The sequence below is a fragment of the Synergistaceae bacterium genome (genome assembly GCA_017443945.1).
GTDB lineage: Bacteria > Synergistota > Synergistia > Synergistales > Aminobacteriaceae > JAFUXM01.
The window spans coordinates 1-45,359 of sequence record JAFSXS010000070.1 but is presented as its reverse complement, the minus strand read 5'-3'; the positions used below and the strand labels follow the sequence as shown (position 1 = coordinate 45,359).

The 45,359-nt window shown below is 41.3% G+C and carries 33 protein-coding genes and 1 tRNA gene; 5 read left to right on the top strand and 29 right to left on the bottom strand.

What is annotated here, in order from left to right:
- From IJT21_07940 to IJT21_07930, 3 genes are all read left to right on the top strand, one after another.
- Positions 1-549, top strand: a 549-nt coding sequence (locus tag IJT21_07940; GenBank protein MBQ7578178.1) for a type III restriction endonuclease subunit M, incomplete at its 5' end; no start/stop codon positions are given.
- Positions 550-3,456 (top strand): DEAD/DEAH box helicase family protein, encoded by a 2,907-nt coding sequence (locus tag IJT21_07935; GenBank protein MBQ7578177.1) that lies wholly within the window; start codon positions 550-552, stop codon positions 3,454-3,456.
- Positions 3,457-3,624: 168 nt separating this feature from the next.
- Positions 3,625-4,653: a galactose mutarotase gene (locus tag IJT21_07930; GenBank protein MBQ7578176.1), complete on the top strand. Its 1,029-nt coding sequence runs from the start codon at positions 3,625-3,627 to the stop codon at positions 4,651-4,653.
- Here IJT21_07930 and tal read toward each other — a convergent pair.
- The 23 genes from tal to IJT21_07815 form a co-directional block, all read right to left on the bottom strand.
- Positions 4,650-5,690: a transaldolase gene (gene tal, locus IJT21_07925; GenBank protein ID MBQ7578175.1), complete on the bottom strand. Its 1,041-nt coding sequence runs from the start codon at positions 5,688-5,690 to the stop codon at positions 4,650-4,652. The two genes, IJT21_07930 and tal, sit on opposite strands and share 4 nt — an antisense overlap.
- Positions 5,691-5,702: 12 nt before the next feature.
- Positions 5,703-7,298, bottom strand: a complete 1,596-nt coding sequence (locus tag IJT21_07920; GenBank protein ID MBQ7578174.1) for an FGGY-family carbohydrate kinase — start codon at positions 7,296-7,298, stop codon at positions 5,703-5,705.
- Positions 7,299-9,212: a transketolase gene (locus IJT21_07915; protein ID MBQ7578173.1), complete on the bottom strand. Its 1,914-nt coding sequence runs from the start codon at positions 9,210-9,212 to the stop codon at positions 7,299-7,301. It lies immediately after the preceding gene.
- Between the two features lie 29 nt (positions 9,213-9,241).
- Positions 9,242-10,702, bottom strand: a complete 1,461-nt coding sequence (glpK, locus tag IJT21_07910; protein MBQ7578172.1) for a glycerol kinase GlpK — start codon at positions 10,700-10,702, stop codon at positions 9,242-9,244.
- 59 nt (positions 10,703-10,761) lie between these two features.
- Positions 10,762-11,697, bottom strand: coding sequence for a hypothetical protein (locus IJT21_07905; protein MBQ7578171.1), 936 nt, complete (start codon positions 11,695-11,697; stop codon positions 10,762-10,764).
- Positions 11,690-12,538 (bottom strand): transketolase, encoded by an 849-nt coding sequence (locus IJT21_07900; GenBank protein MBQ7578170.1) that lies wholly within the window; start codon positions 12,536-12,538, stop codon positions 11,690-11,692. Before IJT21_07900 ends, IJT21_07905 begins: the two co-directional genes overlap by 8 nt.
- 3 nt (positions 12,539-12,541) lie before the next feature.
- On the bottom strand, positions 12,542-14,038 hold the full coding sequence (locus tag IJT21_07895; protein MBQ7578169.1) for an L-fucose/L-arabinose isomerase family protein: 1,497 nt from the start codon (positions 14,036-14,038) through the stop codon (positions 12,542-12,544).
- 24 nt (positions 14,039-14,062) lie between these two features.
- A complete protein-coding gene (locus IJT21_07890) occupies positions 14,063-15,091 on the bottom strand; it encodes an ABC transporter permease (protein MBQ7578168.1) in 1,029 nt (342 codons plus the stop codon).
- Positions 15,092-15,116: 25 nt separating this feature from the next.
- Positions 15,117-16,658 (bottom strand): sugar ABC transporter ATP-binding protein, encoded by a 1,542-nt coding sequence (locus IJT21_07885; protein MBQ7578167.1) that lies wholly within the window; start codon positions 16,656-16,658, stop codon positions 15,117-15,119.
- 15 nt (positions 16,659-16,673) lie between these two features.
- Positions 16,674-17,258 (bottom strand): DUF2291 family protein, encoded by a 585-nt coding sequence (locus tag IJT21_07880; protein ID MBQ7578166.1) that lies wholly within the window; start codon positions 17,256-17,258, stop codon positions 16,674-16,676.
- A 74-nt stretch (positions 17,259-17,332) separates the two neighbouring features.
- Positions 17,333-18,271, bottom strand: coding sequence for a D-ribose ABC transporter substrate-binding protein (locus IJT21_07875; protein ID MBQ7578165.1), 939 nt, complete (start codon positions 18,269-18,271; stop codon positions 17,333-17,335).
- Between the two features lie 198 nt (positions 18,272-18,469).
- Positions 18,470-18,841 carry a VOC family protein gene (locus IJT21_07870; protein MBQ7578164.1) on the bottom strand — a complete coding sequence of 124 codons (372 nt, stop codon included), beginning with the start codon at positions 18,839-18,841 and terminating at the stop codon, positions 18,470-18,472.
- 106 nt (positions 18,842-18,947) lie between these two features.
- Entirely contained in the window at positions 18,948-19,853 is a 906-nt protein-coding gene (locus IJT21_07865; GenBank protein ID MBQ7578163.1) for a hypothetical protein, read from the bottom strand.
- A gap of 237 nt (positions 19,854-20,090) precedes the next feature.
- Positions 20,091-23,282, bottom strand: a complete 3,192-nt coding sequence (gene carB / locus IJT21_07860; GenBank protein MBQ7578162.1) for a carbamoyl-phosphate synthase large subunit — start codon at positions 23,280-23,282, stop codon at positions 20,091-20,093.
- Positions 23,283-23,306: 24 nt separating this feature from the next.
- On the bottom strand, positions 23,307-24,929 hold the full coding sequence (locus tag IJT21_07855) for a SurA N-terminal domain-containing protein (protein MBQ7578161.1): 1,623 nt from the start codon (positions 24,927-24,929) through the stop codon (positions 23,307-23,309).
- Positions 24,930-25,191: 262 nt separating this feature from the next.
- Complete coding sequence (locus IJT21_07850; protein ID MBQ7578160.1) at positions 25,192-29,487, bottom strand: UvrD-helicase domain-containing protein; 4,296 nt, start codon at positions 29,485-29,487, stop codon at positions 25,192-25,194.
- 182 nt (positions 29,488-29,669) lie between these two features.
- The gene (gene rfbB, locus IJT21_07845; GenBank protein ID MBQ7578159.1) at positions 29,670-30,656 is read right to left on the bottom strand and encodes a dTDP-glucose 4,6-dehydratase; all 987 of its coding nucleotides are present in this window, start codon (positions 30,654-30,656) and stop codon (positions 29,670-29,672) included.
- Entirely contained in the window at positions 30,653-31,207 is a 555-nt protein-coding gene (gene rfbC / locus IJT21_07840) for a dTDP-4-dehydrorhamnose 3,5-epimerase (protein MBQ7578158.1), read from the bottom strand. Before rfbC ends, rfbB begins: the two co-directional genes overlap by 4 nt.
- Entirely contained in the window at positions 31,197-32,102 is a 906-nt protein-coding gene (gene rfbD / locus IJT21_07835) for a dTDP-4-dehydrorhamnose reductase (GenBank protein ID MBQ7578157.1), read from the bottom strand. Before rfbD ends, rfbC begins: the two co-directional genes overlap by 11 nt.
- The gene (rfbA, locus tag IJT21_07830; GenBank protein ID MBQ7578156.1) at positions 32,095-32,985 is read right to left on the bottom strand and encodes a glucose-1-phosphate thymidylyltransferase RfbA; all 891 of its coding nucleotides are present in this window, start codon (positions 32,983-32,985) and stop codon (positions 32,095-32,097) included. The genes rfbD and rfbA overlap by 8 nt, the downstream gene beginning before the upstream one ends.
- A gap of 31 nt (positions 32,986-33,016) precedes the next feature.
- Positions 33,017-33,096 (bottom strand) — tRNA-Leu (locus IJT21_07825).
- A gap of 36 nt (positions 33,097-33,132) precedes the next feature.
- Positions 33,133-34,479: an amidophosphoribosyltransferase gene (locus tag IJT21_07820; protein ID MBQ7578155.1), complete on the bottom strand. Its 1,347-nt coding sequence runs from the start codon at positions 34,477-34,479 to the stop codon at positions 33,133-33,135.
- A 36-nt stretch (positions 34,480-34,515) separates the two neighbouring features.
- The gene (locus tag IJT21_07815) at positions 34,516-35,223 is read right to left on the bottom strand and encodes a phosphoribosylaminoimidazolesuccinocarboxamide synthase (protein ID MBQ7578154.1); all 708 of its coding nucleotides are present in this window, start codon (positions 35,221-35,223) and stop codon (positions 34,516-34,518) included.
- Between the two features lie 194 nt (positions 35,224-35,417).
- On the opposite strand from IJT21_07815, the gene IJT21_07810 reads away from it, so the two are divergent.
- Positions 35,418-36,089: a metal-dependent transcriptional regulator gene (locus IJT21_07810; GenBank protein ID MBQ7578153.1), complete on the top strand. Its 672-nt coding sequence runs from the start codon at positions 35,418-35,420 to the stop codon at positions 36,087-36,089.
- Between the two features lie 21 nt (positions 36,090-36,110).
- Here IJT21_07810 and IJT21_07805 read toward each other — a convergent pair whose 3' ends face one another.
- Together IJT21_07805 and IJT21_07800 are read right to left on the bottom strand one after the other, a co-directional pair.
- Positions 36,111-37,190: a glycosyltransferase gene (locus tag IJT21_07805; protein ID MBQ7578152.1), complete on the bottom strand. Its 1,080-nt coding sequence runs from the start codon at positions 37,188-37,190 to the stop codon at positions 36,111-36,113.
- Between the two features lie 85 nt (positions 37,191-37,275).
- Positions 37,276-38,466 carry a hypothetical protein gene (locus IJT21_07800; GenBank protein MBQ7578151.1) on the bottom strand — a complete coding sequence of 397 codons (1,191 nt, stop codon included), beginning with the start codon at positions 38,464-38,466 and terminating at the stop codon, positions 37,276-37,278.
- Positions 38,467-39,019: 553 nt separating this feature from the next.
- Between IJT21_07800 and IJT21_07795 the strand changes: the two genes are divergently transcribed.
- Positions 39,020-41,353: a DNA polymerase I gene (locus IJT21_07795; protein MBQ7578150.1), complete on the top strand. Its 2,334-nt coding sequence runs from the start codon at positions 39,020-39,022 to the stop codon at positions 41,351-41,353.
- Positions 41,354-41,357: 4 nt separating this feature from the next.
- Here the strand turns inward: IJT21_07795 and IJT21_07790 are convergent, their stop codons facing one another.
- From IJT21_07790 to IJT21_07775, 4 genes are all read right to left on the bottom strand, one after another.
- The gene (locus IJT21_07790; protein MBQ7578149.1) at positions 41,358-42,269 is read right to left on the bottom strand and encodes an AEC family transporter; all 912 of its coding nucleotides are present in this window, start codon (positions 42,267-42,269) and stop codon (positions 41,358-41,360) included.
- 12 nt (positions 42,270-42,281) lie between these two features.
- Positions 42,282-43,328 carry an adenosine deaminase gene (gene add, locus IJT21_07785; protein MBQ7578148.1) on the bottom strand — a complete coding sequence of 349 codons (1,047 nt, stop codon included), beginning with the start codon at positions 43,326-43,328 and terminating at the stop codon, positions 42,282-42,284.
- Positions 43,329-43,422: 94 nt separating this feature from the next.
- Complete coding sequence (locus tag IJT21_07780; GenBank protein ID MBQ7578147.1) at positions 43,423-44,337, bottom strand: hypothetical protein; 915 nt, start codon at positions 44,335-44,337, stop codon at positions 43,423-43,425.
- A gap of 32 nt (positions 44,338-44,369) precedes the next feature.
- Positions 44,370-45,287, bottom strand: a complete 918-nt coding sequence (locus tag IJT21_07775) for a hypothetical protein (GenBank protein MBQ7578146.1) — start codon at positions 45,285-45,287, stop codon at positions 44,370-44,372.
- Between the last annotated feature and the right edge of the window lie 72 nt (positions 45,288-45,359).

Genomic DNA, 45,359 nt, shown 5'->3' with positions numbered 1-45,359 from the left:
GAATCAACTCCGGAAAATTCCGAAGCATTCAAAGCCGGTTACAAAACTATATGCGACATCGGCCAAGAACGAATCAAACGTGCAGCCCGCAAAATTCGTGATGATTTCCCGCTGACAACTTCAGAACTTGATACAGGCTTCCGAGCTTTCAAAGTCGACTCAAGCAACATTAAAGACGTTTATTTATACCCCGATCAATTCAAGCAGGAGACTCTAGAACTCTTAGCAGACAATATAAAGCCCGACCGAACGCCCGATGATTTGTTAATTAATTCAATGCTGCGATTAGGTGTGCCTCTTTCAGCAGCTATCACGAAAAAATTTGTGTTCGGGAAAAAAATTTATCTCGTTGAACATGATGACTCGCCCGTTTACATAACCGCCTGCTTTGATGAAAATCTCAATGAAGACGTTATAACCGAGATAGCCAAGCTCAAGCCCATTTACGCAATTTTTCGCGATAATGGAATAATCAGCGACTCACTCATGACAAATTTCGATCAGATATTTAACACGTACAGCCATGATACTATAAGGAGGGTGATTTAATTGCGTCTGAAATTTGCGCTTCAAGATTTCCAAACGAGGGCAGTAGAGAGCGTAACAGAAATTTTTGCCGGCCAGGGCTATAACGCTGCTAATATAACTGGTCAGGCAGTAGGAGACATTTTTTACACCGGTTATGCGAACGGGAAAATTTTTTTGTCAGACAGTCAATTACTGCACAACATAAGGCGCATTCAGACTCAGAATAATATAAAGCTCTCTGACTCGCTAAATAAGGATTTCGGCGCGTGCGTGCTTGATATAGAAATGGAGACAGGGACGGGCAAGACTTATACGTACATCAAGACAATTTTTGAGCTGAATAAAATTTACGGCTGGAGCAAATTTATCGTGATAGTTCCCAGCATTGCAATACGTGAAGGAGTGCGCAAAAGTTTTGAGATAACGGAGTCTCACTTCATGGAAATTTACGGGAAAAAGGCGCGGACGTTCGTATATGATTCTGATAATTTGCACGAGATAGACGAGTTCAGCAGCGACTCAAGAATCAACGTGATGATAATAAATATTCAGGCATTCAACGCCAGCGAGGCCGGAAAAAATACTAAATCAGCGCGTATAATAAATTCAGAACGGGACGACTTCGGGAGCCGCAGACCAATTGACGTAATCGCCGAAAACAGGCCGGTAATAATTCTTGATGAACCTCAAAAAATGGGAGGAGCTAAGACTCTTGCCGGCATAAAAAAATTTAATCCGTTATTCTGCCTGAACTATTCAGCGACTCACAAGCAGCACCATAATTTAATTTACGTGTTGGACGCTTACGAGGCATATAAGCAAAAATTAGTCAAGAAAATAGAAGTTACATGCTTTGACGTGAAGAATCTGCCCGGAAGTTATAATTATATGTACCTGAGCGATATAATAATTTCTCCGAGCAGTGCACCTAAGGCGAGACTTGAATTTGAGAAGAACGGCAAAAGAATCACGCGCATAATTTCAGCTGGAGATGATTTATTTGCGTTGTCGGGAGAAATGAATCAGTACAGCGGCTTTCGAGTCAGCGATATTGACCCGACTCAAAATATTATGACATTCACGAACGGGAAAATAATTCATGTCGGTGAGGCGATTGGGGATATTTCAGAAAGTTATTTGCGAAGACTTCAAATCCGCGAGACAATAAGGGCGCATTTAGAGAAGGAAAAAATTTTATTTGAGCGCGGTATTAAATGCCTGTCGTTATTCTTTATTGATGAAGTAGCTAAATATCGCGGAGAAAACGCGGAGTACGCCGAAATTTTTGAATCAGAATATAATTTGCTCGTGAAAGAATACATAAATGACGGCACACTTTACAGCAAATATTTGCAGGGCATTGACGCAAAGAGGACTCACGCGGGATATTTTGCAATTGACAAGAAGGGCCGAAAGATTCAGGACGAGAGCAGCAATGTATCAGACTATGATTTAATTTTGCGCGATAAGGAGCGTTTATTGAGTCTAACTGAGCCGGTGAGGTTTATATTTTCACATTCTGCATTGCGTGAGGGCTGGGACAATCCGAATATATTTCAGATATGCACGTTAAAGCACGGTGGAGAGTCATACATTGCAAAGCGTCAGGAAGTAGGGCGTGGCTTGCGTTTGTGTGTTAATCAGGACGGTTCGCGCGAGTCAGATTATGACCTGAACAAATTAACTGTTATAGCTTCAGAAGGTTATAAAGATTTTGTGTCAGGACTTCAGAAGGGCATAATAGAAGATTTGTATAACAGGCCAGTGAAAGCGGACATAGAATATTTCAAGGGTAAAAAATTTATTTATGACGGCCAAGAATTTATTATAAGCGAACATCAAGCAAGAAAGATTCATAATTATTTGCTCAAGAATGATTATATAGATTTGGACGACAATATCACGCAAAAATATCATGATGACCGCGAGAAAAATAATTTTGCGCCCTTACCTGATGGAATAAATGACGGCGTTCATACAGTGATTCAGGCGATATTTGACGTAAATTCAATGATTCAGGACGGCAGAGCAGCAAAAGTTGAAGGCAACCCGTTAAATAAAAATTTTTACCGTGAAGAATTTCAGCGCCTATGGAGTCTCATAAATCACAAATACGTTTATCGGGCAGAATTTGACAGCGAAGAATTAATCACGAAATCTATAGCTTCAATCAATAAAAATTTATCAGTGAGTCAAGTAACTATCACGATAACGACAGGAACGCAGGGAGATTTAACGGAATTTGACACGGCCAAGACTCACACGGAACAAATGAATATTTCAAGACATAGCAGCGTAAAATATGATTTTCTCGGCGATATAGCAAGAGGCACGAATTTAACTCGCAGGACAGCAGCAAAGATTTTATCAGGCATTGAACGTGAAAAATTTTCTATGTTCACGCAAAATCCTGAAGAGTTCATCAAGAAAATTATAACTCTCATCAACGAACAGAGGGCAGCAATAATTATCGAGCAGGTAACTTACAGCAGGACAGATAATATTCATGACATTGCGATTTTCACGGAGCAGAAATTTTCTGAATCACCGCGCGCATGTAGAACGCGTAAAAATGTTCAGACGTTTATTTTTCCTGACAGCAAAGTTGAACAGGACATGACGAAAGATTTAGACGTGTCAGAAGAAGTCAGCGTTTATGCGAAGTTACCGAGAGGATTTAAGATTCCGACTCCTATGGGAAATTATTCACCAGATTGGGCGATAGTCTTTAATGAAGGAGAGAAGCGGGAAATTTATTTTATTGCCGAGACAAAGGGGGATTTATCGAGCCTGCAGTTAAAGCCGATAGAGTCTGCAAAAATAGAGTGCGCGAAGAAATTATTTGATAGTTTGTCAAGTCAGGGCGTTATTTATCATGAAGTAACACAATACAGCGATTTATTGAGGCTCATTCATGAAGATAAATAATTATGTTTCTGTGCCATTGACTTTATTTGTGTAGATATTCAAGAGTTAAGATATTCCACGCACGGGCCGAGTAGTTCCCACCCACCCACCCGTTTAACGTGTATTCCGCGCGATGAATGGGGCTTTATCGTGCAAATATGATAATATTTACATAGGAGGCGAAAATTTATGATAAATAAATCACTATTCGGCACAATGCCCGACGGACAAAAAGTTTATAATTACACATTTATAGACTCTCACGGCCAAAGCGTAACTATATCTGAGTATGCCTGCGCAATAATCGAGACAAAAATTTTAGCTCAGGACGGGAAATTTTACGATGTAACACTCGGCTATGACACGCTAAATGAATACTTGCACGACACAAGAAATTTCGGCGCAACAATCGGACGCTATGCAAATCGAATCGAGGGCGCAAAATTCACACTCAACGGCGTAACTTACCATTTACCGCAAAATAACGGCCGAAACACTTTGCACGGAGGCTTTGAGGGCTTCGGGAAAAAATTATTTTCCGGCAAAATCTGCGATGACTGCGTAGAATTTAAGCTAGAGTCCCCCGACCTTGATAACGGTTTTCCTGGAAATTTCGTATTGACTGCAAAAATTTCATTCGTTGACGGAGCTTTGACCATGCAATATGAATACTCCTGCGACAAAGACACTCCTGCAAGCATTACGAATCACAATTATTTCAACCTCAACGGACACGGACAAGGCAGCATATTAAATCATTCGCTTTTCATCAATGCTGATAAATACTGCAGGGCCAACAATGAATTAATCGCACTTGCTCCGCCTGTAAGTGTTGCAAATACAGCGTTTGACTTCACTCACCCGCGCAAAATTATTGATGGGATATTCACTTATTCGCCCGAATTAATATACGCTAAGGGAGGTTATGATCACTGCTTTGAAATCTTGAATCAGGATAAACCCGCCGCAATTATTACAGGCGATAAAACGGGGATAACTCTTGAAGTTTGTTCAGACATGCCGGCATTGCAATTTTATTCGGGAAACTCAATCGGACACACTTTCGGCAAAAATGGAGCTTATTACAACGATCATGACGGTTTTGCGCTAGAGTGCCAGCAGTTCCCTAATGCAGTAAATGAGCCGTCCTTCCCTGATGTAATAATCAAAGCAGGACAGCTCGTGAAATATTTTATTGCGTATAAATTTGCGTGTTAAATTTTTGCTTTAGCCTCGATAGCTGCCATTAATGACTCAAAAGCTGCGTTAAAAGATTTAAGGCCGTCTTCGAGTAATTTTGCGCAGACAGATTTAATATCAATGCCGAGGGACGCTAATTTTTTCATGTCTGACTCGGCTTCATCTAATTTGCTTTCGAGTGTGAGTGCTGCTTTGCCATGATCAACAAATGCGTCAAGAGTCGCGGGCGGTACGGTATTAACAGTGTCAGGGCCGATTAAGTCTTCAACATATTTCACGTCAGAATATGATTTATTCTTTGTGCCTGTGCTTGCCCATAATGGACGCTGTATAAATTCTTCGCCGTTAAAAAGTGTCTTGAATGCCTGATACATGAGTCTAATTCCGTCGACGGCGATTTTTCCCGTTAAAGAAGTCTCGTTTTTCTCTGCTAATAATTTATCGACTGCTGTATCAACGCGCGACACGAACACAGAAGCGACTGACGCAATATATTTATCGATGTCCTTTGCGCCTGCGATATATGCTTTTGCGACGTTAATATATTGTTCCTGCGAGAAAATAAGCGTTGAATTTACGTTTACGCCGCTTGCAATGCATTCTTTAAGTGCTTCTATGCCTTCAGGAGTTGCCGGAATCTTTATCATCACATTAGGACGATTCAACAAAGCAAATAATCTCTTGGCCTCGCTGACTGTTGTATCTTTGTCTGACGCGATTAACGGGTTGACTTCGAGACTCACATAACCGTCTTTGCCTTGTGTAGCGTCATAGACCGGACGTAAAATATCTGCAGCTGCTCCGACTTCTTGAAGGGTTAAAATCTCGTAAATTTCCGCGCTTGTTTTGCCTGATTTCGCGAGAGTCTTAATTTCTTCGTCATAGTCTTGAGTCTTTGCGATTGCGTTCTCAAAGATTGACGGATTTGTAGTAACGCCGACAACGCCTTTATCGATCCAGCTTTTAAGACCGCCCGACGCAATTAAATCACGGCTTATGTAATCAAGCCAAATGCTTTGCCCTAAATCAAATGCTTCATGAATACTAGTTTTCATGTAAATAATCTCCTACCATTTCATAGAATTTATTGCGGCCTTCTCGATTTCAAGACCTGCTAAATAATGCCTTGTGAACTCCTCAAAGCCTGCTGCTTCTTCAGGAGTCGGACTCACAGCTTCACCCGTCAAGCCTTTAAATATGCGCGAGTCAAGATAATTTTCGAGTTTGCCGCTATTTTTGCCGTCGACCATGTAAGCAGCTAATAAAGCAATGCCCCAAGCTCCTCCCTCACTTGCAGTTGATAAAACACTTACGGGAGAATTTACGGCAGCAGCTAAAATTTTCTGCATTACCAAAGGGGTCTTAAAGAGTCCGCCATGTCCCATAATTTTATCAAGTTTAACGCCTTCATCTTTCAGTAAAATGTCCATTCCTAATTTTACAGCACCGAGAGACGTATATAAATTTACGAGCATGAAATTAGCAAGATTAAATTTACTTCCGGGCATTCTTGCAAATAATGGTCTGCCTTCATTGATGAACGTAATATTTTCGCCTGAATAATAACCGTAAGCAAGCAGGCCCCCGCAGTCTTTATCGCCTTTAAGCGCGTGAGTATATAATTTGTTGAATAATTCACCGGTATCAGCTTTTATGCCCATGAGACCGCAAAACTCGCTGAAAATTTCAATCCAAGCATTTAAATCACTTGTTCCGTTATTAGCGTGAGACATTGCGCAGGGAAATCCGGACGGAGTTGTTACCATGTCAATTTCTCTGTGTAATTTCGAGAGTTTATGTTCAAGGACTATCATTGCGAATGTGCTTGTGCCTGCTGATAAATTGCCGGTTCGAGGAGCTACAGAATTTGTTGCGGTCATTCCTGTTCCTGCGTCGCCTTCAGGAGGACACAAAGGAATCCCTGGCTCTAAATTTCCGGTTTCATCGAGTAACTTTGCGCCTTCAGGAGTCAAATTTCCTGCCTCATCACCAGCAACTAGAACTCGCGGGAAAATCTCACGTAACTTGAAATCATGACCAGATTTATTTAATAACGCGTCAAATTTTGTAATCATTGACTCGTCGTAATCTAATTTTTCAGAATCGATCGGGAACATTCCGGCAGCGTCGCCAATGCCTATAACTTTTTGACCGGTTAATTTATAGTGCATGTAGGCAGCAAGAGTAAAGACTCCAGCAATATTTTTAACGTGGGACTCACCGTCTAATATGCGTTGATACAAATGCGCTACTGACCATCTTAACGGGATATTGAAATCAAATAATTCTGTGAGAATATCGGCTGCTTCAGTCGTGTTAGTGTTTCGCCAAGTCTGAAATGGTGCAAGCTGCTTATCTTGAGAATCTAACGCGATATAACCGTGCATCATTGCGCTAATTCCTATAGCACCAAATTTTTTGGGGGTAATGCCATATTTTGACTCTATGTCTTTGCGTAATGACGAGTAACAGGACTTTAATCCCGCGTCAACGTCTGCAAGATCATACGTCCAAATATTATTGATTAATTTATTTTCCCACTCGTGAGAACCCGACGCTAACACATGGCCGTCATAGTCGATTAAGATAGCTTTTATACGCGTTGAACCAAATTCGATTCCTAATGCAGTTTTCGCGGATAAAATTAATTCTTTAGCGTCCATTTATTTCACCTGCAAAAATTCATTTGCGATTGACTCTGCGTTAATGCCCATTTCGACTCGTACTTGGTCAGAAGTTCCCGACGCTCCATAATGATTTACGCCGAGAGTTTTAATTTTCGGGAGTGTGATTCCTGCGCGTGCTGCCTCAAGAATCATAATTGCGCCCATTCCTGTATTAACGTGATGATCTTCAACGGTGATAATAGGCCCGTTATTAGCTGCTTCCTTAATTGCGTTCATATCAGGATCTAACGGACAAGACACAGCATAGACAGAAACGTTTAAATTTTTCTCACTTGCAAGAATATCAGCGGCCTTCAATGCGATTTGCGCCATATAACCGAGTGCGAAAATAGAGCCGTCTTTGCCATCACGTAATTTAACAGCTTTGCCGTACTCAAATTTATAATCGCCGGAAAATTCTTTAAGACCGTCAATTTTGCTGCGTCCAACTGCAAGACAAATATCACCGGAAGTAGCTAACATCCAGCGGGTCGCCCTGTCAGTCTGATTCGGGTCAGCGGGTACAACTAATTTCCAGCCGAAAGTATTATTAAGCAAGCCTACATAATCAATGCATTGATGAGTCTTCCCGTCCTCGCCGACATCAAGTCCGACGTGAGTCAAAACTGTTTTATTTCCTGCATGGTTAATATCATTGAGTCTCTGCTGATTAAATACTTCGTCGATTCCAAAGACTCCAAAGTCAGCCCATAACGAGACAACACCGGCAATACTCGCAGTTCCTGACATAGTAGCGACGCAATGTTCTTGTATACCGCACTGAATGAAATTATCGGGAGCTTCATTCATAAAGCCGCCGGTCATTACTGAAGGTTTCAAATCGCAGTCAAACACTAAAATTGGAGTCTTGCCCGGTTTCTTATAATTTAACTTGCCTACATCAGCTAATGCCTTACCGAATGCGCCTCGATTGTCCATAACTTTTGCGCCCTCATAATTAAACGGTGTGCCGGTGTCGATAACGGGTGCTGCAGGATAATCAATTTTGCGTCCTTTATAGCTTGGCCCTTGCTTGCGTCGTTCGATTGCTTTTGCGAGAGTCGCGGGGTCTTCTCCTAAGTGCTTCATAATTTCATCATACATTTCGGGCGTTACTGGTTTTCCGTGATAATCGGGTATACCTTCCATTTTTAAGCCGTCTTTGCCGATTACAGTATGACATAACAAAACGCTGGGTTTTCCGTGTGAACCTGCATTCTTGAGAGCGTCATAAATTGCTGCAAATGAATGGCCGTCAACCTCTACAACTTCCCAGCCGTCAGCAGCCCATAACGCTTTTAAATCGCACGGCATTACTTTATTTCTATCACCTGAAATTTGTATATTATTCCAGTCAACGAGAGCAACAAGTCCCGTTAAATTTTCTTTCACTGCTATACGTCTTGCTTCTGCTAACTGTCCTTTTGTCTGGCCTCCATCGCCCATGAGAACATAAACATGACCATTATAATTATTTGCTCGTTGTGCAATTGCGAAACCTGCACCGGCTGAGAGTCCCTGTCCTAAATTACCTGTGCCCCAGTCGATTCCGGGAACTTCGCGCGTTACGTGGCCTTGAAAAGCTGAACCGCAATTTCTGAAATGTGCCATAGCTTCGTCGCGCTCGATAAAGCCCCATTCAGACAAAGCAGCATAAACGCCCGCACTTGTATGACCGTGAGAAATTACGACATAATCACGATTTAAATCGCTGCAATTTTCGGGAGTTAAATTCGCGATTCCATAGACAGATAAAAACATTTCCATACTTGAGAAAGCTCCGCCGGGGTGTCCTGATTTGGCTGCACTTACCATTGTGAGGGCTGCTGCTCTTGCGCGTTTGGCGGCGGCATTGAGTGCGTTGATTTGTTCATTTGAGAGGTGTTCGCCGGTTAATTTCTGTAATGACATGAAAATTTTTACTTCCTTTCGTGTAAAGTTTATAGCGATTTCTTAACGGCATTTTTCCAGCCGTCATATAAATTTATTCTATCAGAGTCAGACATTGAAGGGGAATAACTAACGCGCTTTAGATTCGCAAAAATTTTATCATCATAGAGTCCGCAAGAGAGTCCAGCACAATAAGCCGCACCTATGCCGGATAATTCTTCTGAGTCAGGGATTCGCACGGGAAGATTTAATATATCGCTCTGAAATTGCATTAAATAACTGTTTCTTGTAGGGCCTCCATCGACTCGTAATTCATTAACGGGAACTCCTGAATCTGTACGCATTGACTCTATTATGTCAGTGATCTGATAAGCTATGCAGTCAAGTGCAGCACGAACGATTTCATTTTTTCCGGTTGCTCGTGTCATTCCGACTATACATGCGCTCGCGTGACTCTCCCAGTAAGGCGCACCCAGTCCGGAAAATGCCGGGACTAAATATGTTTTGTCGCCTTTATTTGCATTGCGGGCAAGTGACTCAGTCTCGCCGGGGTTATCAATCAGCTTTAAATCATCTTTGAGCCACGTTATAACAGCACCGGTATAATTTATATTGCCTTCGAGGACGTAATTAATTTTGCCGTTAATTTTCCATGCAAGACTCGTTACGATTTTGCTGCTCATTGCAATTTTTTCACCGATATTCATCATGACAGATGAGCCAGTGCCATAAGTAGCTTTTATCATTCCTGGAGTTAGACAACCCTGACCAAATAAAGCACCATGAGAGTCACCTAATACGCCGCAAATAGGAATTTTTTTATCAAGCCAGCCGTCAAAATCTGTCTCGCCGTAATCGCCGTCAGAGTCCGTAATTTCTGCCATACAATTTTTATCAAGCCCGAAAATATTTAATAATTCATCGTCCCACTTGAGAGTCTTAATATTAAATAATTGAGTCCTCGACGCGTTAGAGTAATCTGTCTTATGACATTTACCGCCGGTTAATTTATAAACGAGCCATGAGTCAATCGTTCCGACAGCAACATTTTTATTTTCCCGTGCGCCTTCTACATTTTGAAATATCCAAGCTAATTTTGCAGCAGGAAAATACGGCGATAATTGAATCCCGGTTTTATCATGAATAATTTGCGAATGTCCCTGCTTTGCGATTTCCTCACAGATTGCAGCACCCCTCGAACACTGCCAGACAATAGCGTTATAAAGAGGCTCACCCGTCGTCTTGTCCCAACATGCTGAAGTCTCGCGCTGATTGCTGATTCCGAGTGCGTAAATTTCTGATTTATCAATGCCGGATTTAGCGACTAAATTTTTTACGACCTCAAGTGTATTAGCGTAAATTTCCCGTAAATCATGTTCGACCCAGCCGAAATTATTTATTATCTGCTTATGAGCTTTATCAGTACGGCAGAGCAAGACCCCTTTGTCATCAAATAATAATGCTTTAGTACCCTGTGTGCTTTGATCTATTGCAAGAATATATTTACTCATTTAATGCCCTCTTTGTAAAGAAATAAACAGCCCCCGATTTGATACGGAGGCCATAAATTTTATTTAAGCAGTTCGCTGACTTTCTTTGCGATTCCTTCTGCATTCATTCCATAGTACGCAAAAACTTCCTGCGATTTACCGGTTATTACTGGCTCATCAGGCAATGAAAGATTTATTACGCGTTTAGGATCGTTCGCGCTGATAACTTGTGCGACCATACTCCCAAGTCCACCAAACGGCGAATGCTCTTCAACAGTGAGAATTAATTTTTTACCCTTAGCAGCGTTTAAAAGTGTCTCGCAGTCAAGAGGCTTTATACAGTACATGTCAAGAACTCCCGCCGAAATTCCCTGCGCCTTCAATAATTCCGCTGAATCTTTCGCAGCCTTCACAAGTTCACCGCAAGCAACTATTAACACGTCCGAACCTTCAGCTAAAGTTACAGCCTTGTCCATCACAAACGGTACATTATTTTCGCTGTAAACGTCTTCAACAGGATTACGGCCGATTCTCACATAAGCGGTCTTGTTGTCCGTTAATAACGCCTCAAATAAGCACCGAGTCTGAAATCTATCACTCGGCAAATAAACGCGCATATTAGGAATTGCACTCATAGCAGCTATATCTTGGCAGGAATGGTGAGTCATCCCTAACGCGCCATAACTGACTCCGCCGGAAATCCCGATTAATTTAACGTTCGTATCAGAATAAGCGCAATCAACTTTACACTGTTCATAACTACGAGTCGAAATAAATGATGCAGGAGAAACCGCAAATGATTTCTTACCGCACGAGGCAAGACCGGCAGCAATGCTCACTAAATTTTGTTCAGCTATACCCACTTCAACAAACTGGGCGGGGAACTCATCAGCAAACGACGACAAAGAAGCAGACCCGCGCGAGTCACTGCAAAGGACAACTACATTTTTATCACGGGCGGCGGCCTCTTTCAAGACTTCACACATTACAGCACGATTCGCAATTTTATTAGCCATTGATTAAAGCCTCCTTATATGCTGCTATATCTGCGGCAATTTGATTATATTCTTCCTGAGTGGGTAATTTGTGATGCCAATTCGCTTTATTCTCGATTAAGGGCGATGCTTTACCCTTCAGAGTCTCGGCAATTATTACTGTCGGACAACCTTTTGTGCGTTCTGCTACATCAAGAGCGTCGCTAATTTGCTGAATATCATTGCCATTCATGATGGTTATAACATTCCAGCCGGAAGCCTCGAATCTTAACGCAATATTACCCGGCGATAAAACGTCGTCAACATTCCCGGAAATCTGCAAATGATTATGATCAACGAACGCGCATAAATTATCGAGTCTGTAATGCCCGGCAGCTGCTGCACCTTCCCAGACAGAACCCTCTGCAAGCTCACCATCACCCATTAACGTATAAACGCGATAATTTTTCTTGTCCATTTTTCCCGCTAGAGCCATTCCGACACTTACTGATAAGCCATGACCAAGCGAACCGGAATTCATTTCTATGCCCGGCAAAGTGTTATGAGGGTGGCCGATATATTCAGATCCGAACTTAGAAAATTTTGCTTTCACTTCATCAAGATTCATAAAACCTTCGTAACTTAGCACAGCATAAAGAGTCTCTACGCAATGGCCTTTACTTAGCACGAATCTATCACGGTCGGGGCTGTCTTGAGTCTCCGGTGTTACGTTCATGCGTTCATAGAGAGTCAATAAAATTTCGGGTTCGCTCATGTCTCCGCCGATATGACCTCCTCCGCCGGCCATAATAATATCAAGTGCATCGCGCCTGATGTCGAATGCTTTAATGCTTAATTCTTTAACGTTCTTAATTTTGCGCATAATTTACACCTCGTCAAATTTTACGTCTTCGCCGTGAAGATACGCTTTTACTTTGTCCTCGATAGGATCATATAAATCTGGCTTGACTCCTATGTACTTGCAGGCTTCATAAACAATCGGCACAATATCGCCGTGAATTGCTGCAACATGATGAATATAAGGCCCCTCGACAACTTTTGCTTCGAGACGCTTTAAATTATTTACCTCAATCCATACATAAGTCCCGCGAGTATAAGGCCCGTCGATTCCCCGTGCATGACCTAACAAAATAGAATATTCTCCGCCGTCGCCATCGAATCTAACAAGACTCATTAATCCGTGTTTAGCTTCTGCACTAACTGCGCCGTTTTCAGGGAATGCAACAGGTACACAAATACTCGGCTTTTCTTTCGCTACAGAAATCGGCCATGGCCCGCAATGTTGTAATAATTCGCCATTATCGTTATCGGGGTGTCTAACTGTCCAGTCAGAGAACATGACTCGGCGTTCATTCATTGAGGCTGCTTCAGCGATTAACTGCGAAATTGTACCGTGAATATCTGTCTCACAAACTACGGGGATTCCTTCTTCATTCAACAAACTATTTGCAGCACACGGCATAATATTAATTTCGTCCTGCAGGGCGTTCCAGCATTGAATCGCTATTGCATTACAGCCGTATTTTTCCGCTAAACTCTTCATTGCTGCTTTGAGTTCGGCAACGTGAGCGAGCGAGTCATCTTCTATCTTGCAAATCATGTTATCTTTGCAGTACTTGACGATTTTAGCAACTTCTTTCTTCTCAGCGCGCCATTTTTTCATTTCTGCGTACAATTCAGGAAGGGGAATCGGCGATAATTGAATATTAAATTTTTCGAGTAATTCGCCCTCGTTGCACATTGTTGACCAGAAATCGAACGGACGCGGGCCAATCTGCAAAATTCTTGTGTGCCTGAAAACTTTTACGACGTTGCAGACCGCAATAAAATCACGTAAACCGCGCTCAAATTCTGGATCCGTTAAATTGCAGTTGTTCATATATGTAAATGGGACTCTGAAGCGCCTTAAAACTTTTCCCGTAGCAAATAAACCGCACTGGCTGTCTCTTAATCGCATTCCTTCTTTGTCAGGTCTCTCATCACGGGGCCCCCATAATAAAACAGGCACGTTTAACTCTTTTGCAAGTCTCGCGCACTCGTACTCGGTCCCGAAATTAGCATGTGGAATAAATAAACCTGCAACATTTTCAGCTTTGAATTTCGCGCAAATTTTTTCGAGTCCGGCATCATCATATAATAAGCCTTCTTCGTTAACGTCGTCGATGTCAACGAAATCAATATTTAATTCCTTGAGTCTTGCGGCCGTGAGCTTCCTATATTCGACAGCAGCAGGAGCAGAGAAAATCGCTCGTCTTGTAGGAGCAAAACCGATTTTTATTTTTGCCGGCGTGTGAGTAATTTCTTTCTCCGCTGATTTCTTGTCAACTTTTGCCGGAGCCTTTGCAGCTTTCTTTACTGCCATTATTAAATCCCCCCTGTAAAAATTTTACTTTGACTCGTTGCGTGCCTGAAGAGCCATTTTCGCTTGTAAATTTCTCTGAGTCTGGTCGATTATGACTGCAAGAATTATTACAGCACCTCTAATTATCTTCTGCCAAAATTCAGAGACACCGCACATTGTCATGCCGTCATTGATTACTCCGATAACAAATGCGCCTACGATTGTCCCGATAATAGTTCCTGAACCGCCCGACATTGAAGTCCCGCCTAAAACTGTAGCTGCGATTGCGTTCATTTCCCAGCCGTCGCCCGATGCAGGATGTGCCGCCGATAATTGAGCAGTGTTAATTAATCCGATCCAAGCCGCACAGAATCCCGAAATAACATAAGCTAAAATTTTGACTCTGTCTGCTTTGATTCCGGAAAGTTTTGCGCTCTTCTCGTTGCCTCCTACTGCTAATAAGTGCCAGCCCGTTGGAGTGCGATTCAATAATAATGCAGCAATTATTGAAAGTATTGCAAAAACGTAAACGCCCGCAGGAATCCCGAACCAGTTTGCGCCAAGAGCCTTTAATCCGACATTGCCGAGTCCTTCAAAGCCGCCGATATTCGGGAAAGTCGCACCACCTGAACGCAAATTCGCGAGTCCCCTGCAAATATACATTGTGCCGAGTGTCGTAATAAAGGCTGCTACGTTTAATTTCGTGATTATGAGTCCATTAACGAGTCCGATTAAGCACCCGATACAAAGCATTAACACAATTATTGCAGGAACAGTAAAATAAATTGTCTTGCCTCCAATTGTGAGTCCTTCTTGAATCAATCCGCCCGCTAACATTCCAACGAGACCGACGACAGATCCGACTGATAAATCAATTCCGCCCGTTATAATAACAAACGTCATTCCAAGCGCGAGAATACCATATAAAGCGACGTGCTTTGCTACCATCGTTAAAGTATTCAGCGATAAGAAAGATTTTGACGCAAAACTGAAGAATATTACAAGCAATATCAACACTATAAATGTACGACCCTTCAAGAGAGTCATAATTAGCTGGCTGTTGTCCTTTTTCATGATAAATTATTTCACCCCGTTTAAATTATGCCGCGCTTTTACCTGTTCCGAGTCCTGCATATGAAGCGCGTACAAGATTATCTTCTGTTATGTCCTGGCCGGTTAATTCAGCTGTGCACTTCCCGTTTGACAATACATAAATTCTGTCTGCAATCGCCATAATTTCTTTAAGCTCGGAGGATATTACGATAATTGAGAGTCCGCGCTCTGAAAACTCGTGAATAATCTCGAAAACTTCAGTTTTTGCGCCGATGTCTATTCCCCGTGAAGGTTCGTCCATTAACAAAATTTCAGGTTTAGTCATGAGACCTTTTGCGATTACAACTTTTTGCTGATTGCCCCCTGAAAGCGAGAGAATCGGCAGTGTTTTATCAGCAACTTTTATGTGAAGTTCTTTAATTTCGTCGTCGACTGCTTTTCCTTCTGCGTTATAGTCCATTAACCATAAATGCGCAAAATTTTCAAGTGATGCAAGAGAAGCGTTTTTGCAGATGTCTAAACTTTGCACGAGTCCTTGTCTTTGTCTGTCTTCAGGAACGATAGCAAATCCCGCGTTTAACTGATCTGCGATTGTGCCGACTCTCATTTTTTGACCCTTATAAAAAATTTCGCCGCTGTGTTCAGGACGCATACCCATCAAGCACTCAAATAATTCACTACGCCCGGCACCTAAGAGTCCATAAATGCCGAGTACTTCGCCTTTCTTGAGATACATATTTACGTCATCAAGCAGCCAGCCTCCGCCGGTTTTGGGAAGATATAAATTTTTGACCTCTAAAATTTTCTCGGCCTTGTCGAGATCTATAGAACGCGTGAATCTGTGATACTGGGTATTTTTTCCGACCATATTCTCGACTATCCACTCAAGTTTTATATCCTTAATATCTGCGTCGGCTACATATTTCCCATCGCGCAAAATTGTAACGTGGTCGCCGATTTCCATAATTTCCTCGAGTCTGTGAGAGATATAAACAATTGATATTCCCTGTTCGAGAAGTTCACGCATAATCTTGAACAAAACTTTTACTTCTGCGGCAGATAATGAGCTTGTCGGCTCGTCCATGATTAAGACCCGTAAATCACTGCTTACGAGATTTCTTGCGATTTCAACCATTTGCTGCTGTCCGACTCTTAGATCGCCAACTAAAGTATTAGGGTCAATTTCGTGTTCAAGACGCTTTAAAACTTTTTTTGCGCCCTCGATGTGTGCAGAGTCATTTAACAGGCCGAAATTAGTCTGCTCGTGATTCATGAAAATATTTTGATAAACTGTGAGATTTGGAAACAGGCTTAACTCCTGATGAATGATTCCGATTCCTTTTGCTTTAGCGTCGTTAATGTCCCGGAAATAAACTTCTTGTCCGTCCATGTACATTTTACCGGCTGAGGGCTGCTCGATTCCTGCGATCATTTTCATGAGGGTAGATTTTCCTGCACCGTTTTCGCCGATTAAGACATTAACTTTTGCTTTGAGTAAATCAAATGAGACACCGTCAAGAGCTTTTGTGCCGGGATAAATTTTGTCTATTTTCTCGCAATGTAAAACAACATTGGGATCATCGAACATTATTCAATCCCTCCGTTACTCGATAACTATAGAGACAGGCGTAATATTTACCTGATTCCCTGATGAAGTTGCTGCACCGATTAGAGTTATTTTTTTGCCCTTCACGGAGTCATTTATTGCAAGGGGCTTGACTACTTCATTATCAAGCTGGGTGTTAAGGGCTTTTGCGTACTGGCTCCACTCGGTTTGATTCGTGAAATCGCCGAATTTCTTTATTGTCTGAGCGTCCCTTACTGATGTGCCTGTATAAACGCTGCCTAACTGAACTGTAAATATCATGTTGCCGGAATAATTTTCAGGAGTGATAGTTATAGAATTTCGCTTGCCTCCCGCCTTTGATGTAAAATCGCTGACAGTGCCGTTAATCTTGATTGCTTTTCCTGCTCCGAGCGCGTTTAGATCGATTGCGTTAATTTCTGCGGCGTTTGCTGTGATTTCCTGTGAAATTTTTGCCCAGTCGCTTCCGGAACTTGCAGCAGCGTCAAATGCAACGACTCCCGTATATTGTCCTTCTGTGCCCTTGTCGATAACTTTTGCGGAATTTGCCACGAATGCAGCTAAGGCGATAATAATTATTAGTGCGAAGATTTTAGCTTTCAATTATGAGTCTCTCCCTTCATTGCGTAAATAAAAACGGGGGAAAATTTTGCTCTCCCCCGCAATAACTTCAAATTTTATTTCTCTGTGTAGACGAACTGTGAAAGATTTGCGACATTATCCTTTGTGATCGCGATGCAGGGGACTAATTGTTTTTCCTGCGCAGGTTTCTTGCCTGTTCTGATAAATTCGTCAGCCTGCTCAATTGCCATTTCTGTAATTCTTGCGATCTGCTGTAACGCTGTGCCGACCATCTGACCTTTTGCGACGTATGCTGCTGCGTCATCTGAACCATCAAGGCCGATAATTTTTATGTCAGGGCGTTTTGCGTCTAAACATGCCTGAGTCGCTCCGCAAGCCATTGTGTCATTTCCGCAGATAATGCCTTTAATTTCGGGATGAGCCTGCAAAATTGCTTCAGTCTTTGAATATGCTTCTGTCTGATCCCAGTTAGCTGTCTGTTGAGCTACCATTTTGAGATCGGGATATTCATTAATTACAGAGTGATAATTTTGCGAACGTACCCAGCAGTTAGTATCTGACTCGCGTCCGAGTAATTCTGCATAAGGGCCGGCGTAGTCCATTGCTTCAACCCATTTTTCTGCGATTGCTGCTGCTCCCTGTGCGTTGTCTGCTACGATTTGAGCGAGGGCGAGTCCTGACTCGTTAATCTCACGGTCAATCAAGAAAACGGGAATATTTGCGGCGTTGGCTTTGCGAATGGCCTCGATTGAAGCGTCTGCTCCGGCGTTGTCGCAAATAATAGCGATTGCCTTATCAGCGATTGCAGCCTCGAATAATTCAAGTTGTTTTGCTGCGTCGTCGTCGTGTGAGAAACATTTTGGAGTATAACCTAATGCGGCGGCCTTTGCTGCTCCGACTCTCTGTTCAGTGCCGAAAAACGGATTTGATGTCGAAGGCGTAATAATGTACATGATTCCTCCGGCAGCGAATGCACTTACTGCAAAGCACACAACAAGAACTGCTGATAACGCAATAACGAGTAACTTTTTCATTACGAAATTACCTCCTGCTAATATTTAATTGTGTAAAATTTTTGGTGAATATAATATATAGAATGAATTAAAAAATTTCAATGCGTGAATTAATGATTATTAGCGAAAAATAATATAATTTTGCTCGTATGTAATTATAAACTTTCTGATAATTCACTATATCATTCAGTTATATCAATACAGTACGAGCTGAAATTATTATCTCTTTGCCGGTATGACTTCAAGCCAATAACCGTCGGGATCCTGAATAAAATATATTCCCATTGAGTGATTCTCAAAGCAGATACAGCCCATTTCTGAGTGAAGCTCATGAGCCGCGTTAAAATCATCAACGTGAAAAGCTAAATGAAATTCTTCTTCGCCGATGTCATATTTTTGCGGGTGATCTCTAAGCCACGTTAATTCAAGCTCAAATTCTGACTCTTCGTTGCCAATGTAGACAATTACAAATGAGCCGTCGTCAGCTGTCTTGCGCCTTTTTTCGTGAAGTCCTAACGCCTGCGAATAAAATTCAAGCGACTTGCTTAAATCCTGTACGTTATAATTCTCGTGTACCATTTTGAATTTCATGATAAATTACCCCCTTCATGAATTTACGAAAATTTTATCACATAAAAAACGAGCCTCACGACAAACGCGAGACCCGCAAAATTTTTAAGTGTATGCTGCCTGACGATTAATTTATTTTTTCGCAGCCTTCGTTGCTTCCTGTGCCTATGCCGTAATATTGTCCGGTTGAACTTGAGAATTTATTTCCGCTTATTATGCTGCTTGAATATATTTTCCCGGCGACTCCTCCTGCAGGACTTCCTCCGCTGACTTGTCCGTATGCCTCGCAATTTGTGAGGACTCCTCCTGCTGTCCAACTCTCTCCGACAATACCGCCGACTTCATAATCTCCATTTACATAAGCATAAGACGTGCAGTCTGAAACCGTACTATATGATGAACCTGCGATACCTCCTGCGAGTCTATAATGAGAATTTACAGTGCCTCCGTTTGCGATACAATTCGTAATATATCCATAATTACCGCCGACAATAAGACCTACGCCCATATAGCCTGTAACATCGCCGTTGACAGAACAATTATAAATAGTTCCGTGATCATTTGCTCCGGAAATACCGCCGACGTTTTGTGCTTCAGGTGCGTAAACATATAAATCCGTAAATTTTACGTCTGAGATTAAAGCGTTCTCTTGAAGATTCTTAATGAAACCGTAAAGATTTTCGCCTGACATTGACTCACTGACTGTAACGCCGGAAATAGTATAACCCTGCCCGTATAAAGTCCCTGCAAAATTTTTTATGGGCGTCCATTCTCTGCCGGCCAGCGAAATATTTGACGCTAAATATATTATTTGTCCTGCAAAATTTTCGCCATCATATGCAAGTCTTGTGATCCCGGCAAGTTCATAGGGTGTAGTGATTGTAAAACTTTCTAATTCTGCCCTGTACCATGAAGTATCTGCTACATCAATCCAATATGAGCTGTTATTATAGTCTTCAGGCGGGTAATAATCATCATAATATGGATCTCCTCCGCCGCCGCCCCCACCGCCGCAGCCTCCTGAAATAATCACAGCAATAACACAGCCAATACGAGCAAAACGCTAAAAAATTTTCGATCCCGCAGCATTAAATTCTACCTCCATTGAAATATTAAAAATTTTATTTGCACGACCATATTATAAATCGATAACAGCAAAGTCAAAGACAAAACTTTTTTGCAACCGGGGGTCAAAATATTAATTGCCCGTATTCCCATAAAAAACGAGTCCCGCGAATTAACGCAAGACCCGCAAAAATTTTCTTATAGTCTAATGAATCATCTTGTGCCACTCTTTAATTGACAATAACGAGTCTGATTTACCGTCTTGAGCTTTTACCGTGATAATTCCTTCAATAGCTGCATTAGCTCCGGCCAAAGTCGTTATATATGGGACTCTAGCTTTTATTGCACTGCGCCTCAATGCACTTCCCGTGTGAGTAAATGCCTTCTCGCGAGGAGTATTGATAACGAGACTGATTTTACCGTTTATTATGTAGTCAATTGCGTCTGGCCGGCCGGAAATTTTTTCGCAGTTAATTCCGGAATTTCTTAGAGAGTCGCAAGTTCCTTCTGTCGCAAAAATATTAAATCCTGCGTCAATATACTTTTTCGCAATGGGAGCAATATTTTTCTTGTCCGAATCACTCACAGCAATTAAAACATTTCCAGATAACGGCAATTTTGAATTTGCTGCCTCTTCCGCCTTGTAAAACGCTTCGCCGGCCTCTTTCGCGATCCCAAGCACTTCACCGGTTGAACGCATTTCAGGCCCTAACAACGGGTCTACTTCTTGGAACATGTTAAACGGGAAGACTGACTCTTTTACGCCCCAATAAGGGATGACTCGTTCAGTTAAATTTTTCAGAGGCGACTCGAGTCCTGTTAAATCGTGAGTCATTGCTTCAACAGCTAAAGGCACCATTTGAATCCCGCAGACTTTCGACACTAACGGGACTGTGCGCGAGGCTCTGGGATTCGCTTCGAGTACAAAAACTTTGTCATTCTCGATCGCATATTGAATATTCATGAGTCCTACAACGTGCATAGCTTCGGCAATTTTCCGCGTGTAATCTTTTATCGTTGCAAGTGCTTCCGGCGTTATGTGTCGTGAAGGAATTATACAAGCTGAATCCCCTGAATGAATGCCGGCTAATTCGATATGCTCCATTACTGCGGGTACATAAGCGTGAGTCCCGTCGCAAATTGCATCTGCTTCACACTCTAGCGCGTGATTCAAGAATCTATCTATTAATATAGGCCGATCCGGTGTAACTCCTACTGCTGCATTTACGTAATTGTCGAGGCTTTCAGAGTCATAAACGATTTCCATTCCGCGCCCTCCGAGAACGTAAGAAGGTCTCACCATGACGGGGAAACCGATTTTATTTGCAACTTCGCGCGCCTGCTCTAAATTTGCGGCCATTCCTGACTCAGGCATGGGAATATTTAACGAGTCCATAACATTTTTAAATCTTCCGCGATCTTCGGCCAAGTCAATAATTTCTGGTGAAGTGCCTAAAATTTTTACGCCGTTTTTCTCTAGTTCGCTTGCTAAATTTAAAGGAGTCTGACCACCGAACTGCGCGATTACTCCGGCGGGGTGTTCTGCTCTGTAAATGCTTAATACGTCCTCAAGAGTCAAAGGCTCGAAATATAATTTGTCTGACGTATCATAATCTGTAGAGACCGTTTCAGGGTTGCAATTTACAATTATTGTCTCGAATCCCAAACGCTTTAGACTCTTTGCAGCATGAACACAGCAATAATCAAATTCAATGCCCTGACCGATTCTGTTGGGGCCGCCTCCGAGAATCATAATTTTTTTGCTGCCGGAAATATTATTTACTCCATCAGGCTTGTTATATGTCGAGTAGTAATAAGCTCCGTTTTCAGTGCCGCTCACATGAATAGAGTCCCAAGTCTGGCAGATATTCAATTTTTCGCGCCTATTTCTGATTTCATGTTCGGGGACGTTTAATAATTTCGCTAAATATTTATCGGCGAATCCGTCGCGCTTGGCCGTGATTAAATCATCATCAGAAAGAGTCCCGGCTGATAAAATTTTTTCTTCCTCGTTGACTAATTCTTGAATCTGCTCGAGGAAATATTTTTTTACGTGAGTCAAATTATGAATCTCGTCAACCGCCGCGCCCTTGCGTAATGCCTCATAAATAATAAAATAACGCTCGCTAGTGGGATATTCAAGCATTGACAGCAAATCAGATTCAGTAAGCTCATGAAAATTTTTCGCGAAACCGAGTCCGAATCTATCCTTCTCAAGGGATCTAACAGCTTTCTGTAATGCCTCCTTGAAATTTCGTCCTATGCTCATGACTTCACCGACCGCGCGCATTTGAGTCCCTAATTTATCCTGAACGCCCTTAAATTTTTCGAACGCCCAACGAGCAAATTTTACAACGACATAATCTCCGCCAGGTTTATATTTGTCGAGGGTGCCGAATTTTCCGCATTTAATATCACTCAACGCAAGACCGGCCGCTAACTTTGCAGAAATTAAAGCGATCGGGAAACCTGTAGCCTTTGACGCAAGAGCAGAAGATCTTGACGTTCTCGGATTAATCTCAATTACGATTACTCGGCCCGTTTTAGGATTATGCGCAAATTGTACGTTTGTCCCGCCGATGACTCCGATATGCTCAACGATTTTATATGCCTGCTCCTGTAACTTTGCTTGAAGTTCCTGCGAGATAGTCAGCATAGGTGCAACACAAAACGAGTCGCCAGTGTGAACTCCCATAGGGTCAACATTTTCGATAAAGCATACTGTTATCATGTTATTATCTTTATCGCGCACGACTTCGAGCTCTAACTCTTCCCAGCCTAAGACGGACTCCTCAACTAAAACCTGATGAACAATGCTGGCCTGCAAGCCCCGCTCACAAACCGTTTTTAATTCTTCGCGGTTATAAACGAGTCCGCCTCCTGCACCGCCCATCGTGTAAGCAGGTCTTAATACAACGGGATAATTTAATTTTTCTGCGATATTTAGTGCTTCATCGACCGAGTATGCAACTTCAGAGCGTGCCATATCGATTCCTAATTGCTGCATTGTGCGCTTAAATTCGACTCTGTCCTCGCCGCGTTCGATTGCGTCTGCCTGAACTCCGATGACTTGAACATTATATTTTGCGAGTATTCCGGCCTTGTTCAATTCTGCGCAGAGATTCAAACCTGACTGTCCGCCGAGATTTGGCAATAAATAATCAGGCTTTTCACGCGCGATAATTGCCTCGAGTCTATCAAGATTCAGCGGTTCAATATAAGTTATGTCTGCCATTTCGGGATCTGTCATTATTGTTGCGGGGTTGGAGTTGACTAATACAATTTCATAGCCCAGAGATTTTAAGGCCTTACAAGCCTGCGTGCCCGAATAATCGAACTCGCAAGCCTGACCTATTATAATGGGACCTGAGCCAATGATTAAAACTTTTTGACCCATATAAATTTCACTTCCTGTACTGCTTTATTGCTTGTCTGACGAAATAATAATTTCCTCAACTTTTTCTGTAATTTCCTTCACTGCTTCATCTACTGACTCTTGAATGTCAACAGATTTAATATTTTCGACTGCTGCTGTAATGTCGGCTGACTCAGATTTTGCCGGTTCTGCGATTTCTACCGGTTTAACTTCACTTGATACGACTTCAGGAGCTTTTACCGGTGTAATATCTTCTGATTTAATTTCTTCGGGCGTTATTACGTCTGCTGATTCAGATTTTGCCGGTTCTGCGATTTCTACCGGTTTGACTTCACTTGATACGACTTCAGGAGCTTTTACGGGCGTAATATCATCTGATTTAATTTCTTCAGGCGTTATTACGTCGACTGACTCAGATTCTACCGGTTTAACTTCGCTTGATACGACTTCAGGAGCTTTTACGTCTTCAGATTTTGCCGGTTCTGTAATTTCTTGCGGCTTTACTTCAGGTGATTCAATTTTTACGGGCTCACTTGCTGGAGACTCTTCCGGTTTTGCGTCCGGTGTGGGCTCGCTTGACTGCAATTCTAAATCTTCGCTGACTTCTTCAACGCTTATATCATAATCTAATGCGGGCGTATTGTCCTCTGATACTACAGGACGTGCAAATAAAGACTCGTCATTGATTACAACTTGTGCTTTGCTGCGTAATGAAGTCTGATAATCGTTGAGTCTGCGTCGTTCTTCCTGCTGTATTAAGAGTGCTTTAATATCGCCGCTGACCTCGTTATAAGGCCTTACGCTCGTGTCATAGTGTTCTGTCTTCATTGCGACCGTGAAATCATCGCTTGACATTGAGAAAACGGGGCTGGGCTGCTTTATATCGAGTGAAGCGAGAATGCTTAATACTCCGCTTGTGAGTGCGCTGGCCGGCATAGAAATAGGCTGCTGAGTGATATTTATTACGTCCTTAGAGTCAAATGAGTCGCTTGATAAAATTGCTGTCCATTCCTCGCCGTTTACGAGTCTAGCTCTGAAATTTTCTGCGTCTGCACTCGTGTTAAATTGTGCCGCGTGAATCATAAAGCCTTCTGGAGTCGTGTAAACTAATCCCTTCATTGTGTCATAAAATTCTACGGCTTGATCCTCGCTTGCTGTGATAGTTCCGATTGCCTCACGTACTAATCTTTCAGTTGCGATTTGACGTGCGATAGTGCGTTTATAGTCGTCAACCTTGAGTCCGTTTTGCGCGAGAACCTGATAAAATGCTTCTCTTGTCGGGAAGTATGTATCAGCATAATTTTTCATGACTCTATCGGCTTCAGCGTCAGTTACAGTGATTCCCTTTTCCTGAACTTCTTTAGCGAGCTGTGAGTCTAATATTGCTTGATCCAACACAGTTTGATAAATTGCGGGCATGTCGAGCGATGCAAGATTTCTAGTGCTGTAATTATTTGCGAGATAATTTCTTACTGCGCGCTCAAGTTCTGAACGCATAAGGGATCTGCCGTTAATTTGTGCGACTTCATAATCTGACATAGTGCCGTCTGCGTTTCTTGTAGGTGTGCGTCTAGTGCTTCTGCCCTCGTACATCAGGAAAGTAGAAAGCAAGAAAGCTACTACTATTATAGCCATTACCCATTTCATTTGTTTACGCAGGAAATTCATGATAGATAAAACCCTCTCTCATATATTTAATAAATTTAATTATTGCTAATTACGTAATTTCTACGAGCTTAAATTTTAGCATATAGCAGCTATTTTTACACATTACGGCGTGTTTTGCTTTTTCCGCCGCCGAGCAGGGTGGGCGGGTGGGGCGAGGCGGCGGCCTTTCGCGGAATATACTTTATTCGCGCAAATATGTCAGTTGATAAATTTTGCTTCATTATAAATCATTTGCAGTGCGAACAGGTAAAATTTCTGTCCGTTATTCTTTCATGGCCTGCGCTAAGATATTTTCTATAGATTCCTCACGCCCGCAGTAAAATCTAAATTCGCATTCTCTGCAAGTTTCGTGATTATCAGTTCTGCGGGAAAAATCTTTATTGCGAATCTCCTGTACTATTTCGTCAAAACCGTTAATAAATTCTTGAGCTTCTGACTCGTTATAATCATAAACAATTTCGGGCGATGTACTGCCGTCAAACATGTAATATAATCTGAGTCTATTAACTTTTTGTCCGGTAGTCTGCGAAAAAATGTACGCATAAATATTTAACTGCCTCTTGTGAGTCTCAAGTCTCGCGCGGTCATGATTAATATTGATATTCGGCTTTGTCCCTGTCTTGAACTCTATTATATCGATTTGGCCGTTATCAGAGCAAATTAAATCAGCCCTTCCAGTAATTATATAATCATCACGAATTAATTTAAGCTCGGACTCAGATTCTTTTATGCCCGACCAGTCATTACCGCGCAAAATTACATATCTTATGACGTGTCCGAGTGCTATTTCTCTATCTGCCTTTGTGAGTGCTGCCCGTTCAGTTTTTGCGAGTTCCGTATAATCAGATTCAAGCCAGTTAGAAATTATCTGCTCGTTGATTAAATTTTCCTGACCGTTGATTACTGCTTTGTTGATGTCATCTATAACTGAATGCACAAGAATGCCGATTAACTGAGTCTTTGACTTGACCGGCGAAAATTCAAGCTCGCGATAAAATTTATACTTCACCGGGCATGACTCATAAAGCAAAATATCAGACGTGAACGAGTAAATTTGCTTGAGACTCGAATTATTTGACTCGCTGATATTTATATTTTCCGGATTAAATGACTCGTCCGCATCATCAAGCGAATTATAAGAGTCCTCGAAATATTTTGACGGCGTTGTGCTGTCCTCCCTGCAAGTGAGAATTAACAAATCTTTTGCCCGCGAAAATGCAACGTAATACAACCTCCAGAAATCGAAATAATTTATCATGTCTTCAGGCTCGAACGGCGGACGCTTGAAATATTTTGACTCTACAGCATTCATAATTTCGGAATTAGTCCCGTCATTAAATACTATGTTCGGAGTATTGCTTAATGAGTCAACAAGCACTACAGGAAATTCACGCCCCTTTGCCTGATGAATTGTCATAAAAGCTACGTGGCCGGAAGGTGCTGCGGGATCTTCTGACTCGTACTCATTCAAGCCGCCCTCAAGCAAAAAACGCAAATAAATATTGAATAGTCTTATAGTCTGAGATTCTATATATTTCGAGTGAATATTATTTATGTTCGAGATGTGCTCAAAATCTTTTATCACCTGCATTAAACGCGATAAATTACGTGCAGGCCTTAAAGTTTTTACGTCGCTGTTGATTTCTGCGTCAAGGGCTTTATTGAACGGCATAAACGCAAATAAATTATATAATAAATCCGAATACGAATAATTTGCATAACCGTTTAATTTTGCGTGAAAATCGCGTTTCTTCATGAGCCATTTTTTCAGCTGCAAATATCCGGGCTTGTCGATAAAGCGTGCGACGGTTCGCAGACAATTTCTGTAATAAATAATATTTTCGGGTTCATGGCCGTTAAATTTAAATTCGCCTGACTCAAGAGACTTTAAATATTTCGGGAACATCGATATAAAGCAGCCTAACGCAAAATGAATTTCCCCGCGCTTGAAGAACATATCAGAACGGGGCGAGTAAACTTTTATATTATGATTCTCTAAAAATTGCGCTAACTCCTGCACATGAGCAGCACGCACCGACCTGAAGAGAAATGCAACTTGATTGTAATCGCTTAATTTGCCGGAGTCAGTAAGAGACTTCAAGAGAGCTAAAATTTTTTCGTGCCATTCCGCCGAGTCATTCACTCCAGCGAGCCTGAACACAGATTTTGACTCATTCCTGAAGGCTTCAAGATTTTTATCATATCTAAAATTTTCCCAGTTAAAGAATTTGCCCGTGTCATTTATCCAGCTAGTAAAGAACTTCATAATATTTGCGTCAGATCTGTAATTCAGCAATAATTTCACGATTTTGCACTCATTGCGCGCGAATTTTTCAGGGAACTCTAAAATATTTCTCACAGCAGCACCCCTAAATCTATATAAGCTCTGGTCATCGTCGCCGGCCACACAAATATTTTTGCTCTCACCTGCTATCAAGAATAAAATTTGCTCCTGAATATAATTTGTGTCTTGATATTCGTCGGCCATTAGATATTTTATGCGTGATTGAAGGCTCTCTAAAATTTCGGGATTGTCGCGCAGTAATTTATAAGTCTCGACCAGCAAAGCAGAAAAACTCAACGAGTTATCGTCAATCAATAAATCATCATGAAGCAGCATAGCACGGCCAAGTGAAGAAATTAACGGATCTGAGTCGCGTATTAATTCTTGAGAGTCTGCAAGCTCTTCAGAAAGTTTATTGATGTAATTGCATAATTCTTCGGCTCTGTCCCATTTGCCCGGACTCGTCAATGCTGTAATATCGTTGAATCTCTCAATTTTGCGCATTAATAAATATTTGTGTTCGAAGTCGTCAAGAATCCTAAAATTTTTCTTGAATCGCGTAAACTGAACATAACCCCGTAAAATTTTTTCGCAAAGTGAGTGAAATGTCCCGATATAAAGCTCGTTGATGTCTGCTTGAATATTGCGCGCTTTAAATTCTTCTGACATTCTCGACAAAATTTCATGTGCTGCCCTGTTCGTGAAAGTTGCGATTAAAATATTTTCGGGCTTGAGTCGTTTTTTCTGAATCAAAAATATTGTGCGCTGAATTAATGTGAAAGTTTTTCCCGTTCCCGGCCCTGCAAGAATCAATAATGGCCCGTTTGTAGTAGTGATTGCTTCTTTCTGGGACTCGTTTGCTGAAGTAAAATCAAAGTCTGCAAAATCTTCCGGAGTTAATTCAATTGGCTGCGAAATTTCTTCATCGGGTTTGACTTGAGACTCTTCCGTGCCGATATAGCCTGCTAAAATTTTTATTGGGTCGTCGGAGTTGCAGAACATTATAAATGCGCCGTCGGAAGTCCTTAAATCTTTTTGCGAGACCAGAATAATTAAATCTTTGTCAGGTATGGCGGACTTGAAAAATTCTGCGAGAGTGCCCGCAAAATCAGAGTAAACTATAAAATTTGCGTTGCTTGCGTCTTCCTGTGAAAGCTGCGATAAAATTAGTGCGTTCCTTCCTGCAAACTTGATAAAATCCTGCGGCTTTGACGTGTAAATAATCCCGTTAGAGTCTTTGTGCTGAGTGAGAATTTCATTTATTGACGCGTTTTTATTCTCTGATTTAATAATTGCGAACGAATAATTTTGCAGCTCAAAACCTGTAATAACTCTCATGGGCGAGCGTAAGTCCTTCATGATTTCCGCGCGTTGTTCGGGGCTTGTTACTCCTGTAAAAATTGCTATCGGTATGCGCTTAGAGTTCAGGGAGTCGGCAAATTCCCTGTAAGCTATTAAATTTTCGCGCATTATTACGGCAATTAACGAAATTTCTACGCCGTTCAAGAAATTTATAATCCCGTTGAGCTGCTCTAAATCCGAGTAAAGAATCTTGCAGGCACCGCTTTTAATTCTGCGCAGTAATTCACGCTTTTGTGTAGAGTTCAACGAGTTATCAAGCCGCGCCGAGTGTGAGTCAATATTAAAATTTTCGTTCTCATCAGCAATAACAAGAGTCAAACCGGGCATCAACAAAGCAGGTAGTCTATAACAAATACTTTTTCCGTAATTATCTGGCATAGAACAAAATACATCACGTCCGGACAATAGCGCATTGATAATTTCTTCCTGACCGGGCTTGAATGAGTCAAATCCGAAATGCTGACGTAATAACGAAACGAGATAATTATTTACGGGCTTGACTGCTTGCACAGGTTCGGGCTTAATTTCTGGTTCAGATTTTATTTCTTCAGGCGGCGGGGTGCTTTGTATGTAGGCCGTCAATTTTTGATTTTCTGCGTGAGAGTCATTTAATTGCGTCTGAAGGCTTGAGATTTCGCGTTTTTTCGAGTCAATTTCAGTGTTGAGCGCGTTAATTTTTCCGTGAAGAGAGTCAATTTTGCTGTTAAGGGACTCTATTTCCTCGCGTTTGTCGATTATTTCATCATTAAGGGCGATTATTTTGCGGTTGAGTGAATTAATTTCGTCATTGCGCGCGCTAATTTCTTCAGTGAGCGAATAAATATGATTCTGCTGACTGTTTATTTGTTGAGTTAGCAGACGTGTTTTAGCGTTGATTAAATTTTGTACTTGCTGCTGTTCTTCTAGTGTCATATTAATTGACTCGAGACTCCCATTTATAATTTACGTTAATATGCAAGAATCTATCACATTATGCGCGATTTATCACGAATTTATAGCAGCTATTATTTTTGCAGCCAGAGCTCCCGATAGAGTGTATTAATAAAAATTTTGCCTGTCCGCTACACAACACACGAACGGGCGGGAAATAAAATTTATCGTGAATTTATTAACGGCTCCCACCACGATTTATTTTCGAGATACCATTTAATTGTGAGCTTTATTCCGTCTGCAAATTTCGTTTCAGGCAGCCACCCTAAGCGCAGATAAATTTTTTCGGGATTAATAGCATATCTAAGGTCATGGCCTTTTCTGTCAGTAACAAATTTTATGAGACTCTCAGGTTTATTTAACTCATGACAGATTAATTTTACTATGTCGATATTACGCATTTCATTATGTCCGCCGATATTATAAATTTCACCGTTCGAGCCTTCATCGTGAATAATTAAATCAATCGCCCGGCAGTGATCCCGCACAAACAGCCAGTCCCTTACATTTATTCCCTGACCATAGACCGGCAAATCTTTATCATGAAGCGCATTAATTATCATGAGGGGAATCAATTTTTCCGGGAAATGATAAGGCCCATAATTATTTGAACATCTCGAAATACTGACCGGCAAATTAAATGTCCTGTGATACGAGAGAGTCAATAAATCAGCACTTGCCTTCGACGCTGAATACGGCGATGACGCTTTTATCTGCGAACTTTCCGAGAAAAATAAATCTGGCCTATCAAGCGGTAAATCTCCGTAAACTTCGTCGGTGCTGACCTGATGAAAACGTTTGACACCAAATTTTAAGCTCGCGTCAAGTAATACCCCTGTTCCTAGCGTATTCGTAAATAAAAATATTCCGGGCGACTCTATGGATCTATCAACGTGAGACTCTGCCGCAAAATTTACGACTATGTCAGGACGTTCCGAGTCAAATAAATTATAGATTCTCTCTCTGTCGCAAATGTCGAGCCTGAAAAAATTTATTCTCCCTTCAGCAATTAAATCTTTGAGAGTGTTAATATTTCCTGCATAAGTCAATTTGTCAACGCAGATAATTTCATAATCGGGGTGAGATTCTAACATGTGAAATATAAAGTTGCTCCCGATAAAACCTGCTCCGCCCGTGATTAAAATTTTCATGCTGACATAACCTCCTTCAATGACGGCAAATTTTTATCTTTGTCTGATAATAGAATCGGCGCATTTACGTTTGGCCATAAAATATTTATATCAGGATCGTTATAAATTATTCCGCCCTCGTCGTTAGGGTGATAGAAATCGTCGCATTTATAGCAAAATTCTGCTGTGTCCGACAAAACTATAAAGCCGTGTGCAAAGCCGCGCGGGATTAAAAATTGTTTGCAGTTAGTGCTTGAGAGTTCGAGACCGTAATATTTGCCGAAAGTCTTGCTATTTTTGCGCAGATCTACAGCAACATCAAATACTGAGCCGCTTATAACTCTAACTAATTTACATTGCGGAAAATTTATTTGATAGTGAAGTCCCCGCAAGACTCCTTTTGTGCTGCTGCTTTGGTTGTCCTGCACGAAATTTATATTGAAGCCGGCCTCTTTCATATCGTTTAAATTATAGCTTTCCATGAAGTAACCGCGTGAGTCCCCGTGAATCTTGGGAGTAATAACACAAAGTCCTTCGATTCCTCCGACGTTGTAATCTACGTTAATTTGCATTTGCTGATAAATACCTCCTTAAAGCGTCTCGCCAATCCGGCAATAAATTAAATCCTGACTCTAATAATTTGCTCTTGTCCAATCTTGAATTATACGGCCTTTTTGCTTTCGAGAGTCCATATTCGAGCGTTGAAACGGGAATAACATTTATTTTTTTTCCTGACTGCTTGAAAATCTCGCACGCAAAGTCATACCAGCTGATAAAATTTTTCTGCTCGTCATTAGTTGCATGATAAATCCCGAACTTGTCAGACTCGTTCATGTCAGCTAATAATTTTGCTAAATCAGGCGTGTATGTAGGCGTACCTATTTGATCATTAACGACACGCAAAGACTCGTGATTATCTGAAAGTTTCAGCATTGTTTTGACGAAATTATTTCCTCTCGGCCCGAACGCCCACGCAATCCGGACAATAAAGAATTTACGCAAAAATTTTTTCACGGCAAATTCTCCCTGTAACTTAGTGAATCCGTAATAATTGACCGGTTTAAATGCTTCGTCGTCAGGCTGCCAAGGTTTAGCGCCCTCACCGTTGAAAATATAATCTGTGCTGATGTAAGTCATAATCACGTTAAATTTTTCACAGGCACGCGCGATATTTTCTGTTCCTGTAACATTTACGGCGAAAACTTTTTGTTTATTGCTCTCGTCTTCGGCCAAGTCTACGGCTGTCCATGCTGCACAATGAATTAATCTATCAGGACGTTCAAGTTTTATCACGTTTTCTACTGATTCATAATTAGTGATGTCAAGTTTTATATATCTGCATGACTCAGAACCCGAAAAATTTTCCTGAATATCAGACGCTGTGCACTCAATATTTCGCGATGTAAGCTCGGTGATTAAGTCTCGCCCTAACTGCCCATTTGCACCGGTTATAAAAATTTTAGACATCTATATATTTCCCCTCTAAAACGTCTTTCAAGTACTGCCCGTATTGATTCTTGCGTAAGACCTCATAAACTTTCATAACATCATCGCGTGTAATCCATTTATTGAGATATGCAATTTCTTCAAGACATGCAATTTTTCTGTGCTGATGGGTCTCGACTGTCTTCACGAAATTTGTTGCGTCGGCTAGGCTCTCATGAGTCCCGGTATCAAGCCACGTGAATCCCTGTCCGAGCAGCTCTACATTTAATTGATTTAATTCAAGATATATGCGGTTAAGATCTGTAATTTCGAGTTCTCCCCTCTTTGAAGGCTTGAGATTTTCTGCAAATTCTATTACGCGATTGTCATAAAAATATAGACCTGTTACACAATAATTGCTCTTGGGGTGTTCGGGCTTCTCCTCGATTGATATTGCATGACCGTCTGAGTCAAATTCTACAATTCCGAATCTTTCAGGGTCATCGACATAATATCCGAAAATTGTTGCGCCTTTTCCTGACTCGGCGTTCTTTGCTGCTGCTCGGAGTCTTTTAACTAATCCCTGACCTGAAAAAATGTTATCGCCGAGAATCATTGCTACAGTGTCAGAACCTATAAATTTTTTACCGATAATAAATGCCTGCGCGAGTCCGTCTGGTGAAGGCTGTTCCGCATAAGAAAATTTCACTCCGAATCTTTCGCCGCTGCCTAATAATTTTTCGAATCTCGGCAAATCATCAGGAGTCGAAATAATCAAAATCTCGCGTATTCGAGCCTGCATTAATATAGAAATGGGATAATAAATCATAGGCTTATCATAGACCGGTAATAACTGCTTTGACGTTACAAGCGTAAGGGGATATAAACGAGTGCCGCTGCCTCCTGCTAAAACTATGCCCTTCATAACGTGTGAAGCCTCCTGAAAATTTTTATGATGCGGAGGAGGGGACTTGAACCCCTACGTCATAGACACTAGATCCTAAGTCTAGCGCGTCTACCATTCCGCCACCCCCGCGAAAAAATCACAACGCTAATATTTTAGCATGTTTTGTTAATTTATCGGCACTTCCATCGGGTAATTTCCGTTAAAGCACGCCTTGCAATAAACATCTTGGCCGCAGACTTCCTGTAAACTTTCCTCACTCAAATAAGTAACTGAGTCAGCTCCGATATAATTGCAGATTTCGTCAAGAGATTTCTGAACGGCAATTAATTTTTCTCTGTGAGGCGTATCAATTCCGAAATAACACGAAAATTTTACTTCAGGAGACGCGGCACAAACATGAATTTCTTTAGCTCCTGCCTCGCGCAAATGATTGACGATTCGCTTTAATGTCGTGCCCCTAACTATTGAGTCATCAATTATAATTAACCGCTTGCCCTCGATATTATGCCGGATTGTTGCTAATTTGATTCTTACTGCGTCCTCTCTCTGTTCTTGAACGGGCAAAATAAATGTCCGTCCCATATATTTATTCTTGATTAAGCCTTCGCCGTATGGAATCCCTGACGCTTCAGCATAACCAATCGCCGCAGGAATCCCCGAATCAGGAACAGCCATAACAACGTCAGCATCAATTTTTTTCTGCTGGGCGAGCTTCATTCCGCATTTGCGCCGAAATTCATAAACGCTAACTCCGTCAACGATACTATCAGGACGCGCAAAATATACCATCTCGAAGACACATAAATTTTTCTTGCACCATCGTGAAGGTTCAATACTTTGCAGACCATTTTTATCGATTATGACAATCTCACCGGGCGTAACGTCGCGCAAAAATTCAGCGTCAAGAGCTTCAAGTGCGCAGGTCTCAGACGCAAGAACATAGCCGGAATTATTCGCAAGAGTCCCGATACATAAAGGGTGCAGGCCGTAAGGGTCTCTCACTCCGATTAATTTATCGCCGATTGTTATAACGAGAACGTATGCGCCTTTGATGAGACTCATAGCGTTTTGTATGCCGGACAAAATTCCTCTCGTTCCATGCTGGCAGATGAGATTTAATATTGACTCTGAGTCGCTGGTCGTGTGAAAAATTACGCCTTCATCAGTCAACATTTCGCGCAATGAGTCAGCGTTTACGAGATTCCCATTATGAGCTAATGCAATTTCACCGAGTCTGCAACTTGCTGCAAGAGGCTGGGCACTCCTGACGCTTTCATCACCTGCAGTAGAATATCTTACATGACCAATAGCTATATTTCCGGGAAAATTCGCAAAAGTTTCACCCCTGAAGACTTCTCCGGCGAGTCCCAAACCTTTGCGCAACTCCATAGACCCGCAGTTATTTGCAGCAATCCCCGCGCTTTCCTGTCCTCTATGTTGAAGAGCATACAGCCCGTAATACACTAAATGAGCTGCGTTTTTGCTCTCGTCGTTACGATATACACCAATCACGCCGCATTCCTCGTGAAGTTCGCTTGACATTTTTTATTAGCCGTTGATTCGTGCAAAAATTTCCTGATAGGCTTCTTCGACTCCGCCCATATCGCGCCTGAATCTGTCTTTGTCGAGCTTCTCATTAGTTTTTGCGTCCCAAAATCTGCAAGTGTCCGGCGAAATTTCATCAGCTAAAATTATTTCACCGTTTGGAAGTCTTCCGGCCTCGATCTTGAAATCTATTAATTTAATGCCGATTCCTGCGAAAAAGTTTTTAAGCACGTCATTAACCTTGTAGGCCATTGCGCTAATTTGCGATAATTCCTGCTCAGTTGCGACTCCTAATGCTATAATGTGAGAGTCATTTATTAACGGGTCATTGAGTGCATCATCTTTTAACGAGAACTCAAGAGTAGAAATTTTCAGCGGTGTACCTTCTGCGACTCCGTAACGTTTTGAGAATGAACCTGCTGCGACGTTGCGTATAATTATTTCGAGGGGTACAATTTTTACAGCTTTGACGAGAGTCTCCCGGTCGCTTAACTGTTCTGCAAAATGTGTCTTCACGCCGTTTTTCTCTAGTAATTGAAACATTGCATTGCTCATTTTATTATTTATTATGCCTTTGCCGGTTATTGTGCCGTGCTTGAGGCCGTTAAATGCTGTAGCGTCGTCCTTATATTCGACTATATAGTAATCGGGGCTTGATGTTGCAAAAACTTTTTTCGCTTTGCCCTCGTAGATTTGATCTAATTTCTTAATGTCGTTCATGTATAAAAAATTTTCCTTTCCTGAAAATCTATGACAAATTATATTACATGCACGAAAAAATTTGCGAGTCATTAGCTCATTGGTTGAAAAAATTTTACGGCTCTCATGCTAATATGCGTCTGAACAAAAATTTTCTGATATGATTATTATTCATGTATATTACGAAATTTTAGAGGTGAAAATTTATGATTACTCCCAGAATAGAAGATTATCTTGAGGAATTATTTTTGCTTGAGAGTACTGGCCGCAGCGTTACTGTTACTGACTTGGCCGAAAGACTCAAGATCACAAAGGGGACTGTTACAGCAACCGTGCAGAAATTAGTCGAGCTTGAATTTTTGACTCATGAACGTTACAGCAAATTGCATTTAACAGACGCAGGAAGGCGCAAGGGCATGACAGTTTTTCGCCGTCATGAAGGTTTTCGCGCGTTCTTTCATGAGTTACTCGGTTTAGATCGCGATCACTCGTCAGAAATGGCCTGCTCAATGGAACATTATGTAGACACAACGACCGAAGAGAGATTATATGCTTTGTTAGAGTTCTTCAGGAAAGCAAGAGCCGAACATCAGCCATGGGTTGACGAAATTTTTATAGCGATAGAGAAGCCGATTTTAATTGTGCCTGTGCCGTTGACTCTTTGTGAAATAAATTCAGAGGGGGCAATTTTGCGCCACACAGCCGAAGACCCTTTGCGGAAAAAATTAATTGAAATGGGATTCGTTACGGGAGCAAAAGTTAAATTAACCGCCATTGACTCACAAGAAAATATTTTCACCTGCAAACTTGGCAAAAATTTAATAAATCTGCCGTTGAATGAAGCTGCTACGATCTGGATTCAACAGCAGGCAAAATAAATAAACGCTCACTCCCCCGGCTTAATGTGAACGGGGGAAATTTTTTATAGCTTTAAGAATTTTCCAGATACCGAGCGGCTCAAGCAGAATCTTTGCAAATTTTTTCGCTAATTGACCAGTTTGCTCTATAAATATTTTCACTAGAATGCGGTACATTATAATTTGTCTGCGCAGTGAATAAATTTTATGCTGCTTTAAATGCGATTTTACAGCGCGATATGCCTTGAGAATATTTAACAGCATTTCCAGCCGGCTAACGTGTTTCATTTTATAACCGTAATGCATTGACATTGAATCATTTCTGCACCAGCTTTTCCATGCTCGTGAAACGTGATTTACAAGCTCGTAAAATTTTTTAGCGAAATATTTATCAAGCTCGGATTTACTAAATTTTTCTGATGAATCTTTCAGGATCATGTCAATTAATTCTTTATGCTGGACGATAAGCCTACGGGGCGCAAAATACATATCATATATATTTTTGTCATGTTCAACAGTAGATTTTACCGCCATTTTATCATGTGTAAATGACTCGTGGCGTATATATATTTCACTGTTAATAAATGCCCCGTTACCCTTCATGAGCATATCGCGTCTAATATAATTTTCCGGGAACATGTCAGAAATCTCGAAATAATGTCTTCTATTCGGAATATCTCTAAAAATTTCCCCGTTGTAAATATCTGCTGTAGGATGAGTAACTCTTAAAAATGTAGACATAGCATTAATTCCGCTGAAAACTTTTAGACTTTCTTGCGTATAATAGCCGTCTTTCATGTAAGTTATATTATTTTCGCGGGCAAAATCGAGAAATTCAAACAATCTGCACATTTTATCACCGTGAAGAACCTCGCGCCCCATCGAGAAATAAAGCCATTCCCCGCGCCCTAATGATAAAGAACGTTCCCAATTTTTATGAACACCCAAATTTTTATCATTGCGGTAATATCTGAATCTAGAATCATGAATCGCTGACAATAATTCCTGCGTGTTATCGCTCGAAGCGTCATCACTGATTACGACCTCAAAGCGTTTATCGTCTGAGTCAAGCAAATAATTTACAAGTTTTAAAGCTGCCTCTGCATTATTATATACAGGTATGCAGAACGATACGACAGGCCTGACTCCTGACTCCTGACTCCATTATTATAATTTTATCGTCATTCATTTTTTGTCAACCCGTTTTCTAATGATTTATTAGTTCATTAATTGCAGAGTCCAGCGCGTTATTTAATGACTCTAAATTTTTCCCTGAGCCTTGACAGCTGAAATAACTTCCGCCGCCCTTGCCCCCTAAAATATTTATTGCTTTCCTGAATGCCGGTCTGACATCAAAATTTTTGCTTTCACGATTACAACCGAACATTATAAATATTTCGTCGTGATTTATGCCAGCTAAGAGCGCGATTAAATTTTTCTCGTTTTCCGTTATGAGCCTGAACAAATGTTTGATTTCGTCCTGACTCGAGTCTTTTATTATGTGCTTGACGAGTTTAAATTTTTCGTTTTCCTGCGCGTTATTAATTAATTTTTCTGCGAGAGGCCTTAAATAGTGCAAAATATTATTCTCGTTTTGTGATTTGAGAGAGTCAATTTGCGACTTGAGATTTAAAATTTTCTCGTTTATTCCCATATAGCCGCAAACAAGTTCTGACTCTGCCTGCCTGACTTCATGATAAAGCGAGTCCAACCATCTATAAGCAGCCCGGCCGCTCTTGAGATAAATTCTTGTGCCTCCTTTGTGATTCTCTGATGAAGTAATCTTTATGAGCCCAACTTGACCCGTTGAACTTACATGAAGTCCGCAGCAAGGTACATAATCAACGCCGGGAATCTTTACGATTCTTACAGGTTCGGAAGGATTTGCGGGCGGTAATTTTCGTGCGAGTGCTTTAATTTCGTTCATGTCGGGATAAATAATTTCGACGGGAATATTTTTATAGACTGCTTCATTTGCGAGGGACTCGGCCTCAAGTATAATTTTTTCGCTGACTGGTGTATCAACGTCAATAGAGACATTATCGCCTTCGATTCGCATTCTCGCGGTGTGAAGTCCATGAAGGTTATATAATTCTCCCGCAAAAATGTGTTCGCCTAAATGCTGCTGCATGAGCTCAAATCTTTTGTCCCAGTTTATGACCCCGTGAACTTGTTTATATTCGCTTATGGGTTCGGCCAAGACGTGAATAATTTCGCCGTTTTTCTCGTGAACGTCAAGAACTTCTATATTGTCAATAAAGCCGGTGTCGCAGGGCTGGCCTCCTCCCGACGGATAAAATAATGTCCGGTCAAGAGTGATATTATTTCCCTGAATGCTTGTGATTTCTGCGTCAAATTCGCGTGAATATAAATTTTCGTAATATAATTTTTCTGTCATAATAAATTTTGCCTCGTTGATAAATTCTTGCGTGAAATTATATCAAGTTCGCGTTAATTAGCTATCATAAAAATTGCCATAATGCATAAAGTCTTTCGAAAACGTGCATTTATAATTACGGGCGGGAAAAAACGAGTCGCACATATACAACAAATTTTTTGTAAATATTCAAGTTTTATAGTCAACGCACTTAATTTGTTATATCCAGATACAATGCAAATAATTTATCGCGCTTATATAATTTGTTCTGCCAACCCACCCGAATTAAATGGGTAGCTCCGACATGCAAAAGTTTTTACTGTGATTAAAGTGTGCTGACAATATCTACAAAAATTTTTGCATGAAAATAATTTAGCACAATAAAAAATTTTTTTTCGCTGCAAATATTTGCAATAACACACATAAATTAATATTTTTGTAGTCGCAAATGTAGTTGTAAAATATTTTTCTCTGAGTCTTTGTGTGAAATCTGGAAAACTTTTTTGCTAAAATATTATAAATGCAAATGAGGTGAATTACAATAAAACGATTCTTAATTATTGACGGCCATAGCTTGGCGCACAGAGGTTATCACGCTTTACCGATGAAACTTACTGCTCCCGACGGCACTCCTACAGGAATGATTGTAGGATTCATGAACATGCTTTATCGCGTTCAAGATGATTTAATGCCGGATTATATCGTAACAGTGTTTGACGCGGGCGGAAAAACTTTCAGACACAAACTTTTAAGCAATTATAAAGCAAACCGCCAGCCGCCTGAATATGATTTAAGAATACAAATTCCGATTTTGCAGGAGTTATTAAATTTTATTGGCTGTAACGTTCTTATCCGCGAAGGAGTCGAGGCCGATGATGTTGCAGCGTCGTTTGCAAGACTCGCACAATCTAACGGTTATGAAGTAATGCTGCTCTCGTCAGATAAAGATTTGTTACAGCTCGTCGGAACTGGCGTAAAAATGATGAGACCCATAAAAAACGGTATCTCAGGCGCAGAAATTTATGACGTTAATGCATTCGTGAAAGAATACGGTTTTATGCCTGATTCATTTGCTGATTATCTCGCTATAACAGGTGATAAGGCCGATAACGTCAAAGGCGTTGCAGGAGTCGGCGATGTCGGAGCAAAAAAAATCTTGGCCGTTTACCCGCATTTAGAAGAAATATTTGACTCACTCGATAAATTTTCCAAAGGTCAGCGCAAAAAATTTCAGGATTGCGGACTCGAACAAGTAAAATGGACCCGCGATAATATAATTAAGTTGAAGGAAGATATTTTTTCGGGCGATACAGATTTGTTGACTCAATGCGTGAATCATAAATTAGACTTTGACCAAGCAGAAAATTTAGCACTACGACTCGGCCTCACAAGAGTATTAAATCGAATCGGAAGCACTAAGACCCCGCCCATAAGAATCGATTACAACGAAGAAAACGAGTCAAACGTAAAATTTGTCATGCCCAGCGCAGAAATTTTGACTCTTGACTATAAAGCAGATTTCAAGACTCACCCGGAATTATTTAATGATTCACAAAATATTTGGGACTTGAAGACGGCTTATTATTTGCTTCATCCGGACGAATGCGCGAAAAGATTTCCGGAAATTATTTCACTCGTCAAAGAAAGCGATAACCCAGCTAAGACTCTTTATGAACTGGCCGGAAATTATGAGTCAGAAATAGAAGAATATCAGAATCTTAAACACGTAATGAATGATATAGACCTGCCGTTAATTCCCGTCTTGACAAAAATGGAGTCTCACGGAGTCAGAATCAATCACGAAAAATTTACAAGCCTTCAATCTGAATTAGAGTCGCGCATAACTGAAATAGAGTCAAGCATAACTAACGCAGCAGGAATCAGAATAAATTTAAATTCTCCGCAACAAGTGTCTTGGCTGTTGTTCGAGAGATTAGCATTTACCCCTGAAGGCATGACGAAAAGCGGAAATTCTTACTCAACCGACGCAGGAGTCCTCGAAAAACTCGCGAAATTGCCCGGTGCTGAAATTCCGAGATTGATTCTCGAACATAGAGAGCTAACAAAGATGCTGACAAGTTTTGTTATACCATTTCAGAAGGCAGCAGACTCAAACGGGATAATTCACACAACATTTGAACCAGCTTTAACCGGCACAGGACGACTCAGCAGCAGAGATCCTAATTTGCAAAATATTCCGGCGTTCGGACATTGGGCAAATGAAATAAAATCCGGCTTAGTCCCCGTAAATCCTGAAAAAATTTTTGTCAGCGCTGATTATTCGCAAGTTGAATTAAGAATCCTCGCTCACTTGTCCGGCGAGTCAAAATTAATCGAGGCATTCAATAATAATCGCGACATTCACACAGAGACAGCCTCATGGGTATTTGCTGTAATGCCTGAGCTTGTTACTCCTGAATTGCGAAGAGCTGCAAAGATGATAAATTTCGGTCTTATTTATGGTATGAGCTCATTCGGACTCGCTGAAAGATTAGATATTTCACGGCAAGAAGCAAAAGAAATCATGAATAAATATTTTGACGCAGTGCCCGGTGTAAAAACTTTCATTGATAAATTAATTTTTGAGGCAAAAGCGCGCGGATTTACAAAGACTCTAGCAGGACGAATCAGGCCGGTTAAAGAAATTCCCGCGAAAAAAACAGCTATCGACCGTGCAATAATTAACTCGCCGATTCAGGGAACAGCCGCAGATATTGCAAGAAAAGCTATGATAAATTGCGAAGGAGAACTATTTTTGCAGGTTCATGACTCGTTAGTGTGTGAATGCAAAGAGTCAGAGTCACAGGAAGTCTCACAAATGTTACGCGAAATTATGAAATCTTCAGGCGGAGAAATAACAAATCTTGAAGTCGAGACCAAGTGCGGAAAAACTTTAGCTGCTGTATAACACTTCAGAATAACAGAGTCAAAATTGGCACGCTCACAAGTGATATTACAGTTGAGACTACTACACAACGTGCAGCAAATTCATAATCTTTGCCGTACATTTCCGCAATAATTTCTGTATTCGCAGCAGCTGGCATCGCAGTCAACACTACTGTAACCTGCCACAAAATATTTTGCACTCCCAGTAACCGCAATATAATCATAAACATTAAAGGCTGCACAACTAGTCTAACAAACGTTAATTTAAACGCGTCAACATCAAGAGCATCACGCAAATTTGACTCTCCCAATGCTGCACCGATTATCATCATCGAAAGAGGGCCGGTCATGCTCCCTATATTGTTTATTGCATTCGATAAAACGCCCGGCAGTCTAACGTGAAAGAACATCAATATCAGACCTATAAATACTACATCAAGACTCGGAGTCTTCAGCAAAATTTTTAATTTCTCGCGAAAATTTGCTCCCTCAACAAATAAAGATAATCCCACTGTCCAAATTAAAACTCTAGCAGGCAGCAAATAAAATGACGTGTAAAATATTCCTTCAAGACCAAAAACTGAAGCAACAATCGGCAAACCCGCATTACCGGCATTCGAAAACATCGTAGCAAATTCTAATACAGCTTTACGCGCAGGATTCGAACGCCGCCAAAATATTTTTCCCGACACCCACGCAAGAAAAAAGCAGCCAGACGAGATAATCATAATCTCACCAGCCGCAATTAATTCTTTTATTCCCGCGTCAATCTCGAACGAATGCAGAATCATACACGGCAATGTTATATCAAGCAGCAACCTTATAAAACTTGACCGGCCTTCATGCTTCAAAATTTTTGTGCGGGCCATTATTATCCCCGTTACTACATAAATAAACATTAAAGCCTGAGTATTCAGCATACGTTCAAATACTGTCATGATTGAAGCTCCTTAAAAATTTATGATTTCACGCAAAGATTTCTTCACGTCTTCAGTAGTAAAAGCTGCGTCAATGGCATTATTTAATATTATTCGCTCATCTTCTGAAGTAAGTCCGAAATTTTCACGCATATATTTATATTCATGAGCTAAATTTATATTCTCGATTCCCATATCATCAGTGTTAAGCGTTACTCTTATTCCGTCATGCAAGAATTTCATAAACGGGTAATCGTTCATATTTTCTATTGCATGAGTCATTTTATTGCTGGTCGGGCACATTTCGAGAAATATTCCTTTTTCCTTGATTAACGCTGTAACATCAGCAGACTCATAACTTCTGACTCCATGTCCGATTCGTAATGCACCGAAATTTATAGCGTCCCTTACACTTTGCGCGCCGTCTGCCTCTCCTGCATGAATAGTGAACGGGATATTATATTTTCTTGCAAGGGCGAAAATGTCTGCATAATTACTCGTCGGGAAAAGAGCTTCAGCCCCGGCCAAGTCAATAGCTACGACTCCGCCGTCCTTCACTAAATATTTTCGCGCAAGTTCGACCGTCTCACGATTCGCCGCTTCGTTGCCTTCACCGCGCATTAAGCACAAAATTAAATTTGCCTTGAGACTCGATTCCTTCAGGCCTTCAAGAGCTGCTTTTATTGCTTCCTCCTGAGTCATTCCTTTATGATTATGCAACTGCGGAGCAAAACGAATCTCAGCATAAATCACACCTTGAGACTTTATATTTTCAAGAACGAGCCTTACACTTTCGCGCAAACCTTCAGGAGTCTGCATTAACGATAACGGCAAAGCAAAACACTTCAAGAAATCATTTAGACTCTCGCAATCCGGCGGAACGAATAACAATTTTTCAAGCTCTGAATCACTAGAGACGGGCAAATTAATATTTTGCAGGACAGCTAATTTTTTCGCAATATCAAGAGTCAAAGCTCCGTCCAAATGCAAATGTAAATCAATATATTTATTCGCGGCAAATGAGTCATTACTAACTAGCAATAAAGCAATAAGAAGCACAAAAAATTTTAATTTCTTCATAAAATATTCCCCCCTGATAAAAAAGTCCCTCCGGTTTACGCAGCATAGCCGGGGGGTATTCACTGGTATAAAATTATTCGTCTCATTTCACAAATTATGCGGCCGGCAACAAATTTTGCAGCTGCAATTCTTTCACAGTCGCAAGCACAGAGAGAACGCCGTTTTTTTCCGGATCTAAATTTTCGTCCTGCCTGCTGATATTCTCAATTATGGGCGTACCTCTTGCAACTTCTGTAGTGTGTGAGTCATTGCTATTTTCGCGCGTAATTTCAGTTCTTGCACGTGATGCGAGGGCTGCTGCTTTTGCTGCGACCTGTCTATCCTGACTCGAAGGATCTGCCGGTGCTGTTGCTGCACGTTGAATTTGCTGCATATTGCGTAGAGTCTCTTCGGGTGTGCTGCCCTGTTTAAATTTAATCGGGACTTCTCCGCCTGTAATATAACTTTTTCCGTCGGGGCCTTCTGTGTAGGAGTAACTGACTCCGCCGCCTAATTCACCTGCTGCTGCCTGATGTGCTGCCTCATGAGAAATTACTTCGCGTTGAATCTGCTCAAGTTCGTCAACATGCGCGCGTTTTTCTTCGTCGGCCTTGTCCTTGTCTCTAGCTGCTTCGCGTTTATCTGCTTCAGATTTAATTATATTCTGGGTGTCTTCAGTTTTCTGGGCTTCTTTCTTGAGGGCTTCCTGTGCTTCCTGCTTCTTACTCTGCAAATCTTCAGTTGTAAGACCTCCGCTGACACGGTTTAAATCTTCCTCGCTGCCCTTCATTGTAACTGACGCACCGACAATGTAACGCCGTCCGTCTGAACCCATAGAATAATGATAAACTGTGTGAACCTGCGCAGAACTTCCGAGCTTGGCTTTGAGGCTTTGTTCTTCCGCTAAAATTTCCTGTTCCTTAGCCTGTTTTGACTCGTCATTCTTGTTTACGCTTTCTGTATTCTGGACTCTCGATATATTTTGAACCGGCTCAAGATACCCGGCTGAAAGCATTGACGTAACCTGCATAATAATACACCTCCTTGTAATAGAATATTATACTAGATTTTTGCGATTAACTCCCATAAAATTAATTCGAACCCCTGCCAATTTTCTGACATGTTAGTTTTCTCTAAATATGAGAGTCTCGCGGAATTTGCCATAAATTTTTTTATCGCTTCCGCACCGAAATTTTTTAGCGCGTTCTTAGCCTTTATTAAAGCATAATTATATTTTTTCGCCGTGTCAATCCCGACAGCTTTCAACGCAGAATCTTGACTCTTTCCGGGAAAAATTGCAATTATCATAGCAGGACGCAATCTATTACAAATCGCAGCTAATACAGGCAATAACGGCCCCGATTTTAAATATTTCAATGCTCGTGCGGCTTGTGCGGGCTTGTTGTCGCAAACTGAGTCAAGAAAAATTATCTGCGCGCGTCCTCCTTCATCAAACGAAAGATTTTGAACATCGTTAATATTTATTTCGCGGCCTTCTGCGTATTCTGAAAGTTTATTAATTTCGCTGCGTAATTCTTCCTGCGAGTCAATGCTGTCTGCTAATAACTGGGCTGCGTCGTGTGAAATTTTTGCAAGAGTCATAAGCCATTTCGGACGATCCCACGGCTTTATTTGAGCTTCGGGCTTGATTATCGTGATTAAGTCTTTGACTGGCTTAAAAATTTTTGAGTCTCCGTTCAGCACAAGAATTATAATGCAGTCTGCTTTATCGTCCTCAAGATAATTTGCAAGAGAGTCCGGGAAATTTCCAAGTGAGTCGGCACTCTCTACTACTATTAATTCACGAGTCGCAAATAAACCTGGAGTCGCTGTATTCTCAAAAAGTTTTTCCCATGAATCAAAATTAGCGGCTTCGACTCTGCTAGTTAAAGGCCACCCGTTTTGTGCGAGTTTATTTATTTCTTCGCGTAACTGCCTGCGCTGAGACTCACTTGACTCTATTGCGATTAAATGCGGCATTGTTCATCCATCCCGCTAACCCCCGCCCCACCCCCCCGGCCCCCCTCCCAACCCCGAGGGGGGAGAAAGAAT

Bases quoted from the DNA above. Each gene is read 5' to 3' on its own strand.
- IJT21_07930 (MBQ7578176.1), top strand. From the start codon at position 3,625: ATGATAAATAAATCACTATTCGGCACAATGCCCGACGGACAAAAAGTT.
- tal (MBQ7578175.1), bottom strand. From the start codon at position 5,690: ATGAAAACTAGTATTCATGAAGCATTTGATTTAGGGCAAAGCATTTGG.
- IJT21_07920 (MBQ7578174.1), bottom strand. From the start codon at position 7,298: ATGGACGCTAAAGAATTAATTTTATCCGCGAAAACTGCATTAGGAATC.
- IJT21_07915 (MBQ7578173.1), bottom strand. From the start codon at position 9,212: ATGTCATTACAGAAATTAACCGGCGAACACCTCTCAAATGAACAAATC.
- glpK (MBQ7578172.1), bottom strand. From the start codon at position 10,702: ATGAGTAAATATATTCTTGCAATAGATCAAAGCACACAGGGTACTAAA.
- IJT21_07905 (MBQ7578171.1), bottom strand. From the start codon at position 11,697: ATGGCTAATAAAATTGCGAATCGTGCTGTAATGTGTGAAGTCTTGAAA.
- IJT21_07900 (MBQ7578170.1), bottom strand. From the start codon at position 12,538: ATGCGCAAAATTAAGAACGTTAAAGAATTAAGCATTAAAGCATTCGAC.
- IJT21_07895 (MBQ7578169.1), bottom strand. From the start codon at position 14,038: ATGGCAGTAAAGAAAGCTGCAAAGGCTCCGGCAAAAGTTGACAAGAAA.
- IJT21_07890 (MBQ7578168.1), bottom strand. From the start codon at position 15,091: ATGAAAAAGGACAACAGCCAGCTAATTATGACTCTCTTGAAGGGTCGT.
- IJT21_07885 (MBQ7578167.1), bottom strand. From the start codon at position 16,658: ATGTTCGATGATCCCAATGTTGTTTTACATTGCGAGAAAATAGACAAA.
- IJT21_07875 (MBQ7578165.1), bottom strand. From the start codon at position 18,271: ATGAAAAAGTTACTCGTTATTGCGTTATCAGCAGTTCTTGTTGTGTGC.
- IJT21_07870 (MBQ7578164.1), bottom strand. From the start codon at position 18,841: ATGAAATTCAAAATGGTACACGAGAATTATAACGTACAGGATTTAAGC.
- carB (MBQ7578162.1), bottom strand. From the start codon at position 23,282: ATGGGTCAAAAAGTTTTAATCATTGGCTCAGGTCCCATTATAATAGGT.
- IJT21_07855 (MBQ7578161.1), bottom strand. From the start codon at position 24,929: ATGAATTTCCTGCGTAAACAAATGAAATGGGTAATGGCTATAATAGTA.
- IJT21_07850 (MBQ7578160.1), bottom strand. From the start codon at position 29,487: ATGACACTAGAAGAACAGCAGCAAGTACAAAATTTAATCAACGCTAAA.
- rfbB (MBQ7578159.1), bottom strand. From the start codon at position 30,656: ATGAAAATTTTAATCACGGGCGGAGCAGGTTTTATCGGGAGCAACTTT.
- rfbC (MBQ7578158.1), bottom strand. From the start codon at position 31,207: ATGCAAATTAACGTAGATTACAACGTCGGAGGAATCGAAGGACTTTGT.
- rfbD (MBQ7578157.1), bottom strand. From the start codon at position 32,102: ATGTCTAAAATTTTTATAACCGGTGCAAATGGGCAGTTAGGGCGAGAC.
- rfbA (MBQ7578156.1), bottom strand. From the start codon at position 32,985: ATGAAGGGCATAGTTTTAGCAGGAGGCAGCGGCACTCGTTTATATCCC.
- IJT21_07810 (MBQ7578153.1), top strand. From the start codon at position 35,418: ATGATTACTCCCAGAATAGAAGATTATCTTGAGGAATTATTTTTGCTT.
- IJT21_07800 (MBQ7578151.1), bottom strand. From the start codon at position 38,466: ATGACAGAAAAATTATATTACGAAAATTTATATTCACGCGAATTTGAC.
- IJT21_07790 (MBQ7578149.1), bottom strand. From the start codon at position 42,269: ATGACAGTATTTGAACGTATGCTGAATACTCAGGCTTTAATGTTTATT.
- add (MBQ7578148.1), bottom strand. From the start codon at position 43,328: ATGAAGAAATTAAAATTTTTTGTGCTTCTTATTGCTTTATTGCTAGTT.
- IJT21_07780 (MBQ7578147.1), bottom strand. From the start codon at position 44,337: ATGCAGGTTACGTCAATGCTTTCAGCCGGGTATCTTGAGCCGGTTCAA.
- IJT21_07775 (MBQ7578146.1), bottom strand. From the start codon at position 45,287: ATGCCGCATTTAATCGCAATAGAGTCAAGTGAGTCTCAGCGCAGGCAG.